45 protein-coding genes (1 of these 45 cut by a window edge) are annotated in these 56,856 nt (G+C 67.3%); 28 read left to right on the top strand and 17 right to left on the bottom strand.

The annotated features are described in order from the left end of the window. Positions 1–485: the 5' portion of a ferritin-like domain-containing protein gene (locus CDN99_RS07935; protein WP_088384305.1), read on the bottom strand. The gene continues 52 nt to the left of window position 1, outside the view; the window shows 485 of its 537 coding nt (coding positions 1–485); its start codon is at positions 483–485; the stop codon falls past the left edge of the window. Positions 486–534: 49 nt separating this feature from the next. After that, positions 535–711 carry a DUF1328 family protein gene (locus tag CDN99_RS07940; RefSeq protein ID WP_088384307.1) on the bottom strand — a complete coding sequence of 59 codons (177 nt, stop codon included), beginning with the start codon at positions 709–711 and terminating at the stop codon, positions 535–537. Between the two features lie 295 nt (positions 712–1,006). Here CDN99_RS07940 and CDN99_RS07945 point away from each other — a divergent pair, with 295 nt between their 5' ends. Together CDN99_RS07945 and CDN99_RS07950 are read left to right on the top strand one after the other, a co-directional pair. Continuing rightward, complete coding sequence (locus CDN99_RS07945; protein ID WP_088384309.1) at positions 1,007–1,513, top strand: hypothetical protein; 507 nt, start codon at positions 1,007–1,009, stop codon at positions 1,511–1,513. A gap of 62 nt (positions 1,514–1,575) precedes the next feature. Then, positions 1,576–1,779, top strand: a complete 204-nt coding sequence (locus CDN99_RS07950; protein ID WP_088384311.1) for a hypothetical protein — start codon at positions 1,576–1,578, stop codon at positions 1,777–1,779. A 145-nt stretch (positions 1,780–1,924) separates the two neighbouring features. Here CDN99_RS07950 and CDN99_RS07955 read toward each other — a convergent pair whose 3' ends face one another. Further along, complete coding sequence (locus CDN99_RS07955; RefSeq protein ID WP_088384453.1) at positions 1,925–2,584, bottom strand: YiaD family glycine zipper/OmpA-like lipoprotein; 660 nt, start codon at positions 2,582–2,584, stop codon at positions 1,925–1,927. A gap of 374 nt (positions 2,585–2,958) precedes the next feature. Here CDN99_RS07955 and CDN99_RS07960 point away from each other — a divergent pair, with 374 nt between their 5' ends. Next, positions 2,959–4,266 carry an EAL and HDOD domain-containing protein gene (locus CDN99_RS07960; protein WP_088384313.1) on the top strand — a complete coding sequence of 436 codons (1,308 nt, stop codon included), beginning with the start codon at positions 2,959–2,961 and terminating at the stop codon, positions 4,264–4,266. Between the two features lie 178 nt (positions 4,267–4,444). Here the strand turns inward: CDN99_RS07960 and CDN99_RS07965 are convergent, their stop codons facing one another. The 4 genes from CDN99_RS07965 to CDN99_RS07980 form a co-directional block, all read right to left on the bottom strand. Continuing rightward, positions 4,445–5,110 (bottom strand): response regulator, encoded by a 666-nt coding sequence (locus tag CDN99_RS07965; RefSeq protein ID WP_088384315.1) that lies wholly within the window; start codon positions 5,108–5,110, stop codon positions 4,445–4,447. 198 nt (positions 5,111–5,308) lie between these two features. Continuing rightward, complete coding sequence (locus CDN99_RS07970; RefSeq protein WP_088384317.1) at positions 5,309–6,463, bottom strand: HlyD family type I secretion periplasmic adaptor subunit; 1,155 nt, start codon at positions 6,461–6,463, stop codon at positions 5,309–5,311. A gap of 42 nt (positions 6,464–6,505) precedes the next feature. Next, positions 6,506–8,686 (bottom strand): ATP-binding cassette domain-containing protein, encoded by a 2,181-nt coding sequence (locus tag CDN99_RS07975; RefSeq protein WP_088384319.1) that lies wholly within the window; start codon positions 8,684–8,686, stop codon positions 6,506–6,508. After that, positions 8,683–9,885 (bottom strand): TolC family protein, encoded by a 1,203-nt coding sequence (locus CDN99_RS07980; protein WP_158218783.1) that lies wholly within the window; start codon positions 9,883–9,885, stop codon positions 8,683–8,685. The genes CDN99_RS07975 and CDN99_RS07980 overlap by 4 nt, the downstream gene beginning before the upstream one ends. Before the next feature lie 500 nt (positions 9,886–10,385). Here CDN99_RS07980 and CDN99_RS07985 point away from each other — a divergent pair, with 500 nt between their 5' ends. The 3 genes from CDN99_RS07985 (at position 10,386) to CDN99_RS07995 (ending at position 15,443) form a co-directional block, all read left to right on the top strand. Continuing rightward, on the top strand, positions 10,386–10,745 hold the full coding sequence (locus tag CDN99_RS07985) for a four-helix bundle copper-binding protein (protein WP_238139413.1): 360 nt from the start codon (positions 10,386–10,388) through the stop codon (positions 10,743–10,745). 767 nt (positions 10,746–11,512) lie between these two features. Further along, on the top strand, positions 11,513–14,260 hold the full coding sequence (locus tag CDN99_RS07990) for an Ig-like domain-containing protein (protein ID WP_158218784.1): 2,748 nt from the start codon (positions 11,513–11,515) through the stop codon (positions 14,258–14,260). A 31-nt stretch (positions 14,261–14,291) separates the two neighbouring features. Further along, positions 14,292–15,443, top strand: a complete 1,152-nt coding sequence (locus tag CDN99_RS07995; protein WP_088384325.1) for a YuxH family protein — start codon at positions 14,292–14,294, stop codon at positions 15,441–15,443. On the opposite strand, the gene CDN99_RS08000 is transcribed toward CDN99_RS07995, so the two are convergent. Both CDN99_RS08000 and CDN99_RS08005 read right to left on the bottom strand, forming a co-directional pair. Continuing rightward, positions 15,418–17,550, bottom strand: coding sequence for a sensor histidine kinase (locus tag CDN99_RS08000; RefSeq protein ID WP_158218785.1), 2,133 nt, complete (start codon positions 17,548–17,550; stop codon positions 15,418–15,420). The genes CDN99_RS07995 and CDN99_RS08000 overlap by 26 nt on opposite strands. Before the next feature lie 75 nt (positions 17,551–17,625). Beyond that, positions 17,626–17,856 carry a DUF2789 domain-containing protein gene (locus tag CDN99_RS08005; RefSeq protein ID WP_088384329.1) on the bottom strand — a complete coding sequence of 77 codons (231 nt, stop codon included), beginning with the start codon at positions 17,854–17,856 and terminating at the stop codon, positions 17,626–17,628. A 292-nt stretch (positions 17,857–18,148) separates the two neighbouring features. Here CDN99_RS08005 and CDN99_RS08010 point away from each other — a divergent pair, with 292 nt between their 5' ends. From CDN99_RS08010 to CDN99_RS08025, 4 genes are all read left to right on the top strand, one after another. Further along, a complete protein-coding gene (locus tag CDN99_RS08010) occupies positions 18,149–18,892 on the top strand; it encodes an MEDS domain-containing protein (RefSeq protein WP_202820239.1) in 744 nt (247 codons plus the stop codon). Between the two features lie 21 nt (positions 18,893–18,913). Then, positions 18,914–20,521 (top strand): hybrid sensor histidine kinase/response regulator, encoded by a 1,608-nt coding sequence (locus CDN99_RS08015; protein ID WP_158218786.1) that lies wholly within the window; start codon positions 18,914–18,916, stop codon positions 20,519–20,521. Positions 20,522–20,615: 94 nt separating this feature from the next. Next, the gene (locus CDN99_RS08020) at positions 20,616–21,404 is read left to right on the top strand and encodes a response regulator (protein ID WP_238139414.1); all 789 of its coding nucleotides are present in this window, start codon (positions 20,616–20,618) and stop codon (positions 21,402–21,404) included. A gap of 10 nt (positions 21,405–21,414) precedes the next feature. Continuing rightward, complete coding sequence (locus CDN99_RS08025) at positions 21,415–23,562, top strand: PAS domain S-box protein (RefSeq protein WP_088384335.1); 2,148 nt, start codon at positions 21,415–21,417, stop codon at positions 23,560–23,562. Positions 23,563–23,602: 40 nt separating this feature from the next. On the opposite strand, the gene CDN99_RS08030 is transcribed toward CDN99_RS08025, so the two are convergent. Next, positions 23,603–24,523, bottom strand: a complete 921-nt coding sequence (locus CDN99_RS08030) for a Crp/Fnr family transcriptional regulator (protein ID WP_238139415.1) — start codon at positions 24,521–24,523, stop codon at positions 23,603–23,605. A gap of 502 nt (positions 24,524–25,025) precedes the next feature. Between CDN99_RS08030 and CDN99_RS28620 the strand changes: the two genes are divergently transcribed. Next, on the top strand, positions 25,026–25,376 hold the full coding sequence (locus tag CDN99_RS28620; protein WP_158218787.1) for a Rossmann-fold NAD(P)-binding domain-containing protein: 351 nt from the start codon (positions 25,026–25,028) through the stop codon (positions 25,374–25,376). Between the two features lie 79 nt (positions 25,377–25,455). Here CDN99_RS28620 and CDN99_RS08040 read toward each other — a convergent pair whose 3' ends face one another. From CDN99_RS08040 to CDN99_RS08050, 3 genes are all read right to left on the bottom strand, one after another. Further along, on the bottom strand, positions 25,456–26,046 hold the full coding sequence (locus CDN99_RS08040; protein WP_088384339.1) for a DUF4142 domain-containing protein: 591 nt from the start codon (positions 26,044–26,046) through the stop codon (positions 25,456–25,458). 146 nt (positions 26,047–26,192) lie between these two features. Next, positions 26,193–27,176 (bottom strand): glycosyl hydrolase, encoded by a 984-nt coding sequence (locus tag CDN99_RS08045; RefSeq protein WP_088384341.1) that lies wholly within the window; start codon positions 27,174–27,176, stop codon positions 26,193–26,195. Between the two features lie 11 nt (positions 27,177–27,187). Next, the gene (locus CDN99_RS08050; protein WP_088384343.1) at positions 27,188–29,539 is read right to left on the bottom strand and encodes a di-heme oxidoreductase family protein; all 2,352 of its coding nucleotides are present in this window, start codon (positions 29,537–29,539) and stop codon (positions 27,188–27,190) included. Between the two features lie 445 nt (positions 29,540–29,984). On the opposite strand from CDN99_RS08050, the gene CDN99_RS08055 reads away from it, so the two are divergent. The 6 genes from CDN99_RS08055 (at position 29,985) to CDN99_RS08080 (ending at position 36,003) form a co-directional block, all read left to right on the top strand. Further along, the gene (locus CDN99_RS08055; RefSeq protein ID WP_088384345.1) at positions 29,985–31,187 is read left to right on the top strand and encodes an MFS transporter; all 1,203 of its coding nucleotides are present in this window, start codon (positions 29,985–29,987) and stop codon (positions 31,185–31,187) included. A 355-nt stretch (positions 31,188–31,542) separates the two neighbouring features. Continuing rightward, positions 31,543–32,349 carry an alpha/beta fold hydrolase gene (locus CDN99_RS08060; protein WP_088384457.1) on the top strand — a complete coding sequence of 269 codons (807 nt, stop codon included), beginning with the start codon at positions 31,543–31,545 and terminating at the stop codon, positions 32,347–32,349. A gap of 464 nt (positions 32,350–32,813) precedes the next feature. Next, the gene (locus tag CDN99_RS08065) at positions 32,814–33,446 is read left to right on the top strand and encodes a choice-of-anchor J family PEP-CTERM protein (RefSeq protein WP_158218788.1); all 633 of its coding nucleotides are present in this window, start codon (positions 32,814–32,816) and stop codon (positions 33,444–33,446) included. A 101-nt stretch (positions 33,447–33,547) separates the two neighbouring features. Beyond that, positions 33,548–34,000 (top strand): post-PEP-CTERM-1 domain-containing protein, encoded by a 453-nt coding sequence (locus CDN99_RS08070; RefSeq protein ID WP_088384349.1) that lies wholly within the window; start codon positions 33,548–33,550, stop codon positions 33,998–34,000. A 3-nt stretch (positions 34,001–34,003) separates the two neighbouring features. Then, positions 34,004–35,488 carry a PA domain-containing protein gene (locus CDN99_RS08075; RefSeq protein WP_088384350.1) on the top strand — a complete coding sequence of 495 codons (1,485 nt, stop codon included), beginning with the start codon at positions 34,004–34,006 and terminating at the stop codon, positions 35,486–35,488. A gap of 239 nt (positions 35,489–35,727) precedes the next feature. After that, positions 35,728–36,003 (top strand): HU family DNA-binding protein, encoded by a 276-nt coding sequence (locus CDN99_RS08080; protein WP_088384352.1) that lies wholly within the window; start codon positions 35,728–35,730, stop codon positions 36,001–36,003. Between the two features lie 136 nt (positions 36,004–36,139). On the opposite strand, the gene CDN99_RS08085 is transcribed toward CDN99_RS08080, so the two are convergent. Further along, complete coding sequence (locus tag CDN99_RS08085) at positions 36,140–36,973, bottom strand: enoyl-CoA hydratase-related protein (protein ID WP_088384354.1); 834 nt, start codon at positions 36,971–36,973, stop codon at positions 36,140–36,142. A gap of 319 nt (positions 36,974–37,292) precedes the next feature. Here CDN99_RS08085 and CDN99_RS08095 point away from each other — a divergent pair, with 319 nt between their 5' ends. From CDN99_RS08095 to CDN99_RS08115, 5 genes are all read left to right on the top strand, one after another. Further along, positions 37,293–37,796 carry a sigma-70 family RNA polymerase sigma factor gene (locus CDN99_RS08095; protein WP_088384357.1) on the top strand — a complete coding sequence of 168 codons (504 nt, stop codon included), beginning with the start codon at positions 37,293–37,295 and terminating at the stop codon, positions 37,794–37,796. Beyond that, positions 37,793–38,779, top strand: a complete 987-nt coding sequence (locus tag CDN99_RS08100) for a FecR domain-containing protein (RefSeq protein ID WP_158218789.1) — start codon at positions 37,793–37,795, stop codon at positions 38,777–38,779. Before CDN99_RS08095 ends, CDN99_RS08100 begins: the two co-directional genes overlap by 4 nt. 104 nt (positions 38,780–38,883) lie before the next feature. Next, positions 38,884–41,484: a TonB-dependent siderophore receptor gene (locus CDN99_RS08105; RefSeq protein ID WP_088384359.1), complete on the top strand. Its 2,601-nt coding sequence runs from the start codon at positions 38,884–38,886 to the stop codon at positions 41,482–41,484. A 1-nt stretch (position 41,485) separates the two neighbouring features. Then, positions 41,486–42,211: a hypothetical protein gene (locus CDN99_RS08110; RefSeq protein WP_238139416.1), complete on the top strand. Its 726-nt coding sequence runs from the start codon at positions 41,486–41,488 to the stop codon at positions 42,209–42,211. Between the two features lie 118 nt (positions 42,212–42,329). Beyond that, a complete protein-coding gene (locus CDN99_RS08115; RefSeq protein ID WP_088384360.1) occupies positions 42,330–43,505 on the top strand; it encodes a PepSY-associated TM helix domain-containing protein in 1,176 nt (391 codons plus the stop codon). Here CDN99_RS08115 and CDN99_RS08120 read toward each other — a convergent pair. After that, positions 43,426–44,436, bottom strand: coding sequence for a LysR family transcriptional regulator (locus CDN99_RS08120; protein WP_088384362.1), 1,011 nt, complete (start codon positions 44,434–44,436; stop codon positions 43,426–43,428). The genes CDN99_RS08115 and CDN99_RS08120 overlap by 80 nt on opposite strands. Positions 44,437–44,604: 168 nt before the next feature. Between CDN99_RS08120 and CDN99_RS08125 the strand changes: the two genes are divergently transcribed. Next, complete coding sequence (locus CDN99_RS08125) at positions 44,605–45,693, top strand: tartrate dehydrogenase (RefSeq protein WP_088384364.1); 1,089 nt, start codon at positions 44,605–44,607, stop codon at positions 45,691–45,693. Positions 45,694–45,838: 145 nt separating this feature from the next. Then, entirely contained in the window at positions 45,839–46,831 is a 993-nt protein-coding gene (locus CDN99_RS08130; protein WP_088384366.1) for a Bug family tripartite tricarboxylate transporter substrate binding protein, read from the top strand. 68 nt (positions 46,832–46,899) lie between these two features. Here CDN99_RS08130 and CDN99_RS08135 read toward each other — a convergent pair whose 3' ends face one another. After that, entirely contained in the window at positions 46,900–48,351 is a 1,452-nt protein-coding gene (locus tag CDN99_RS08135) for a sensor histidine kinase (protein WP_088384368.1), read from the bottom strand. After that, the gene (locus CDN99_RS08140; protein WP_088384370.1) at positions 48,348–49,034 is read right to left on the bottom strand and encodes a response regulator transcription factor; all 687 of its coding nucleotides are present in this window, start codon (positions 49,032–49,034) and stop codon (positions 48,348–48,350) included. The genes CDN99_RS08135 and CDN99_RS08140 overlap by 4 nt, the downstream gene beginning before the upstream one ends. Positions 49,035–49,268: 234 nt before the next feature. Here CDN99_RS08140 and CDN99_RS08145 point away from each other — a divergent pair, with 234 nt between their 5' ends. The 4 genes from CDN99_RS08145 to CDN99_RS08160 all read left to right on the top strand — a co-directional run bounded on the left by CDN99_RS08145 (position 49,269) and on the right by CDN99_RS08160 (position 56,561). Next, on the top strand, positions 49,269–50,255 hold the full coding sequence (locus tag CDN99_RS08145; RefSeq protein WP_088384372.1) for an extracellular solute-binding protein: 987 nt from the start codon (positions 49,269–49,271) through the stop codon (positions 50,253–50,255). A gap of 236 nt (positions 50,256–50,491) precedes the next feature. After that, positions 50,492–53,206 carry a TonB-dependent receptor gene (locus CDN99_RS08150; RefSeq protein ID WP_088384374.1) on the top strand — a complete coding sequence of 905 codons (2,715 nt, stop codon included), beginning with the start codon at positions 50,492–50,494 and terminating at the stop codon, positions 53,204–53,206. Positions 53,207–53,271: 65 nt separating this feature from the next. After that, positions 53,272–54,849: a phosphodiester glycosidase family protein gene (locus tag CDN99_RS08155; protein ID WP_088384376.1), complete on the top strand. Its 1,578-nt coding sequence runs from the start codon at positions 53,272–53,274 to the stop codon at positions 54,847–54,849. Continuing rightward, complete coding sequence (locus CDN99_RS08160; protein ID WP_088384458.1) at positions 54,846–56,561, top strand: MFS transporter; 1,716 nt, start codon at positions 54,846–54,848, stop codon at positions 56,559–56,561. Before CDN99_RS08155 ends, CDN99_RS08160 begins: the two co-directional genes overlap by 4 nt. Positions 56,562–56,856: the final 295 nt, after the last annotated feature.

Genomic DNA, 56,856 nt, shown 5'->3' on the forward strand with positions numbered 1-56,856 from the left:
AGCACCTCTTCGAGGATGCGTCGCGTGGTCGGATCCTTGTCGCCGATCAGGTTGATCATCTGGCGATAGGACTCCACCGCGACGCGTTCGGCCACGAGGTTGGAGCGCACCATCGCCTTGATGTTGTCCGATTCGTCGTAACCCGCGTGGCTGCGCTGGGTCAGCGAGTCGGGATTGAAGTCCGGCGATCCGCCCAACTGGACGATGCGCTCGGCCAGGCGGTCGGCATGGCCGCTCTCCGCGTTGGCGTGCTCGAGGAACTCCTCGGCAATGCGCGGCGCCGACAGGCCGTGCGCGGTGAAGTAATGGCGCTTGTAGCGCAGCACGCAGACGAGCTCCGTGGCGAGCGCGCCGTTGAGCAGCTTGACGATCTCGTCGCGCCACGGCCCGTAGCTGGGCGTGACGGCGCCGTCGTCCAGATGCTGGCGGGCGCGGTCCAGGGCCTTCTCGTCAAGTTGCAGATGGCGTTTGTCTGGTGCGTTCATGGCTGGCTCCTCTTGAGGACTGGGACGGGGGATGCGCGCTGGCGCCGGATCATTTGCGGAGCGCGTTCACGCCCGTGATACCGAGCACCAGCAGCACCAGGAAGATGACGAGGAAGATCCCGAACAGGATCTTGGCGATACCGGCCGCGCCGGCGGCGATGCCCGTGAAACCGAGCAGACCCGCCACCAAGGAGACGACGGCGAATACGAGAGCCCACTTCAACATGACGGTTCCTTTCCTGCTGTTGGCCGCGACCGCGGCGCTTGTTGCCACTGTAGAAGCGCCCCCTGGCCGCAGGGATCAGCAAGACCCACGTCCGGGTGTAGGACGGGACGCCGCTGGGAGAGACGCATGGGTGGCCGGCACGACGGCGCGGGGGGCGGCCGACGCGGTTGACGGACTGGTCCTACACGCGGCGACGGCGCGGTACGACAGACTTCGGACTGCCGCGCGCCTACGCTTGGGTCATCCGCCATCCCCCGTCTTTCTGCGGCGCTTCACGCGCCGGAAAGGAATCGAGATGATCAAGCTCAACCAGACCCTCACGAGTCCCTCCACCGCAGCGCTGGTGACCGCCGGCGCGGTGCTGTCCGCCGTGATGATGATTGCCGCGCCGGCCTTCGCGGCGAACTCGGCGTCCACCTCCGACGCGCAGGCCGCCTATGACAAGGAGCGTGCCGACTGCATGGCGGGACGCACCGGCCAGGCCCGTCAAACCTGCCTGAAGGAAGCCGCGGCGGCCCGCGAGGAAGCCCGCCGGGGTCGTCTGCAGACCGCCAGCGCGCAGGAACTGGCCAACAACGCGATGCTGCGCTGCCAGCGGGTGCGTGAAGAAGATCGCGAGGACTGCCGCATGATGGTCATGGGCCAAGGCACCCGCGACGGCAGCGTGCAGAGCGGCGGCATCCTGACCCGGATCGATCGGATGGTCGAGGAGAACCCCACCGCCGCGGGCGCGCCGGCCAGCGCTCCGCCGCGTCCCGACGTCCCGCCGCCGCGCCAGCCCAAGACGAACACGTCGCGCTGAACGCGCGGCCGAGCACCGGTCCCCGTTCAACGTCCCGCATCGCGAATGCCGAGGAGCCCGTCATGTTGATGAAACGAATCCTTCCGCTGGCCCTGTCCAGCCTCGCGGGCTACGCCCTGTGGCAATGGCAGGCGCGCCGCACCGAACACCGCCTCAAGTCCGTCCACGCCAATCCCGAAGAGGTCACCACCTGGGAGGGCGAGGGTGGGGCGCTGCATCGGACCGGACCGCACATGGGTCCGGAGCCGGCCAAGCCGGCCGCTTGATTCCCCTCAAGCCGCCCACCATCAAGGACCAACGGCCTGCCGCCCGGTATCGGGTCGGCAGGCCGTCGTTCGTTCGTCTGCTTGTCTGGACGCGTGGCGCCGAGTCGCGCGTGGCCCGCCGCTTGGCGGGCAGTCGGTGGGCGCGTCAGCCGCCGGAGCCTTGCTGGGGCTCGCGCAGGAAGATCTCGACGCGGCGATTCTTGGAGCGGTTCTCCGCGGTGTCGTTGGACACCAGCGGCTCGCGCGAGCCGCGACCACCGACCTCGACACGATCGGCGCGGACACCGCGATCGGCCAGGTAGTTGCGCACACTCTCCGCGCGGCGCAGCGACAAGGGATCGTTGATGGCGTCGGTGCCGGTGTTGTCCGTGTGGCCGATCACGCGGACCACGGTCGGCGACGGGTTGCTGTTCAGTCCGTTCGCGAAGGCGTCGAGGACCGGCCGCAAGCGCGGTTCGAGAGTCGCGCTGTTGGTGGCGAAGGAAATGTCGCTCGGCACGTCCAGCTTGAGCTGGTTGTCGGCGGTCCGGGTCACTTCGACGCCGGTGCCTTGGGTGGCTTGCTCCATTGCCTGGCGCTTCTCCTCCATGTGGCGCGACCAGACATTGCCGGCCACCGCGCCGACGGCACCGCCGATCAGCGCGCCGGTGCCGGCTCGACCGCCCGTGGCGGAGCTGATCACCGCGCCGGTGACGGCGCCGATGGCCGCGCCGCCCGCGGTGCCGCGCTGACGATCGTCCATGTTGGCGCAGCCCGCGAGCGCGGCGATCGCGAGAGTGGCCAGGGCCAGACGGGTGTGACGCATGTGCATGTTGCTTCTCCTTGTGATCCTGATGAGACAGCCCAACGACGCGAGCGACTGTGCCGCCGCCTGTTGAGCCGGAGTATCTCCCCGCGACGGGGTTTCGCGCGGAAACGGTCGGTGCGTCGCGCGTGCGTCGCACCGACGTCGCGGAGGTGATCGCCCGGGCCGTTGGTCCTGGCCATGGATGGCAAGTCCCGCGCCCGACGCGGCCCATTGGCATCGATCAAGAAGGACCACGAAAGCGGCGGCTGAGTCAGTCTCGTCAATCATTCTTTGCTAGCGAAGTTGTGGTGATGACAAGAACTTGTTATTCGGTACGAAGGGCTTGATTCATAGCATGGGTCCATTCATTCACCCTCATTCGCGGAGCTCCCATGAGCCGCCCCTCGGACCCCGATCACCCCGCTCTCAGCGGCGTCAAGTTCCCCACATGCCCCCATGACGAGCCGCCCGGTTTCGAACGGCGGCCCGGCACCTTCTCTCCGCCGATGTCGGTGGAACATCTCACCCCCCACGTCCGATATGCCAGCCAGCCGATCATCGATCGGACGGGGCGTGTCGTCGCGACCGAGTTGCTGTTCCGCTGGAACAGCCAGGACGGGGGCATCGGCCCGGAACTGGGGTCGTACGCGACGGCGATGGTGCTCGCCAACGCGCTGCTGGACGGCGAACTGCTGACAGCCGCGATCCCGGCGGAGCATCCTGTGGGCGACCTGCTCGTCAACATGGACAGCCGTTGTCTGATGAGTCCGATCGCCGAGGCGCTGACGCCCGATGTCGGTGTCATTGAACTGTTGGAGACCATCGCGGTCGACGCGGCGCTCGAGCGCCGCGTCCGGGACCTGCATGCGCGCGGCTACCGATTCGCGCTGGACGACCTGGTCTGCCTGGAGGACCCCCGGTGGTCGTTGGCGCCGTGGGTGCAGTTTGCGAAGATCGACGTGCTCGGTCTCGGTGCCGAGATGATCCAAGCGCTGATCGACAAGGCGCATCGACTGGGCCTGGCGGTCATCGCCGAGAAGATCGATGACGCCGCGATGCATCAGACGATCAAGCAGATGGGCGCCGACTACTTCCAGGGCTACGGCATTGCGCGTCCGGTGACGCTCGCGGTGCCGGCCTTGCCGGGTTGCGACAGTCGCGCGGTGGGACAGCTCTACTTGCTGGCGCGCGCCGGAGTCGCCTCTGATTCCCTGGCGCTGCTGGCGGGACGCCACCCCGCGCTGGTGGCTCGCCTGCTTCGCCTGCAGGCGATCCATGCGCCGCAATGCGCGGCGACGACAGAGTCACTGGCCGACGTGCTGACCTCGCTGCCGCGTGCGGTGATGGTGGCCTGGCTGGCAATTCTGAACATCGCCGCGGTGCATGGCCGCGACCGGGCATTGGCGATGCTGTTGCGCGGCGAACTGGCAGACAGCCGCCTGCGTTTGCGCCGGGAAGGGGTGGTGCGCAATGCCCTCGACCTGGAGAAGGCGTCCTTTGTGATCTGCAAACATCTGCTGCGGATGCGACTCCAGCCTCGCCCCGAGAGCCCCTTCAAGTCCTTGCACAGCGCGCCGGAGCGCAGGGGAGGAAATCCCGACACGGAAAAGGAAGCGCCTGATTCAACCGGCCACCGGCGCGTCGCGCGACGTCTGGCCCCCGACTCCGAAGCCGCCGCGAGGCGGCTTTTCTCATGGTGATCCGGCGCCAGCGCAGATCCGATGCATGCAGGCTCGCCGAATCGCCCAGTGAATGCACTGGCCAAGTGCTATCCACGCCCGCATCCGTGGCAGGCGCGGACGAAAAACGCCGTGACGACCCTTACGGCCGTCACGGCGTTGGCTCCGGCGTCGATAGCGACGCCACGCGAGGATCAGGCTACTCGTCGATCAAGCCATGCATGCGCGCCACGCTGGTGGCCATCGCGCGCGAATTGACATTCAGCTTGCGATAGATCGACCGCAGGTGCTGATTGACGGTGAAGCGCGAGATCGAGAGACGGTTGCCGATATCGACGATGGGCAGGCCCTCGATCAACAGATTCAGCACGCTCCATTCGCGCTGGCCGAGACCCAGCTCCTTGAGTTTCTGGCCCTTGTCGACCTTGGGCTTGACACCCGTTTCCAGGCTGTCGAGCTTGTCCAGCACCAGTCGAGAAACAGCCGGGCTCAGCGGCGCGTGGCCATTGTGCGTGGCGATGATCTTGTCGATCAGGCTGGGTTGGATCTCTTCCTTCAGCAGGTAGCCGGAGGCGCCGGAACGCAGGCTGCGCATCACGTGCTTGGCGTCGCCGAAGGTGCTGATCACGATGCTGTGCGCGTCGGGGCACTTTTCGCTGATCAGCTTGAGCAGGTCGATACCGTCCACGTCGGGCAGACCCAGGTCGACCAGGTAGATGTCCGCGCGATTGGCCAGGATGGCCGAGACGGACTCTCCCCGGTTGCGGCCGATGCCGACGATCTGACAAGCGCTGCTGGCCGACACGACGTCAATCAAGCGTTGCAGCACGGTCGCGTCGTCTTCGATGATGGTGACAGTGATCATGGGTTCCCCTGGTTGTGCAAGTTGTTGTCGTTGAAGAGCAGAGAAGGCAAGTGATGAGCGGTAACTGGCATCGGCGGGTGTCGATGGATCGGTTCGATGGCGTGAAGCGGAGAAGTCATCGCCAAGAGGTGATTTGATGGATCGTGGATAACGTGAAGTGAGTGGGGATCGCGCAAGGAGCGTGCGGCCGGGGCGGGCCTACCGCTCGCCGAGCGATTCGGACATCGTTTTTCTGACCGGCTTGAGCAGGTAGTCCAGCACGGTGTGGCGGCCCGTGATGATCTCGGCGGTGGCGGTCATGCCGGGCTGGATCACGATGCGGTCGGCCTTCTCGCCCTTGAATCGCTTGCCGTCGATGCGGATGTGGGTGCGGTAGTACGGCTGCTCCGCACCTTGCGGCGTGCGCTCCGTCAACGCGTCCGGGCTCACGTACAGGACGGAACCGTCGAGCGCGCCGTAGATGCTGTAGTCGAATGCATCCAGCTTGACCATCGCCGGCATGCCCGGACGCACGAAGCCGATGTCAGCGGCGCGCAGGCGCGCCTCGATGATCAGGTCCTCGCCGGTGGGGAGCAACTGCATGATCTCGTCGCCAGGCCGCAGCACCGCGCCGATCGTCGTCAGCGTGATCAGGTTGACGACACCGTCCACCGGCGCCCGCAGCTGCGTGTGTTCGAGATTGCCGCGACGGTCGTTCAGCATCTGGTGGATGCTGGCCAGGTCCTCTTCGGTCTTGGCCAGTTCGGCCTGCGAGTCCTGGAGGAACTTGTTGCGTCGCGTGGTGACCTGGCCCGCCGCCTCGTTGGCGGCGCGCTGCAGGCGCAGGAACTCCGCGGCGCTGATGTCGCCGGCCTTCTGGAGCGGCTCGTTGAGTTCGACCTCGCGCCGCGCCAGCTCGGCGGACTTGGCCAGCACGGCCAGGTCTTCCTGGAGCGCCGTCTGTCGACGCTCGTAGAGCTTGTGCTGGATCGTGTCGAAGGGGCCCGAGCCTGGGCGGTAGGGCGTGCCCAGCGTCTCGGCCCGCAACCGGGCCAGCGATGCATTCAGCGCCGCCGATTTCTCGGATGAATCAGCCAGTGCCGAACGGGCCTTCGTGTCGTCCAGTTGGACCAGCAGGTCCCCTTTTCGAACGGCTTCTCCTTCGTGCACGAAGATTTTTTCCACCACACCTCCATCGGGCGCCTGGATCACTTGCGTGCGTGAGGATGCCATGACCTTGCCGCTGGCGCGAGTGACCTGTTCGATTTCGGCCTCGGACGCCCACAGCAGGCCGGCGCCGAGCGCCGCGACCATGGCGATGACGGTCCAGCGGACGCGCCGTTGGCTCTCGTGCGGAGTGTGTGTCGTTTTCATGTGATTCACCTGATGTCGAAAGTCATTGCGACCGCGCCTGCCCTATGCCGCGTTGACCGATGAAGGTGACGGCGGGGTCACCGGCGTCATGTGGCTGACCGCGGGCGGGTGGGCGGCGGGTCTTTGCTGCAGCCGGGCGAGAACTTCGTCGCGCGGACCGTCGGCGAGAACGCCCTGCGGCGACAGAACGATCACTCGTTCCACGAGCGCCAGCAGCGACAGGCGATGCGTGACCAGCAGCAGGGAGGCCTCCGGCTTGAGCAGGTGCTTCATCAGCCGGACCGTGGCCTGCTCAAGACCATCGTCCATACCGGACGTCGGCTCGTCGAGCAGCCAGACGGGCCGATCGGCCAACACCAGCCGCGTCAGGGCGACCAGTTGCCGCTGCCCGCCGGAGAGGCCGCGGCCGCCCTCGGACAGCTTGCGATCGAGACCCAGCGGGTGCTGGCTGACCATGTGCCACAGGCCCGTCTTCTGGCAGGCCGCGACGAGTTGCTCGTCGCTGAGGTCCGGCAGTCCGAAGAGCAGGTTCTCGCGCAGCGTGCCGGAGAAGAGCCACGGATGCTGTGGGCAGTACGCCATCTGCATCGCCCGCCAACCGGCATGAATCTGCTGCTGGTCGACGTTGTCCAGGAACACCGTGCCCCGCGTTGGCTTGGCCAGACCACAGGCGAGCGACAGCAGCGTGGTCTTGCCCGCGCCGATGGTGCCGAGGATCGCCACCTTCTCACCCGCTCGGAAATGCAGGCGGCCGATGCGCAGGGGCTCCTTTTGGCCGGGATAGGCGAACTCGACATCCTCGAAGCGGATGTCGCCACGGATGGCCTCGGGCACGACGGGGCGGGTGATGGCCTCGTTGTCGACCTCCAGCTTGAAGATCGCGTCCAGCGCTTTCATGGACGCCCGGGCGCTCCCCAGTTGCACCAGCAGCGACGGGATCGAGGCCAGCGGCGACAGGACGCGGCCGGAGAGGATCGAGCAGGCCACGATGGCGCCCTGGGTCAGCTGGCCCTGGATCGCCAGTGCCGCGCCGACGCAGATCAGCGAGATGTAGCTGGCCTGCTGGAGGGCCGCGGCCAGGTAGGCGGTGGTGTCGGTCTCGTGCTTCAGGGCCAGGCTCTGGGTCGCGTTGACCTCGGACAGCGAGGCCCAGCGCGCCTGGAAGCGCCAGCCGGCCCCCATGCCCTTGATGGCTTCGGTCCCTTCGATGCTCTCGACCAGCAGCCCCGTCTTGGCGTTCGCGCCGGACTGATTGCTGGCGGTGAGACGCGCAATGCGCCGAGCGCGCAGCAAGCCGGTCAGCAGCGTGACGCCGAACAGGATCAGCGCCGGGAGCGCCATCCAGAAGCCGCCCACCATCCCGATCACCAGCGCGAAGATGAGCGCCATCGGCATGTCGAACAGCAGGAACAGCGTGCTGGCGGACAGGATGCCGCGAATCGATTCGAAGCTTTGCACTTGCGATGCCAAGGTGCCCACCGAGCCTGGACGCTGATCCAGCCGCACGGCGTTCAGCCGCGCCATGAGCGCCTTGGAGATGTTGGTGTCGAGCAGCTTGAGGCGAGGCTCCAGCAACGACGCCCGAGCCAGCTTCAGCATGAACTCGACCAGTACCGCGATCGCGACGCCGATCGTGAGGACCCACAGCGTCTGGTAGCCCTGGCTTGGAATGACACGGTCGTAGACCTGCATCGAGAAGAACGAGATCGCGATGCCGACACAGGACAACACCAGCGACAGGCCGGCAGCCTCGATGAAGATGGGCCATTGGCGGCGGATCTGGCCGAGCATCATGCCGTGCGCGCTGCGGACCGCTGCCCGGTCGGACTCGCTGTTCGCGATGGCGTGCAGGCAAGGCACGTTGTCGAGGACCAGATCGCGGCGGACCAGATCAGGCCCGGTGCATGACCACAGGCCTTGCGCGGTCAGCGCGGTGACCACCTGCCAACCATGCTCGGGGTGACGGCAGAGCAGCGGCAATGCGGCGACCTGAGGACCGTCGAGTGGCGCGAATCGCGTGTGTTCGTCGACGGCGTGAGCCAGTCGGCGGGCGTCGGCCAGCTCGTCGCCACCAGGCGGTTGGGCGGCGAGGCGTTGACGGATCAGTTCGATCGGCACGGGATGGCCCTTCAGGCGCATCCAATGGGTCATGGCGACGGCCAACGCGTCGGAGCTCGCGGGCTTGACGTCCGAGGAACGTCGCTGGAAGGGGTGCCATTTCATGGGGTGTTCCTCGAGTCGAGAGGCTGGGAGTCGGTGGTCGGGGCCGTTGAAACGTCGGGGCGGGGCTGCTGCTCGGCGGTGTCGCCGAGCAGCAGATTCACGCGGTACAGGCCCGCCCGCTCGTCGATGGCGGCGTCGCTCAGGGCCTGGCGCGTGGCATGGGTTTCACGGACCATGTTCAGCAGGTCCAGCCACGCGCGTTTGCCGGCGTCGAACTGGCGCCGATACGAAGCCAGTACCTCGTCGCTGGTCATGGCGGTCACTTCGGCGTTACGCAGCGCAGACACCGCGGCGGCATAGCGCGTGTACTCGAGCTGGTAGTTGGTGAGCAGATCCTGTTCGGTGGCGGCGACGGCCGCCTCGGCGGCCACGATGCGTGATCGCGCCGCGTTCACGCCAGCGAGCGCGCCCAGGCCGCCGTTCAGACCGGCCTGGATCACCAAGCCGATGCGCTGGTCGCTGTAGGCGCCGCTCTGGTGGTCCAGCCGCAGGCTGACCGTGGGCAGAAGCGAAGCCTTGGCCCTGGCGAGCTCCTCCCGGGCCAGGTCGATGTTGGCGCGAGCCATGGTCATCTCCGGCGAGGTCTGAATGCGGTCCAGCACCTGATTCAGCGCTGGTGGCGGCGGCAGGGCACCATCGAGCGCGGCGCGCAGCGTCTCGTCGACAGGACGGCGAGCGAGCCGTTGAAGTTGATCACGATGGAGCATCTCCTCGAGTCGCGCCTGTGCCAGTTCGGCCTGTACCGCGCTCAGGCGCGAGGCAGCGAGCGCGGCATCCGCGTTGGTCGCGACACCCGCCTGATTGCGACGGCGGATCATTTCCAGGAGCTGCTGATGGCCGTCGCGCAGTTCCTCGAGGCGACCGATGCGACCGCGAGCCTTGGTCCAGTCGGCCCAGGTCGACACGACCTTGAGCTTGAACTGCAGTTGCGCGGACAGCAGATCCTGCTGGCTGCTCCTCAACGACGTGCGAGCCGAGCGCAGATTCGCGGTCAACATGCCGCCGGTGAACAGTGGCTGCTGGATGCGGAGGACATTGACGTAGCGGCTGGTGCCGGCGGCCAGCTCGCGCGAGAAGCTCGGGGTGGGGCCGAATTGCCATTTCGCGGCGGTAACACCGCTCTCGGCCGCGGCGATCGCGGCGCGGGCGCGCTCGATGGATGGATCCTCGGCCAATGCCGTGGACAGGAACTCGTCCATCGCGGCGCCCCAGGCCCTCGCCACTTCATGTTCGGTTGGTGCGCCGAGTGCTGGAGCGGGCTGGGGCGGCGCGACCGGCGTGGCCGGGGCGGAAGCCACGGCAGGATCGGTTTCAGTTCCCCCGCCGACCTGCGCCCATATGGGCAGACAAACCAACATCAGCGCAGCCGCCGGAAATCGACATATTGCTGCCACGCCGATATCCCGGCGGGCATGCGAATTGAGTACTTGGGAGTGAGACACGAGAAACTCGCTTCGGTTGTTGCACCTTGGCGCTCAGTTTCGTTTCCCGGGTCATTGGCTCACAATGACATGTTCTTGCTAGTTATTCAACGTCGGTTAAATCTAATGACTGACTTGTGTCATTCGACTAGCAAATTATTGCTAACACTTGCTTTCCGAAAGGGGGGTGGCAAGGGCAGGCGCTGGCGAGCGGACCCTGCGCGGCATGGCAGTTGCCGAACAAGGAGTCCCAACCCGAACCCCTGTCAGGAGACGCCATGACGACCCCTTCCGAAGACCTCGAACCTTGCATGAAGGCTTGTGCTGAAGCGATGCTGGCGGCTCGCCAATGCGCCAACGCCTGCATCCGCTCCGGTGACCGTAGCCTGGAAGCGTGCGCGCTGATCGACCTGGACTGCGTCGCCATCTGTGAGGCGACGATCAGCGCGCTCTCTCGAGAGTCATCTCACCACGGCGATTTCTGCGCCCTGTGCGCCCATGTGTGCCGCGCCTGCGCTCAGGAGTGCGGCCAGCATCAGCACGCGCATTGCAAGCGTTGCGCCGAAGCGTGTAAGGCTTGCGCGGCGGCCTGCGATGTCCATGCCGGCGAACGGCACGCGCTCGACACGCACGCCTGATCGCGCGTTGTTTGATCGTCGGGGCGGGCCGGGAGGCTCGCTCCCACCAGGCCCCCGGGCGTCCCGGATGGACCCGCGTCGATGGGCCCCGCTCACCTGCGATAGATGGCTCAAATCAACTATCCGCTAATCAACTATTGCTATTTCAAGTTGGTGTGAGGCTAATCATTGCCGGTTCTCGGCAATATTTCCATTCCTAGAATCTGACGTAGTGCTTCATTAATGAAGTGAAGTATCGACGATTGCCTTGCCAATATCGTCGCTCGAGCCGCGTCGGAGCTTGAATCTACAATGGATCACGGAAAGTTCACCCTCGTCATGTCACGAGGAGCGCGGCGGCGAAATGGTGAGGCCCATGTATCCCGCGAACGGACCGGCTTGACGCTCGGCCGGCCCGGTCGCGCCGACCAGCGAGAGGACGCCCAGTGAGAGAGTTTTCGGAAACAGCCGCAGCCCAGTCGATGGCACGGACGCTCAACATCGCCAACATTCCCTGGACTGCCGCGCACGGCGCGTTCAGTGCCGCCACGCCGCGGGCGCCGGACCGCCTGGACGGTGTCCGGCGCGCGCGGCGCGCCGAGTCAGGCGACGACGCCATCGGCCCGGAGGTCGTCGCCTCGCCCGATGCCGTCTCCCCCGACGCCGAGTCCGGGGACGATGGCACCGAGTCGTTGGCGGTTGTCGGCGGCACGGCCTCCGACAGCGCTGATCAGGACCCGGACCACCATCGTGCCGCCGTCGCCTGGTGGTCCGCCGAAGGGGCCGCGTTGGCGCTGCTGTCGACAGGAGGCGCGATCGCCGCGCTGACCGTCCCGGACCGCGCCTCCAGCCCCAACGCCGGAACGGCCAAGCCGCCGCAGTCGCTTTCACCCCAGCCGATCCTGCCCCCCTCGGACATCGTGGTGCACGATCCGCGGCGCGACGATCACCCGCGCGCGATGGGCCTGGCGCTTGCCGGTGCCGAAGTCCGCGTGACCTGGCCCGATGGCACCCAGAGCGTCGCGATCGCCGACGCGGACGGCCACTGGTCGAGCGATGCCGCCGGTCCGCAGAAGAGCGGCGTCGTCATCGCGGTGGCTCATCGTGACGGGCTGACGAGCGCGGCGGCGCACTGTCGCTACGACGACGTCACGCCACCTCGGCCAGGCACGCTCCGCCTTGACGGGTATGAGGACACGGGTGCCAGCGCGATCGACCGGCTCGGCAACGCGCGCGACTTCAACCTGGTGATCGATGGCCATGACACGAGCGCGGCCGTCGTCTACCAGTTGTCCGCCGATGGTGGCGTGACCTGGACCGATACGCCCGCCGCGCCGGTCGGGCTGCCTGACGGACGCTATCGCTTCCGCGCCGCGGTCACCGACGCGGCGGGGAACGTCGCCACGACCGACGAAGTCGGGCTCGTGCTCGACACGCAAGGTCCCGAGCCCGGTGTGTTGCACGCCGATCGCGGCGCGGATCCGTCGACCGGACAGCAGCGGGTGACGCTGGCCGTGTCCGGCCAGGAGGCGGGCGCATCGATCCGGTTCGAGGTCTCGCGCGACGACGGCATGACGTGGCTCCCCACCGGCGCGGACCTGCCGTCGTTGCAGGACGGCGACTATCGCTTTCGCGCCGTGGTGACGGACGCCGCCGGCAACGTGAGCCGCACGTCCTCCAAGTCCGTCCTGGTCGATACCGTGCGTCCGGTGGCCGGCACGCTGCGCCTGGACGGTTTCGACGATACCGGCGATAGCGCGCTGGACTTCCTCAGTCGCGACGATCATTTCGAGCTGCGCGTCGATGTCGAGCCCGGCGCGCGGGTCGTCTACGAGCATTCGGTCGACGGCGGCGCGACCTGGGCGGTCGTGGATCCCGCGGTACGCGGACTGCCGGAGCTGATGCACCATTTCCGCGCAGTTGTCACCGACGGCGCCGGGAACGTCAGCGTCACGCCGACGGTTCTCGTGACCATCGATGCGACCGCGCCGGAGATCGGCCACCTGGACCTGGGGCAGTACACCGGTCAGGGGAACGCTCAGGTCGGCTACCGGGGCGCCGATCACACCTTCACGCTCGGCGTGGATCGCCACGCCGGGGGCGCCTTGTCCTATCAAGTGTCGACCGACGGCGGTGCGCACTGGGCGCCATGCGGCACGGTGATGGATGGCCTGATGGATGGCGACTACCAGTTCCGGGCACGGGTCGTCGATCCCGCTGGCAACGGCGCGATCAGCAATGTCGTGACGGTCGGCGTTGACACACGCGAGCCGATCGCCGGCAGCCTGATCCTGACCGGTCTGGACGACACCGGCGACGATGCCGTCGATCGCATCAGCCCCGACGAGCTGTTCCAGCTGACCCTGGTCGGCTCCTCCGCGGCGGCGCTTTCGACGACGTTCCAGGTCTCCCGGAACGGCGGGAGAACCTGGAAGGACACCGTCGCCGACCAGGATCTGCGCAGCGACGGGACACGACTGTTCCGCGCGCAGGTGATCGATGCGGATGGCGGCATCCATTACACCCGGGCGATCGCATTGACGACGGACTCCGACCCACCGGTCGCCGGTCAGTTGACCCTCCAGGGATTCGAGGACACCGGTATCAGCGCTGCCGATGGCATCACCCGCGATGGCGACTTCCAGTTGCTCTACAGCGGCGGCAGCGGCCATAGCCGCTTCGACTTCGAGTTCTCCGTCAACGAAGGATGGAGCTGGCGTCCGTGCGGCGATCACCTCAGCGGTCTGCCGGATGGCAACTACCTGTTTCGCGTGACCGCCTACGACACGACCGGCAACGGCGGCCGCTCCAATTGGGTGAAGGTCGTCGTCGACACGCAGGCGCCGTCGGCTGGCCGCTTGGTGCTGTCAGAGTTCGACGACACCGGCGCCGCGGCCGATCTGGTCAGCCAGGACAACAGCTTCATGTTGACGGTGGCGGACCAGGAGGCCAGTGCGGCCTTGCGCTTCGAGCGCTCGGTCGACGGCGGCGTGACCTGGCAGGTCACCGAGGCGGCGCAGTCCGGTCTGGCCGACGGCGGCTATCTCTATCGGGCCGTCGCCCTGGACACCGCGGGGAATGAGGCGACGACCGGCACATTGGCGGTGCGCGTCGACACCGCGCCGCCCGCGGCGGGAGCGCTCCGGGCCGAGGAAACGACCACACAGGACGGTCATCGCACCATTGAACTGCTGCTCCAGGGCGCCGAAGTCGGAGCCTCGGTGCACCACGAAGTTTCGGTCGACGGCGGCCAGCATTGGCAAGCGTCGACCGCCCGCACCACCGACGTGCCGCCTGGGGACTACCTCTTTCGTGCGGTCGTCGTCGACCAGGCCGGCAACGCGGCGATGACCGCGGCGCTGCCCGTGACGGTGGCGGCGCTTGGCCTCGCCGCAGCGCCCAGGGATGCCTGGATTCCCCGCGTTCCCGCCGACGGCTCGGACAGCACCCTGGCCGCGTGGCTGCGCAGTCCCGACCCCGCCCTGACCGAGGGAACGTTCTGGATGCCGCCGTCCAGCCCGTTCGGCATGGGCTGAGCTCCGCCCCATTTCGAATCGAGAACCTCCCATGACCCATGTCGACACGATTCCACTGGCGCCGTTGACGGTGCCGACGAAGACGGGGAGCCGATCGGCTTCCCGGTCGCGGTTCACCCCCTTGCGCGCCGTTCCCGGTCTACCGCCGGTGCGGCCCGGCGATGCCGGTGCCGTCCGATTCGGCAGCCAGGACATCACCGATGCGGAGGGCAGGGTCGTTGCACACGACTTGCTGTTCCGCTGGAACACGGCCACCCAACCCGATTCGCTGGCGCCGGGCGAGTTCCTGGCCAGCGCGATGCTGTGCAACGGGCTGCTGGACGCCGCCGTCGCCGGGCGAACGCCCGAGGGGCTCCTGTTCATCGCCCTGGACGAGCCGACGTTGATGAGCCCGTTGGCTGAGCTGGTGGCCGAACAATTCGGCGTCGTCGACCTGACCGACGCGGTGGCGATCGACACACCGGTGCTGATGCGCGTCGCCCAGCTCCGCGCGAGCGGGCGTCGTTTCTGCATCGACGGCGTGCGTGATGTCGCCGATCCGCGCTGGCTGCTGGCGCCCTATGCGGACTACCTCAAGCTGGATCTCGTCATGGCGCGGCCCGAGCATTGGGCGCCGTTGGTCAATCAAGCCATGCGCTGTGGATTGGAAGTGATCGGCAAGCGCGTCGAGTCCGTGTCCAGTCATCAACGTCTGAGCGAGCTGGGCGTGACGCGGTTTCAGGGGCATTTCATCGCGCCGCCGATCGATGTGTCCGTGCCGGCGCTGCCCGGTTGCGACAGCGCCGTCGTCCTCAAGGCTCAGCGGCTGCTGGCCGACCGGGCCTCGGTGAACGCGGTGGCGATCGCCGTGTCGGCCGACCCGGCGCTGGTGATGCGGCTGCTGGTCCTGCACCGGCTTTACGCGGCGCCCACGAGCCAGGAGCCGGCAAGCCTTGCCGCGCTGCTTGCTGCGTTGCCGGTCTCGCTGCTGTCGGGCTGGGTGCGCGCGCTACTGCAGGCGGCCTGTCACGACCAGGGCGCGGCGTGGGTGCGCTCGGTGCGGGCGCAACTGGCGCGTTATCGCCAGAGCCTTGGCCGAGGCACCGCGTCGCCCGGCGAGGAGCTCGAGAGCGCGGCCTGGCAGTTCCAGCGGCGTCTTTGCAGTCCGCGGCACTACGTCAAGACCTTGCGCCATTCGAGTTGACACCGCTGGGGCGCCGGGCCAGCGGCAAGGTCAGGGTCGTCGTGGCGCCACGGGCCCCGCGCTCGAAGTGGTACGTGCCGCCCATTCGAAGGGTGCGTTGCCGCATGTTCGCCAAGCCGTGGCCCGTCGAAGCGCCGAAGAAGGGTCGCACGGCCGAGGTCGCGTTGGCGATCGAGTCGCCGTTGTCCTTGACGATCAGCACCAGCTCGGTGTCGGACTGGTGCAACGTGATCCGCACCTGCGATGCCCGTGCGTACTTGAGCGTGTTGGCGACGCTCTCCTCGACGATGCGCAGCACCTCCTTGGACAGCTCCCCCAGCAACACGCATTCGCGACCGTCCTCGATGTCGTACTCGACTTGAAAGTCGGGCGCGCTCAGCAGCGAATCGAGGTTGAGACAGTAGTCGAAGAGGATGCTCTGGATCTCCCGATGCTCGGTGGAGTCGGTCTCGTTGATGACGTTGCGGACCCCTTGCAGCACGTCGAGCAGGTTGCGCTCCAATTGCTGGCGCTCGGTGACTCCCTCGCGCACGCTGAAGATCGTCGCGACCAACCTCGATCCGATACCGTCATGCAGCTCGGTGTAAATTCGCTCGCGCTCCTCTTGGGCCGCCTCGCGGCGTTCCAGGTCGCGTTGCCGGTCGTAGCTGACCGCGAGCTCCATCTCCCGACGACGCAATGACTCGGCCAGGATGATGTTGGCCTGACGCACGTGCTCGACGCTGACGCGGTACTTCGAGAGGTGCACCCGCGCCATCACGATGAGCAGCGGCGGCAGGGCCAAGTGGGTCAGGTAGACGGGGGCCGTGAACAGCTGGAGCAGGCTCCAGCTTCCCGTGTGCACCGGCCATTCCACGATCCGCATGAGCACGTTGTAGTCATGCAGGATCAACAGGCCGGCCGCCAGCACGGCTATCAGCAGAAGCAACCCGGCGGCGTCGCGGGTCCGCTTGACATGCAAGGCCAGCCCGATCACCGCCCAGGCCTGGAATGGCACCAGCACCCAGATCCACAGCATGTCCAGGTTCCATTCCACCAGCTTGCCGGCGAACGGCCAGATCATTGCGGCCCCGGCCGATACGCCCACCAGCGCGATCGTGGCGCGTCGGCTCGGCGGGCGGTCGACATAGCGCAGGATGAACTGGACCAGCATCACGTTCAGTGCTCCCGCGCAGAGGTAGAAACTCCAGAGCCAGAACGTTCGCCAACTCGCTGGCATGTAGACCCACAGTGACAGCGTATAGACCATTGCCCAGGTCAACGAGGCCATGCCGATCAGGCCGAACGCCGGGTCGGCGCGGTTGGCGAGCCAGACGCCCACCATGAACAGCCCGGCCAGCAGGCAGAAGGCCTTCGAGGCGTCTGTCAGCGAACCGCCGATGAAATCGATGGTTTCGGCGATGTAGGCGATCTGGGCAGCCTGACCGATGTAGATCGGGGCGAGCGTGAAGAAGGGCTCCCAACTCGTCATCTCGACGGTCACGATGTTCCGTCGGTCACGGCGCAATAGCTTGCGTGGAAGCGCCGCGACGAGGGGACGAAACCACATGAAGCGTGCCGACGTCGTCGAGCGTGCATACCCGTCCAGCCAGACGCCGTTCAGGTAAAGGTCGGCCCCGTTGATGGCCTGGGTAATCAGCAGGCTCTTGGCCGGGCGACTGCTCGGCAGCAACGGATCGCCTTCGCGCGCGGGGTCGAAGATGTCCGCAGGCTCAAGATAGGGGTCGATGTCGATCTCGAAGTGCACATTGTGCAGCGCCTCGTGATGATCGGCGCGGACGAGGGTCGGCAGCGGCAACCGCTCATGAGCGTCGATCAACACGCCGCTCATCCGGCGCGCCTCGACGTCGTCGGGTGCCACCTCGCGCATCTGATAGTTGCGGACCTCCGGGATCGATGTCGCCAGGCCGGCGTGACCCGCCGCCGCCCACAATACGGACAGCAGCATGAGGGTGACGAGCAGTGCGAGCAGGGCGGAGTGGCTGAGCGGCCGGGCATGCCGTCGAGGGTGCGTGATGACGGCGCTCGCGACCCTCGCTTGTGCGGGTGTTTCTGACGTACCGCCTTCACCGGCGATGTCGGTATCGGTGTCGAAGTTCTGCTTCATGGTCCTCCCAGAGGCGTGCCTCCGTCGTCGTTGCGCGGGCACCTCTGCGGGTCCTCCGCGCATCGCGGCCTTCGGTCAATGCAAGGCGAGGTTGAGCTGGTCCACGACCTGCGCCCAGTCCGCATCCTGCCGCAGCATGTCGTGCAGCGCGCGCGACTGGGCTTCGGTCCAGAACGGCGCTTCGGCCACGGACACCTCGCCGGGGAGTGGGCGGTGCCGCTGAATGAAGGCGCGAATTTCGGCCTCTTCGGACGGTAGGCCGAGCTGGTCGAAAAGCTCGGCGAAAGGATGAACAGTGTTCTCCATGGTGTCGCTCCTGTGCGGCAATCTCGAACGGTCAAAAAGTCCGGGACCGACGGGACGGCTCGGCCCCTCTGCGGACAAGGCTAACATCAACAAGTCATACAAATGGAATCGGATCGTCACCGGTCCCCTCGTTGCCGTTGTCCGGGCGTTCCGGTTGGGCAAGATCGGGGCCAGGGCAGAGCCGGTCGCTTGTCATCGGGTCGAATCATCGACAGATTGAAGCAGTGGGGTCGCGATGGAGGACGCGTTGGGCAGCGGAGCGCCAGGGGCGCTCATGACGCAGGCGTTGGAAATGATGGGCGATGCCGGATCCGGTCGGCCGTCGACGGGGCCGCGGCTGGAGGCCGCCGGCACCAGGCTGCGGCATTTCCACGTCTGCGCCTTCTTCAACACGCGGGAGGAGGAGTACCAGGTGCTCGGCCCGTTCTACCGCGACGCGCTGAGGCGGGGTGGGCCTCATCTGCATTTCCTCGAGCCGGGCGATATCGCCTCCGGGGCCGCGGACGAGCACCGCGACCTCCTGCGCGCCATCGGCATCGACGGCGCGGCCTGCGAGCATTGCGGGCAGTTGTCGTTGCAAGCGTGGCCCGCGCCCGTCGAGGCGTCGGCGGGTGGGCGCCGACGGCTCGACGTGGATGCGTTGCTGCAAGTCCTCGAGAGCGCCACGGCGGCGGGCGTCGATGAAGCCGTCGAGGCGTCGGGCGACGGTGGCCTGCGCGTCATGGGCCGGATGGGCTGGGCGATCCGTGGCGACCTGGACCGCCTCGATCTGCTCGAATACGAGGCGCGCGCCAACGAGGTGCTGGACCGCAACCGGCAGGCCGCCATCTGCGTCTACGACCTGGCCAGCCTCGATGGCGCGACGATGATGGATTTGCTGCGCACCCATCCGCTGACGCTGATCGGCGGAGTGCTGCGCGAGAATCCGTTTTTCACGCCGCCGGCCGAGATGCTGCGCGAGCTGTCCGCGCGCCGTGTCAGTGGCCGTCGGCGCGGCCCGCCGGCGCTGGCGATGCTCTCCCGCGCCGGATCCTGACCCGCCTGCCGAATGCCGACGATGTACCGAGAACGAGATCCGTCCGCCGCCGACCAGGCGCTGCGCGACCTGATGGGCTTGCTGGCGCTGCCCGCGTTGTGGGTGGGACGGGATGCCGCGACCGTCCTGCAGCTGACGACCGAGGCGGTCAACCGGATCGTCGGCACCGCCGTGTGCCTGGTGCATGCGCCGCTGGTGCCGGACGCGATCCCGACCACCATGCTCCAGCTGGGCGGCGAACGCATTGCACACGAGCCCGCCTGGACCGACTTCATCGACGGCTGCCGCCGCATGCCGGATACCGCCGAGGACGCGACGCCGCTCGAATCGCCGCTGGGCACGCTGCGCGTCGTGCGCTTGTTCCTGGGACCGGCGGGGCGTGCGGGCAGCCTGTGGTTCGGCTCGTCGCGGCCGGACTTCCCCTCCATCCACCAAGGCGCCTTCATGCGCGCCGCGGCGACGCTGGCCTCCACCGGCCTGCACGCGGCGCGGCTGGACCAGGAGCGCGAACGCGCCGCCAGCGCGAAGGACGAGTTCCTCGCGATGCTCGGCCATGAGCTGCGCAATCCGCTGGCGCCGATCTCCACCGCGTTGCACCTGATCCGGCTGCAGACCGGATCGCTGTCGCGCGAGCACGAGATCATCGAGCGCCAGGTCGGCCATCTCTCCAAGCTGGTCGACGACCTGCTGGACATCACCCGCATCACCCGCGGCAAGATCGAGCTGTCGCGCGAGCCGCTGGACGTGGCCTTCCTGCTCACCGACGCGATCGAGGGCGTGAGCCCGCTGCTGGAGGAACGCAATCACCTGCTGCGCGTGTCCTGCGAGGTCGGCCCGGAACTGCGCGTCGTCGGCGACCGCGCGCGGCTGCGCCAGGTGGTGGTGAACCTGCTCAGCAACGCCGCCAAGTACACGCCGATGAACGGCGAGATTCGCGTCGCCGCGCGGGCCGAAGGCGACGCGCTGGTCATCGAGGTCGAGGACAACGGCGCCGGCATCGACGTGGCCATGCTGCCGCGTGTGTTCGAGCTCTTCGAGCAGGGCTCGACCACGCTGGACCGCGCCAAGGGCGGCCTGGGCATCGGCCTGGCCATCGTCAAGCAACTGGTCGAGATGCATCACGGCCAGGTGGCGGTGGAAAGCGCCGGACCGGGGCAGGGCGCGCTGTTCCGCGTCACGCTGCCGGCCGAACGCCAGGCCGCCGCTCCCGTGCCCGATCCCGCCGCGCAGACCCTGGACACGCTGCCGCCGGTGCAGGGCCGGGTGCTGGTCGTCGACGACAACCGCGACGCGGCCGAGACGCTGGGCATGGCGCTGCGCTATTCCGGCTACGACGTCGTCACGACCACGCTTCCGCAGGAAGCGCTGGACCGCGTCCGCGCGACGCGCTTCGACGCGGCGGTGCTGGACATCGGCATGCCGGTCATCGACGGCTATGAGCTCGCGGCGCTGATCCGCCGCGAGTTGGGCGGCGCCGCCCCGCGACTGGTCGCGCTGACCGGCTACGGGCAGTCGTCCGATCGGGACAAGGCGCTGGCCTGCGGCTTCGACGAACACATGGTCAAGCCCATCGACCTGGACCGCCTGACGCGGACGCTGGAGCGCCTGATCCGCGCCGACCTGCCCTGACGCCGGCTCCTAGAATGCCGCCCCAATGACCTTGCCTGGATCCCTCCCGCCGGCCGCCCCCGTCGCGGCGTTGCCTTCGCCGGTGCCTTCGCACGTGGCCATCCTCGACGACGAACCGGACATCACCCAGTTGCTCGCCGGGTACCTCGCCTCGCACGGCTTCCGCACCACGCAGCTGCATCACGGCCGCGCGCTGATGGAGCTGATGGCGGCGGACACGCCCGATCTGGTGCTGCTCGACCTGGGTCTGCCCGGCGAGGACGGCTTCGTCATCGCGCGCCAGTTGCGCGAGCACTGGCGCTGCGGCCTGGTGATCGTGACCGGCCGCGGCGATGCGGTGGACAAGATCGTCGGCCTGGAGGTCGGCGCCGACGACTACGTGACCAAACCCTTCGACCTGCGCGAGCTGGTCGCTCGCGTCAAGGCGGTGCTGCGACGCATGGCGCCCGAGCCGGGCGCCGCGATCGGTGCATCGCCCACCGGCGCCGCGTCGATGTCGACGGCGACGTCCTCGGAGTCGCCCGGAGGCATCGTCCAGGACCTCGCCGCCGGGCGCGAGCGCCTGCATTTCGAGGGCTGGACCGTCGACGTGGCGGCTCGCCGCGTCACCGGGCCCGACGGCGCGGAGGTCCTCCTGACCACTGGCGAATTCGAGCTGCTCCACGTCTTCCTGCTGCACCCCGGTCGGGTGCTGTCGCGGGACTTTCTGCTGGAGCACACGCGGGGCCGCGAGTCGGGCCCCTTCGACCGCACGATCGACGTGCAGGTCGGCCGCTTGCGCCGCAAGCTCGGCGCGGAGTCGGGCGAGGGCCAATGGATCAAATCCGTGCGCGGCGCCGGCTACCTGTTCGCGCCGAGGGTAACCTCGACGCTCTCCGCCTGAGGCGCGCGCGATGAGCGGCCCGGCTTCCTCCGCGCCGTCCGTCGGCGGAGCCTCCGACCGGCCGGTCGACCTGGACGAGCAGGCGATCTTCCGTACCCTGTTCGCCGCCTCGCCCGACGGCCTGCTGCTGGTGGACGATCGCGGACGCATCCTGCTGGCCAATCCCACCGCCGGGCAGTTGCTGGGTTATGCGGTGGAGGAGCTGGTCGGGGCCCCGGTCGAGATGCTGGTGCCCGACGGCATCCGTCCCCGCCACGCCGAGTACCGCGAGTCCTACCGACGGGCGCCCCGCGCGCGGCCGATGGGCGGCACGCAGATGGACCTGGTGGCGCGGCGGCGTGACGGGTCGGAGGTGAAGGTCGAGATCGCGCTGAGCCCCTTGCAGCCGTTCGGCCTGCCCTACGTGATGGCCTCCATCCGTGGCGTGGCCGACTATCCGCGGGTCCGGCAGGCGCTGCAGCGGGCGCGATACAGCGAGCACCTCGCGCAGTTGGGGCGGATCGCCGTCGATTCGCTCGATCCACAGGAAGTGCTGCGGCAGGTGCCGTCGATCGCGGCGCGCGCGTTGGAGGCCGATCTGGCCGTGGTGTTCCTGCTCGATCCGGGCAAGGCGATGCTGCGCGTGGCCGGCGGCGTCGGCCTGCTGGAGGAAGAGCCGGTCGGCGCGACGGTGCCCAACCGTCCCGACACGCCCCAAGGCCATGTGCTGGCGCAGGGCGTGCCGGTCGTCGTCGAGGACTACGCCATCGAGACCCGCTTCACCGTGCCCGCCGCCTATCGGCGCGCGGGCCTGGTGTCGGCGCTGGTGGTGCCGCTGTCGGACCGCGGCAGTCCGGTGGGGACGCTGGCGGTGCGCTCGCGCCAGGCGCGACGATTCGGCGAGGCCGAGGTGCGATTCCTGGAATCGGTGGCCAACCTGCTCGGCACCTGCCTGCAGCGGGCTCAGACCGAGGAGGCGCTGCACCACTCGCAGCGGCTGGAGACGGTGGGGCAACTGACCGGCGGCATCGCGCACGATTTCAACAACCTGCTGACCGTCATCCAGGGCAACCTGCAGGTGCTCGCCGATCTGCCGGCGGTGGCGGAGGACGGCTTCGCGCCGCAGATGGTGGCGGCGGCCACGCGCGCGTCGCGTCGCGGGGCAGAGCTGACGGGCAAGCTGCTAGCGTTCTCCCGCCGGCAGATGCTGCAGCCGGCCAGCGTGGACATCGCCGCCATGATCCGCTCGCTGGCCGACATGTTGAGGCGCACGCTGGACCAGCGCATCCGGATCCGCATCGACGTCGCGCCGGACTGTCCGGACGTGATGGCGGATCCCGCGCAGCTGGAATCGGCGCTGCTCAACATCGCCATCAACGCGCGCGACGCGATGCCCGATGGCGGCGAGTTGACCTTCGAGGCGACCCCGCTCGCGGCGATCCCCGCCGAGCTACGTCGGGAGCTGGAAGAAGAGGACACGTCGGCGGCCGGCGCGACGCGGTATGTCCGCGTCGCCATCAGCGACACCGGCGGCGGCATGCCCGATGGCGTGAAGGAAAGGGCCTTCGAGCCGTTCTTCACGACCAAGCAGGCCGGTCGAGGCACCGGGCTCGGACTGAGCACGGTCTATGGCTTCGCGCGCCAATCGCGCGGCGCCGTCGGCATCGACAGCCTCGTGGGGCTGGGAACGACGCTGACCTTGATCCTGCCGCAGACACCGTTGACCCCGGTCGACGCGACGACCGTGGAGACGGAGCCGCATGCCGTGCCGGAGGGGCTGCGGGTGCTGCTGGTCGAGGACGACACCGAGGTGCGGGCCGTCGTGCGGCGCTTCCTGACCGATCTGCGCTGTCGTGTCGTGGCCTGCGCCAGCGGCGAGGAAGCGCTGCGGCATCTGGAGGAGATCACCGCGAACCCGGGGCCGGCCGTATCCGAGGCGGGCGGCGCGATGCCGCAACTGCTGCTCACCGATATCGCGCTCGGCGCCGGGATGCGGGGAACGGAACTCGCGACGCGCGTCCAGCAGCGGTGGCCGGCGGTGGCGGTGCTGCTGATGTCGGGCTTTTCGGCGGAACTGCTGGCCTCCGGACCGGAGGCCGCGCTGGGCTGGGAGCTGCTGCCCAAGCCCTATGCCCGGGCCGATCTGGCGCGGGCGATCTCGAAGGTGCTGGCCCGCTGACGCGAGCCCGGGGAGGGCGGCGCTTCGTGGTCCGGGCGGGTCATTGCACGGCGGCCTGGCCGTGCATCATCGATCCGCCGATCACGAACTGCTCCAGGCGGGACAGGTCGGGGATGGAGATCTGGCGGCGACCGCGCTCGCCGAAGCGGATGAGGCCCTCGCGATTGAGCTTGGACAGGCAGCGGCTGACGGTTTCCAGCGTCATGCCCAGGTAGTTGCCCAGGTCGGCACGGGTCATGCGCAGCGTCAGCTCGTCGGCGCGCAGGCCGCGCTGGTTCATGCTGCGGGCCCAGGAGCAGAGGAACTCCGCCACCCGCGCCAGCGACGCCAGCGTGCAGACCGACATCAGCGACTGGCGCTCATGGGTGATCTCGGCGCTCATCGCCTCGTGGATCACGGCCATCATCTCGGGATGGCGGGCGCAGGCCTCGGTGAGCTTGTCGTAGGGAATGATCGAGATGTTGCCGGTGTCCATCGCGATGGCGTCGCACGGATGGCGACCGCTCGCGATGCCGCTGAAGCCGAGCCAGTCGCCGCGGAACTTCAGGCTGACGATCTGCTCGCGGCCGTCGAGGCTGCGGCTGACCAGCTTGAATGCGCCGGCGTTGATCAGGTACACCGTGGTGAACGGCGCGGCGGCGCGGAAGATCACGTCACCGGCGCGCACCACCTTGGCGGCGGGCTGGACGACCTCGCGGATCACACGCATCACTTCCAGCATGCGCTGTTGCGGGTCGCGCGTGGTGATGCGGCGGACGACGCCCGGCTCGTGGGTTTCGGGGATCGGGAGGCGGGTGAGGGGACGCAGGTCCGGGGCGATCAGGCCGGGCACGTCCTCGGGGGTCTGGATGGAACGACCGGGCTGGGCGGGCGTCTTGAAGCGGGGCTTGGCGGTCACCGGCGCGAGGCTCCGACGATCGCGGGAGATGTCATTCGGGGCGGAGACGGTGGCGCTTTGCATGATGGATCTCGTCGTTGAAGGGATGTCAGTGATGCTAGGAAATGCCCGCAACAGCGAAGCCAATCCTTGACATCGATCGGCAACAGTCGGTGAACCCTCGGTGACGGTTCGGTAACAGCGTGGTGTGGTCGAGCAAACGCGTCGCACGGGCGTGCGCCTCCCGGCGACGGCGTTGACATGCATCAACGCTGGTCCTCGCAAGCCTGACTACGCTGCGGCCCTCCATCCCTTTTGATCTGCTGCCCGCAGGCATCGCCCGCCGCTCCTGCCGGGTGCGCGCCAGATCTTTCGCGTCATGCATTTCTCCGGACACCTGCCCGCCGAATCCCACTCCGCGCCCCCGTCCTGGATCGCCAACGATTCGGGTGGGTCGACGGCGCTCTCGATCGGAGCGAGCGCCCGACGCAGGGCCGCGTCGTCGGTGCCGAGCTCGACGACGGCGAACGCGGCGAAGCGGCGCGCCGGCGAGGGCGATCCGCCAGCGCCGTTTCGAGGCATGTCGATGGGATTGGTCTGCGCCGACCCCGACGCCGAGGCGGCCATGTTGTTCCGCGAGGCCGCGCACGGGCTGGGCGCCCAGGTGACGGTGCTGGATCCGGCGAAGGTCGCCGACGACGCGGCGTCGCTCCAGGACGTCGCGCGCCTATTGGGGCGTCTGTACGGCGCGATCGAGTGCCAGGGCTTGCCCGCCTGCTGGGTGCGGCGCCTGGCGCAGGCGACGGCCGTGCCGGTCTTCGACGGGTTGGCCGAAGCCTCGCCCGCCCCAGGCCCGCGAGCGGACGCCGCCGGCGGCACCGAACATGACCGGCGCGTCCGGGCGGTCCAGGCGGCCCTGCTGGCCGCCTTGCGATGAACACTGCCGAACGGCGCTGAACGCGGCGTCGCGAGGCCGGATGCACCGGCCCCACGACGCTGTCGACATCAGCGATGCATCACTTCTTCTTGTCGGCCGCCTTGGTCGAGACCTCGAGCGCCTGGGCCTCCTGCAAATGCTGCTGCAAGGTCGGCAGCGTCTTCGCGGCCCAGGCCTTCACATCGGCGTCCTTGGCATTCTTGGACGCCTTCTCGAACAGCTTGACTGCATCCTTGTGGGCGCTGACCTGGTTCTCGGCATAAGCGTGATCGAAGCCGGTCCCGTCGCGCTGCTCCAGGATCTTGGCCTTGCCCTTGGCGACCATGGTCGCGTCGGCCGGCAGCTTGACGTCCTTGGACGCGGCCAGCGTCTGCAGGTCCGCGTCGGCCTTGCCGTGCTCGTCGACCATCTTCTGCGCGAAGGCCTTCACATCGGCGTTGGACGACTTCTGCAGCGCCAGCTTGCTGGCGTTGATCTCGGCGTGGCCCCCCTCGGCGGCGTTCTTCAGGAAGCTGCTGTCGGCATGGGTGGTCTTGGCGCTGGAGGCCGACGCGGCGGGCATGGTGGTCTGGGCGGACGCGGCGCCGGCCGCCAGGCAGCCGCCGACGGCCAGGGTGATCGCCGCGAAGGCGGGCAGGCGCTTGGCGCGCAGGGTATGGATGAAGTTCATGGGGGCACTCCAGGAGTGGTGGTGACCCTGCGTTACAGCAATCGAGGTTCCCGATGCGACCAAATGCCTTCGCCAGGGCCGATGGTCCCCGACAAACCTGCGCGTCTCACGCGACGTTCACGACGCCCTCATGGGGGATCGGGCGTTCATGACGCCACGGGCAGCGCCCGGTACTGCTGGCCGAGCTCGGTGAGCGCTCCCGGGCTCGCGAGCAGACTGGTGAAGTGCGGATCCGGCGACCAGCGACCGGTGAACCACGCATAGCGGACCACGTCCGCGCGCGACTCGCAAAGCTTCACCATGTCGGCCATCTGCGCCTTCTGCTTCGCGGCGGAGTCGATCTGCGCGCCGTCGTTCTGCGAGTGCCAGTTCGCCATCTCCGTGACCCAGAACGGCTTGCCATACTTGGCGAGTCGGTCGAGTTGGCCGCCGAGGCCATAGTCGTACCAGTGGAAGGCGAGGGCGTCGATCCGCGGGTCGCGCCCGCCGTTGGCGGCGCGGTAGGCGGCGATGAAGGCATCCATCCAGACAACCGGATCGGCGAAACCCGCCATCGTTCCCCAGGTGATCGCCGGGCCGACCAACTGCACGCCGGTTTGCCGCGCGACGTCTTCATAACGCGGCCACTGGGCCGCGGCCGCGGTCGGGGCCACGTTGGCCTGATCGGTGAGATTGGGCTCGTTGAGCACCAGCAGGTGCTTCACCGCGGGACGCGCCTTCAAGGCCGCGACGACCTGCGCGGTATCGAAGTCGAAATTCCACAGCATCGGCACGTGCGTCATCGTGGCGGTGATGGAGGCATCGGCGAGCACCGCCGCATTGGGCTGCAGCGCCCAGTTGCACCACCAGCCGACCGGGCCGGCGAGCGCGCCGAAGTCGCGTCCGTCCTTCAGGTCGTAGGCAACGCCGCGCTTGACCGTCGCAGACGGCGGAGAGGGAGCCGGTCCCGGACCGGGTGCCGGCGCGGCGGGCACCGCCGGGGCCTCGCTGCCGCCACCGCCACCGCCGCAGGCGGACAAGGTCGCGGCCAGCGCACCCGCGCCGGCGATCGTCAGCAAGCGACGACGCGCCGCGTCCGGCGGCGGCGGGGCGATCAGGGCGTGCTCGGGCGCGTCATGGTCACGGGTCATGTCGGCGGTCCTCACAGCGATTGCAGGAAGGTGACGATCGCCTCGCGGTCGTCCTTGGCCAGGGCTTCGAACAGGGAGCGGCTGCGGGTCGCTTCGCCACCGTGCCACAGGATGGCCTCGATCAGCGTGCGGGCCCGGCCGTCGTGCAGATAGCGCGTCTTGTCGGCGCCGTCCTGCACCCATCGCAGCGAGCCGATGCCCCACAGCGGCTGCGTGCGCCACAACGCGCCGGTGGCCTTGCCCTCGGTCAGGTTGTCGGCGAGCTCCGGGCCCATGTCATGCAGCAGCAGGTCGGAGTAGGGCTTGATCGTCTGACCGCGCAGTTCTGCGAACGGGTGCGTGTTGCCGGTCTTCATCGACGGCGTGTGGCACACCGCGCACTTGACCTGCGCGAACAGCGCGCTGCCCTTGGCGATGCGGGCCGGGTCGACGTCGTGTTCCGGGGAGACGCGGATACCGGCCGGGTAGCCGCTGCGCAGGCTGCGCTGCGCCGGCACGCCGATCAGCGACAGGTAATGCGTGACGCTCTGCAGCTCCGATTCGGTCAGGTCGGTCGTGCCGGTGCTCTTGCGGCAATCGGCGCCGCCGGCCTGGCAGGCACGGTTCGGATAGACCGGCGATGTGACGCTCAGGTCGTTCACCAGCGCCTCGCCGGACTGATGGCGCAAGCTGGCCTTGGCCGCCTTCCAGCCGAAGCGGCCGACGCGCAGCACACCGCTCTCTGGATCCCGCACGTAGTTGACGATGCCGCGGATGCCGTCGCCGTCGCGGTCGTCCGGATCGGCGGACGCGACGATGCTGGCCTCGGGCACGGCCTCCAGCAGCCCCATGCCGATGATCTGCGGCGCCTGGCGCAGCGAGACCGTGGCCGGCGTGGGGCCCTTGAACGCGAGCACCGGCTTGACCAGCTCGACCTTCGTGCCGTCGGGCAGGGTGCGGGTCTGGGTCTCGTACTTCTGGATGGACACGCTGTAGTCCGGCGCCCCCGCGGCCTTGGCGCGCTGCTGCACGTTGAGGCCGTAGGTCGGATCGGCGGCGCGGCGGCCGTCGGTCACCGTGGTGCCGCCGACGAGCACGCTCATCGCGTCCAGCCGCGCGCCCAGCGCCGGCACCGGGCTGCGGCCGTTGGCGATGTGGCACTCGATGCAGCGCTCCTGCTGGAAGCGCGGCCCGATCTGGTTGGCGTGGGCGGTGAAGACCGGGTTGTCCTTGTCGTGCTCCGAGTGCGTGCCGTCGGCGAAGGACGTGTGGAACAGACGTCGCCCGGTGACGAAGCGCTTGGTGTTGACGATGCCGATGTTGTTGACCATCTGCTGGAACACCCGCATCGGCTCCTCGGAGTAGTTGTAGGAGACGCTGGCCTGGCCGCCCAGCAGCGTGTCGTCGGGCAGCGGCTCGGAGTCCAGGTTGGGCGCGATGCCGTACCACGGACGCATGCCGACGCCGACGACGTACAGTTGCTCGAACGAGTAATACCGACTGCCGCCGTTGTCGATCAGCGCCTTGCCGGTGGTCTCGTCGCGCGTCAGGCGCGGGGCGGGCGCGAGCTCGATCTTGTCGCCGATCTTGAGCTTGCTGTGCGGGTCGGTGCGCCAGTTGGAGTCGAAGTCCATCTTGCAGGTCCGCTTGCCGGCGATGCAGATGGGTTTGTTGTTGTAGTCCGGGTTGTTGAAGCCGTAGTTGAGCGACCAGCCGTAGTCCTTGACCTCCGGGTTCTGGATGTTGCGGAACAGGCTGAAGGTGGTGCCGTCGAAGACGCCGTCGTTGACGTGCAGGTAGACGGTGATCTTCTGGCGGCCGGCCGGGACCTCGTCGCGGATCTCCAGACCGAAGGTGCGGTTCTGGAAGTAGAACCTCGGGAAGGTGAAGTAGCGGCCGGGGCCGACATCCGGCGCGTCCCAGGGCTCGCCGCGCTCGCGGGCGTGGCGCTCGGTGGTGCGGGAGCCCATGATCGTCACCAGCGTGCCGTCGGCCTCGGTCCACTGGATCTGCTCGTTCATCGGCGTGCCGGCGGCGAAGAGCGGCACGTAGCCTTCGGCGGTCGGTGCCGTGTTGCCGGGCTGCGTGGTGTCGGGCGCGGGAATGGGCGGGATCGTCTTGGGCGGATCGTTGGGATCGATGCCCACGGGCGGTGTGGTTCCCACCGGCGTGGACGCGGCCGGCGGCGGCGTCTGCGGGGCGGAGTCCTGCGGCGCGCCGCCCCCACCGCCACCGCCGCAGGCGACCAGGCCGGCAATGGTGGTGGCTAGCGCGATCGCGAGCGCCACGCGCGGCGTGCGTGGCGGCGCCGGATGGCAGAGAACGGCCACGCGGGCGGCGTCGACGGTGGCGCGTACGTCGCGCGCCGGAGCGGTTGGCTTCATGGTGCTGGCCTTGTCGGTATGTCGCCTGGCGCCGCCCCACCTCCCTGTCGTGGGGCCGTCCATCGGGCCTGGTGGCGCCCACGGACCGGCGTGTCGGCGGTCAATCGGGTGATCTCGCAAGCCGCCTGTCCCCGGAACAGGGGTCAGGTCTTGCGGACGCGAAGTATGTATGTCGAACATGCCGCCTGTCCCGTGCCGAAACATGTTGTTAATGTTTCTGACATTCGCGTTCAAGGATGGCGGGCCGGGTAGCGGGAACTACGCAAGACGGCGAGCGGGCGGGGCGCTAGGACAGCATGGGGCGTCACGTGCGCGGTGGCGGTCGACCGAGCGGGCGGTGTCGACAGGGTGGCTATGCGCCCGGGGATGCGCGCCGGCCGCGCCCGCGCGAGGGGCGCCTCGTACAGTCACGGCTTCCTCACGCCGCCCGACCGATGTCCGCCTGATGTCTGCTTCTTCCCCCTCCACGCAGTCGCCGTCCCGCCTGTCGGTGTCGCTCCCCGACGAAGCCCGGCTGCGTGCCGCGGCCTGGGCCTTGCGGATCCAGTTCTTCGTCTCGGGGGCGCTGTTCGCGACCTGGGGCGTGCACGTGCCGACGGTCAAGGCGCATTACGGCCTGGGCGAGCAGGCGCTGGCCATCGCGATGCTGGCCTCCGGCGTCGGCGCGTTGCTGGCGCTGACGCAGGCCGGGCGCGTGGTGGGGCGCTTCGGTCCGCGCGGCGTGGCGGGCCTCACCGGCGTGCTGTGCGCCGCGGGCGTCTCGCTGCTGATCGTGCCGGACGCCTACATCGGGCTGGTGCTGATTCTGATGCTCTTCGGCGCAACGGCCAGCCTCTTCGACGTCGCCATCAACGCGGAGGCGACGGAGATCGAGCACCTCGCCGACCGGCCGCTGATGAGCGGCTTCCATGCGATGTTCAGCCTCGGCGGCATGGTCGGCGCGGGCGTGGGCAGCCTGCTGCCGCTGCTGGGCTGGTCGACGCAGACCCACCTGCTGGCCGCCTGCGGCACGGGCATGGCGCTGATCCTCCTGGCCTGCCCGGCGATGCTGAAGATGACCGCCGCGCCCGGCGACAAGCAGCCGTTGAGCCTGCCGCGCGGCGTGCTGGCGCTGATCGGCACGCTGGCGGCGCTGGGCCTGATCGCCGAGGGCGCGATGTACGACTGGAGCGTGCTGTTCTTGAAGCAGGAGCGCGACAGCTCCGCCAGCGTGGCCGCGCTCGGCTATGCGAGTTTCAGCCTGGCGATGGCGCTGGGCCGCTTCGCCGGCGACTGGGTGCGGGCGCGCGTCGCGCCGGTCCCGCTGATGGCGGCGAGCGGCGCGCTGGCCGCCACCGGCATGGCGCTGGCGCTGGTGGTGCCGGTCGAGGGCGCGGGGCTGCTCGGCTTCGCGCTGGTGGGGTTGGGCTTGTCCAACGTCGTGCCGGTGCTGTTCAGCGCGGCGTCCAAGGTGCCCGGCGTGAGCGCCGCGCACGGCATCGCGGCGGTGTCGTCGCTGGGTTACCTCGGGATGATGTCGGGACCGCCGCTGATCGGCATGGTGGCGGAGCACGCGTCGCTGACGGTCGGCCTGGCCTGCGTGGTGGTGTTCGCTTTGATCATGGCCTTCAGCGCGCGGCGGGCGCTGGGCGGTACCGGGGCGCCGTGACGCAGCGCCCTCCGACGCCTCGATGCCTTCTCGCGCTGGCACATTGGCACGGAGGCGCGTAGGTCATCGCCCGACACGCGGATCGGGCGAAGGCCTCGGCGCCGATCCGGCATCGCCGTCGTGCCCGGTCGCGCGACCTTGCCTACAGTAGATCCTGACAGCGGAATTCGAGCTCCGCTGTTCATGCTTCTCTCTCTCGCATGGTCCGCCTATCCCCTCTGCGGGCGGACGAACTTTGGGCCCTGGTCGTGAGACCAGGGCCTTTTCTTTCGATGGCCCGGCTGGCGCGGGGCCGGGCGCGAGGGATCGAGACAGGCCGAGGCGGCGACTCCGCCACCTCCCTATGATTCCCGCCATGCACAGCACGACTCCAACGAATCGACAGCGCATCGACTGGCGCGGTCGCCCGGTCGACATCGAGTACCTCTGGCTCAACGAGACCGCTTCCGGCCCGGTGCTGGTCTTCCTGCACGAGGGGCTCGGCTCGATCGCGATGTGGCGCGACTTTCCGGCGCGACTGTGCGCCGCGACGGGCCTGCGGGGTCTGGTGTTTTCTCGGCCCGGCTATGGCCGGTCGACCCAGCGCGCGCCCGGCGAATCGTGGGCGCCGGACTACCTGCACCGCCAGGCGCGCGAGGTCCTGCCGGCCCTGCTGGCGGCGCTCGGCGTCGATGCCCGGGCGCGGCCGCCATGGCTCTTCGGACACAGCGACGGCGGCTCCATCGCGTTGCTGTACGCGTCGATGTTCCCGACCGCGGGCGCGATCGTCGCGGCGCCGCACATCGTCGTCGAGGACATTTCCGTCGACGGCATCAGGAAGACGGTCCAGGCCTACCGCGACGGCGGTCTGCGCGATCGCCTCGCGCGCTTCCACGACGACCCCGACTCGCCGTTCCTCGGCTGGAGCGACGCGTGGCTCGATCCCGCCTTCCGCCGATGGCGCATCGTCGACGACATCGCGGCCATCGACTGCCCGGTGCTGGCGATGCAGGGCGTCGACGACGAGTACGGCACGCTCGACCAGATCCGGGGCATCGCGCGCGTCGTGCCGCACGCGCAGGTCCTGGAGATCGAGGCCTGCGGGCACTCGCCGCACAAGGACCAGCCGGACATCGTCATCGACGCCAGCCGCCGCCTGGTCGAAGCCAGTCGATCCAATTGATCCGCTGATCCGCTCGGCGCATCCGGGCCGCGCGCGCATATCCGCCGGGCCGCGTCGCTCGCCCATCGGTGCTTTCCCGTGTCCCGCAACAGGGGACGGAGCGTCCCACCGAAAGGGGTCGCGTGAAGACTCCGTGAAGCCGGCCGCGGCGCAAAAAGCCGTGTCTTCCGGCATCCCCTCTGACGAGCCGTTTGCGCGCGATTTGCGCCCCCGTCGCGCGAGCAGCGTCACGCGATAGCTCCACCGGCCCATAGGGAAACAACCCCCCCTCCACACAGGGGGAAATGCTCCGGAACGCTCTGTGAACACGTGTGAACTCGGTCACAGAATCGTCACGTCCGATGGCCGGCGTCCCCCCGCTGGTCGAAGGAACGCAGTCGCGGCCCGCCTGGCAATCCGCCACCCGGGGCAGCTGTTCTAGGTCCGGTGGTCATCCCACCTCTCTATCGAAGAAGGACGTTGCAATGTTCAAGAAAGCTTACGTGGCACTGGCGCTGATCGGCGCTGTCGCCTCGGCCCATGCGGGCCCGACGCTCATCAACGAGGGCTTCGACAACGTGTCGACGCTGTCCGGCTGGCTCCGCACCAACAACAGCACCCCGGGCGGCACCGCGACCCCGTGGTTCCAGGGCGACCAGACGATCTTCCAGGCGCTGTCCGGCGCGGCCAACTCCTACATCGCCTCCAACTACAACAACGCGCCCGCCGGCGGCACGCTGGCGAGCTGGCTGATCAGCCCGGTGTTCTCCACCGCGCAGAACCTGGAGGTGTCGTTCTGGGCCCGCGGCGACATCGCCGACGGTTTCCTGGACAAGCTCACCTACGGCATGGTCGACGCCACCGGCAACCTGACCAGCTTCGTGCCGCAGGCCACCGTGGTCGCCGTCGGCGCGTGGACACAGTACACCTTCCTGCTGTCGGGACAGGCCGGCACCAACGGCCGCTTCGCGATCGGCTACGTGGGCAGCGCGGACCAGGCCAACTACGTCGGCCTGGACAGCGTGACCGTCACCGTGCCGGAGCCGTCGAGCTGGGCGCTGGCCGGCGTCAGCCTGCTGGGCCTGCTGGCCGCCCGTCGCCGCCGCGCGCAGCGCTGAACCGGGCCGGATCGGCGCGGACCGCGGCCTCCTTTCGGCCCGTCCCGCCGCCACTCGCATCCTCGAATCATCCGAGTCATTCCCTTCCAAGGACAACGACCATGATCACCCGCATCTCCCTGGGCCTGGCGATCGCCGCGGCCCTGCCGCTGGCGGCGCAGGCTCACGAAGCCGCCGCGCCGGCGACGACGCCGGCCGCCTCGCTGGCCCCCACTTCCGACGCCCTCGTCATCGTGCGCGACGCCGAGACCGGCAAGCTGCGCCCCGCCAGCGCCGAAGAGCATGAGGCGCTGAAGGCGCTGAGCCCGAACGTCCGCTCCCGCGTCGCCCTGCGCGCCATGGCCCTGACGCCGCAGATGAAGGTCCATGCCAGCGGCGCCATCGGCGTGCGCATGACCGAGGACATGATGAGCCAGTCCGTGGTCGTGCGCCGCGCCGACGGCACGCTCGACGAGGCCTGCCTCACCAACAAGGAAGAGGCGGAAGCCTTCCTCAAGAGCGCCGGCAAGTCCGCTGGCAAGCCCGTCGCCAAGTCCGCCCTGCCCACGGAGTAAGCCATGCAGAAGACCTTCAAGAAGACCGTGCTCCGCGGCGCCCTCTTGGCCGCCCTGTGCGGCGTCGGCGTCGCGCAGGCCGCGACCATCGTGATCCAGAGCCGCGATCCGGCCGGCGTCGGCTTCAACGACCCGACGCCCGTCGCGCCGGTCGGCGGCAACCCGGGCACCACGCTCGGCGAGCAGCGCATGTACGTCTACCGCTACGTCGCCGACGTGTGGGAAAAGGCCCTGGACAGCAACGTCACGATCACCGTGAACGCCGGCTGGGAAGCGCTGACCTGCACCGCCACCTCGGCCACGCTGGGCAGCGCCAGCGCCTGGAACCTGTGGCACGACTTCCCCGGCAGCCAGCCCGGCACCTGGTATCCGCAGGCCCTGGCCAACAAGCTGGCCGGCACCAACCTCAGCGCCGGTCAACCGGATGACGGCACCGGCTACGGCAACGTCGATATCCGCACGCAGTTCAACGTCAACCTGGGCAACAGCGGCTGCCTGACCGGCTCGCCGTTCTACCTGGGCACCGACGGCAACTTCGGCAACGGCGTCAACTTCGTCGAGACCCTGCTGCATGAACTGGGCCACGGCCTGGGCTTCAGCGTGCTGTCGGTGCAGACGTCGAGCGGCTTCCGCATCAACGCCGCGGGCACCGCCTACGTGTCCAATGGCGGGCTGCCCAGCATCTGGGAGCAGTTCATGTTCGACAACACGGCCGGCAAGACCTGGCTGAACATGACCAGCGCCGAGCGCAAGGCTTCCGCCATCAACCCGCTGGGCCTGGCCTGGATCGGACCCAACGTGGTCGCCGGCGCCGGCATGCTGGCCGCCACGCCCATCCTGTCGATCGCCTCGCCGGCGCCGGGCCAGTCGGGCTCGTATGCCTACGGCACCGCGTCGTTCGGCCCGGCCGTTACCAGCGGCTCGTCGCTGGGCGCGTTGGCGACGATCAAGGCCGACACCGTCAACGGCCAGGGTTGCGTGGCGTTCGACGCGGCGGACACCGCGGCCGTGACCGGCAAGGTGGCGGTCATCGATCGCGGCACCTGCGGCTTCGCCGTCAAGGCGAAGAACGCGCAGAACGCAGGCGCGGTCGGCGTGATCATCGCCAACAACGCAGCCGGCGCGGCCCCGGGCCTGGGCGGCACGGACGCCAGCGTGGTGATCCCGACGATCAGCGTGTCGCAGGCGGACGGCGTCAAGCTGCGCTCGGCGATCACCGCGTCGACGGCCTACGGCGCCCGCGGCCGGCCCGGCCTGGCCAGCGCCGCGCTGTCGACCGACCCGAGCCGCCGCGCCGGCGCGGACGCCCTCGGCCGCCCGCTGCTGTACACGCCGAACCCGCTGGTGTCGGGCTCGTCCGTGTCGCACTGGGATGTGTCGGCCACCCCCAACCTGCTGATGGAACCGAACATCAGCCCGGATCTGGGCCTGGTGCTGGTGCCGCCGAAGGACCTGACGAAGCCGCTGCTGAAGGACCTGGGCTGGTAATCGCCTCGACCTCGCGATCGGCCCGCTGAGGGCCGATCCAGGGGACCTCCCGAGAGCCCGGTGCGCGAGCATCGGGCTCTTGTCATTTCCGTCGCCGATGCTTGGACGGGGCCAGCCGCTGGCGTCCGCCATTCGGACGGACGTGAAGTCGGTTGCGTCTTCAAACAGGAGAGGGGCTCGGAGTGGCTGATAATCGCGGCCCCCGGTTACCCGGATCGTGGTTTTTTACTGGAAGACTGATGAACAAGAGTGAACTGATCGAAGGCATCGCCACCAAAAGCGGCACGACCCGTGCCGTGGCAGCAGCCGCCCTGGACGCCACCCTGGAGACCATCACCGAGGCGCTGGCCTCTGGCGACCAGATCGCGCTGGTCGGTTTCGGCACCTTCAAGGTGAGCGAGCGCGCCGCCCGCACCGGCAAGAACCCCGCCACCGGCGAAGCGCTGGACATCCCGGCTTCCAAGGTCGCGAAGTTCACGGCCGGCAAGGCCCTGAAGGATGCGGTGAACAAGTAAGCCGCTCGCGGTTTGCCAACGGCAGGTCTGCGGACCTTGCCCAGCCAACGCCCGCTTCGCGCGGGCGTTGTCGTTTCCGGCATCAGATCCGCGGGGTCGGGACTTGCGGGCCGGGCGGTGCGCCGGCCCGCGCGGCTCAGCCCTCGCGGAAGAACTTCAGCGCCGCCAGGTCGGGGAAGGCCGTAGGCCGCTTGGCCTGCGCGGCCGCGAAGGCTTCCATCAAGTTCCCGTTCTGCCAGATCGCCGCCTGCAGCCACCCCATCTGCTGCAGGCTGTCCTTGACGCCGTGGTCGCGCGCGTAGTGGATCGCCTGCTTGCTGCCCCAGACGGCGACGGGCGGCTTCTGCGCGATCTCGCGCGCGCACTGCAGCGCGGCCTCGACGCAGGCGGCCTGCGTGTCGAAGACCTCGTTGACCAGGCCGACCGCCTGCGCGCGCGACGCGCCCAGGCGCCGGCCGGTATAGGCCAGTTCCTTGACCAGCCCCAGCGGCATCAGCTTGGGCAACCGCTGCAGCGTGCCCAGGTCGGCCGCCATGCCGATGTTGATCTCCTGGATGCAGAAAAACGCGTCGGCGGTGGCATGGCGGATGTCGCAGGCGGCCACCAGATCGACGGCACCGCCGATGCAGCCGCCGTGGATCGCGGCGATCGTCGGCACGCGCAGGTCGTCGAGCCGGTTGAAGGCCTGCTGCATGTCCGCCAGCAGATCGACGATGGCGGCACGGCCTTCCGCGCTGCGGTCGTCGAGCTGGATCGCGCCGCTCTTGAAGACCTCCAGCGACATGCCCGCGCTGAAGTGCCTGCCGGTCGACGAGATCACCAGCGCCCGCAGCGTCGGGCTGCGGTGGAGCGCGTCCAGCACGGTCTCCAGCTCGCGCCACAGCTGCGGAGACATCGTGTTCATCTCCTCCGGGCGGTTCAGCACCAGGTGCGCGACGCCGGCGTCTTCGGCCAGGGTGAAGCAATCCATGCGGGTCTCCGTGATCGTGTCGGTGATGGGCGGGGATGCTAGCGGGAAGCCTCCGGACGTCAGTCATGCAGGCGTCACCCGCCGGCGGGCAGGGCAGGGGCAGGGCGGGCAGGGGCAGGGCGGGCAGGGGCAGGGGCAGGGGCAGGGCGGTGGCGCCCGCGCGTGGTGTGCGAATCGCGCGCAGTCCGCCGGGACGGAGGGAGGTTATTCGTTCAGTTGATAATAGTTCGCATTACCATGCGAACCGTTCGCGCCCCGGCGTCCCAGCGATGCCGGCCGCGACGGCAGCCCCAATCTCCCCAGACTACCGCTCCGGTCCATGTCCGCCCAACCCATGACGCATCAGCTGGTGGGCTCGCTTTATGTCGAGCATCACGGCTGGCTCCAGTCCTTGCTGCGCAGGCAGCTCGGCTGCGCCGTCGATGCGGCGGACCTGGCGCAGGACACCTTCGAGCGATTGCTGAATCGCCGCGAGCAGGTCTCGTGGCGCGAGCCGCGGGCCTACCTGACGACGATCGCGCGCGGGCTGGTGATCGACCTCTACCGGCGTCGCGACCTGGAGCGCGCCTTCCACGATGCGCTGCTGGCCAGCCCCGAGCCGCTGGCGCTCAGCGCCGAGGATCGCGCCATCCTGCTGGAGACGCTGCAGGCGGTGGACCAGATGCTGGACGGCTTGCCGCGCGCCGCGCGCGACGCGTTCCTGATGTCGCAACTGGACGGCCTCACCTATCGCGAGATCGCCGGCGCGTTGCAGGTCACCGAGCGCACCGTCGCCAGCTACATGGCCAAGGCCATGACGCGTTGCCTGGCCCTGGCGGCGTGAACGAGGCGGGTGACGCCGCCGGCCTGGACGCCCGCGCGCGGGCCGTCGAGTGGTTCGTGCTGCTGGCCTCGGGCAACGCCACGGTCGACGACCAGCGCGCCTGGGTGGCCTGGCGCGAGGCGGACCCCGCGCACGAGGCCGAGTGGGCCCGCGTCGATCGTGTCCAGCAAATGATGGCCGGTGTGCCGGCCGAGCTGGCCTCGCCGGCCTTGCGGCGATCCGGCTCGACACGGCGCCGACAGGTGCTGCGGTCGCTGGGCATCGGCGCGATCGCCGGCGCGCTGGGTTACGGCGGCTGGCGCGGCGTCCGGGAGCTCGGCGGCGCGGCCTGGCTGGCCGATGAACGCACCGCGCCCGGCGAGCAGCGCCAGGTGGCGCTCGAGGACGGCAGCGTGATGACGCTGAACACGGCCACCGCCGTGGATGTCCGATTCGATGCGGCCTGGCGGGCGCTGCGGCTCCACGAGGGCGAGGTGCTGGTCGAGACCGCGGCCGCGCGCGGCGCGCCGGGCGCGGTCGATGCACGGCCGTTGATCGTCGACACGCGCCTGGGCCGCGTCAGGGCGCTGGGCACGCGATTCATCCTGCGCCTGGACGAGCACCGGCTCACCGTGGCCGTGCTGCAAAGCGCCGTCGAGACCCGCGACCCGTCCGGCCGGACGCTGCGCGTCGAAGCCGGGCAGCAACTCGTCGTCGGTGCCCAGGGGGCCGGTCGCGTCGAGGCGCTGGCCTCCGAGGTCGACGCCTGGACCTACGGCAGCCTCGTCGTGGACAACGCGCGGCTCATCGATGTGGTCGCCGAGCTGTCGCGGTATCGGCGCGGCCACCTGGGCTGCGATCCGCGGGTGTCCGAGTTGCGCGTGTCCGGCGCCTTCCCGGTGACCGACGTGGACCGGGCGCTATCGGCGCTGGTCGCCGCGTTGCCCGTGCAGATCGACAGGGTCAACCGCTTCTGGACCACGGTGCGGCCGCGCGGGGCATAGGTCCGGACATCGCCGCGAAAAAAGTTTCGCAGCCGCCTTCATGTTTTGGCGCGTCGTCCGGCAGACAGGAAGAGAACGTCGAAACACCCTGAAGGATTCCTCCGATGACGCCGCGTCCGTCGCACCCGCTTCCCTGGTCGCCCTTGTCGATCCCGTCGACCTCGCCTGCCGGGATCGCCCGCCGCTCGCCCGTCGGGCTGGCGGTGACCCTGCTGCTGTGCGCCGGCGCCGCGTGGCCGCTGGGCGCCTCTGCCGCGACCGCCGTGCCGACGAGCCCCGCGGACAGTGCCGGCCTCTCGTCCGCCGCCGAGCGCGAGTACCGCATCGAGCCCGGCCCGCTGTCCGCGGTGCTGGCGCGTTTCGCCGCCGCCTCCGGCGTGGCGCTGTCCTTCGATCCCGCGTTGACGCGGGAGCTGCGCTCGAGCGGGCTTCAGGGGCGATACACCGTGTCGGGCGGCTTCTCGACCTTGTTGGCGGGCACCGGCCTGAGCGCGACCGGGAATGCGCAAGGCGTGGTCACGCTGCGGCGCGACGCCGCGGGCACCGCGGCCCCGGCGGTGGACGCATCGGCCACCGGGACCGCGCGCCGGGAGGTCGACATCACCTTGCCGCAGGTGCGCGTCGTGGCCCGCGCCGCGCCGGCGCCGGAGGAGGCCGATGGGCGCTACCAACCCACGCCGGACGCCTCCACGCTGCGCACCACCGACTCGATGCTGGACATCCCGCAAGTGGTGAACGTCGTGTCGGCGCAGGTGATCCGTGACCAGCGCCCGCGGTATCTGGACGACGCGCTCTACAACGTCAGCGGCATCACGCAGGGCAACACGCTCGCGGGCACGCAGGACACGATCATGAAGCGCGGCTTCGGCGGCAATCGCGATGGCTCGGTGATGCACAACGGCATGCCGCTGGTGCAGGGCCGGGGCATGAACGCGGCGGCCGAAAGCGTCGAGGTGCTCAAGGGCCCGTCGTCGATGCTCTACGGCATCATGGATCCGGGCGGCGTGATCAACGTCGTCAGCAAGAAGCCGCGGCTGAAGCAGCACACCAGCGTGTCGGTGATCGGCTCCGCCTATGCCGGCGGCCGGACCGGCATCGGCGAGACACTGGACACCACCGGCCCGGTCCCGGGCGTGGCGGGCGACCAGGACGGGCAGGGCGGCGAGACAGGCCTGGCCTACCGCCTCATCGTGGACCAGATCAACGAGGACTACTGGCGCAACTTCGGCACGCACCGCGAGACGCTGATCGCGCCGTCCATCGCCTGGTACGGCCGCGACACGCAGGCGGTGCTCTGGTACGAGTACCGCAACTACCTCACGCCTTTTGACCGCGGCACGGCGCTGGACCCGGCCACCAAGCAGCCGCTGGCCATCCCCAAGACCCGCCGCCTGGACGAGCCCTTCAACCAGATGAAGGGCCAGACGCACCTGGGCCAGTTCTCGGTCGACCACAAGCTGGGCGACGGCTGGGCCGCGCACGTCAACCTCAGCTACAACCGCGAGACCTACGACGCGAATCAGTTGCGCGTGAACGGCGTCAACACGAAGACCGGCACGCTGACGCGCAACAACGATGCGACCTGGGGCGCGCTGAGCACCGACAGCTACGGCACCGCCTACGTCGACGGCAAGTTCACCACCGCCGGCCTGACCCACGACGTGCAGGCCGGCGTGGACAGCGAGTACCGCCTGATCTATCGCCGCGACCTGCTGCGCCAGGCCACGACGACGACCTTCAGCTACCTGAACCCGGTCTACGGCACCGAGCAGCCGTCCAGGACCATCTCCGCCAGCGACAGCGATCAGACCGACAAGCTGCACAACCAGTCCGTCTTCCTGCAGGACGCGCTGCGCCTGAACGAGCGCTGGACGCTGGTCGGCGGGCTGCGGTACCAGCACTGGTCGCAGAACGCGGGGCGCGGCCGGCCCTTCAAGGCCAACACCGACACCACCGGCGACAAGTGGCTGCCGCGCCTGGGCGTGGTCTACAACGTCACCGATGCGGTGTCGCTGTACGGGAGCTACTCGCAGTCGCTCAAACCGCAGTCGACGATCGCGCCGCTGTCGTCGGGCACGGTGATCGACTCGGCGGTGGCGCCGGAGCAGGGCAAGTCGTGGGAGGTCGGCGCGAAGCTGGACCTGCCGGGCCGCGTCACCGGCACGCTCGCGTTCTTCGACATCAAGAAGCGCAACGTGCTGGTCTCGCAATTCAACGACGCGACCAAACTGACGGACTGGCGCACCGCGGGCGCGGCGCGCTCGCGCGGCGTGGAGCTGGACGTGGCGGGCCGATTCGCCAAGGACTGGGACGGCATCGCCAGCGTCGCCTACGTCGACGGCAAGACGACCGAGGACCCGCTCTACGCCGGCCTGCGGCTGTGGAACGTGGCGCGCCAGACGGCGTCGATGTCCGTCGTGCACGACTTCGGGCAGACCGGTCCGGGCCGCCTGCGGCTGGGCGGCGGCGCGCGCTACATCGGCAAGCGCCCCGGCGATTCGGCCAACAGCTTCGAGCTGCCGGCCTACACCGTCGCCGACGCGTTCGCGACCTACGAGACGAAGGCCGCGGGACGCCCGCTCAAGCTGCAGCTCAACGTCAAGAACCTCTTCGACAAGACCTACTACACCTCCAGCGTCAACATGTACTTCGTCTCGATGGGCGATGCCCGCCAGGTGTCGCTGATGGCGACGATGGAGTTCTGACATGCACGGCACCTGGCAACGAATGGGCACCGCGTGGCGGGCGCTGCTGGCCGCGTCGTGGCTGGGCCTCGGCCTCGCGGCGTCCGTGAGCGCGGCGCCGCCGGCGGGCGGCGAGCGCGTGATCCTCGTGATCCAGAAGGCCGGTCCCCACCGTGCGGTCGACGACGCCGTGGCTCGTCACCTGAGCGAGCGCGGCTACGCGGTGCAGGTCGAGGACCAGCAGGCGACGCCGGACGTGGCCGCGGGCGCGGCGCTGGTGGTGATCTCGTCGACGGTCTCCGGCAAGGATGTCGATCCCGGATGGCGCCACGTCGCCGTGCCCCTGCTGACCTGGGAGAACGACATCCTGGACGACCTGGCCATGACCGGCAAGCGCCACGACGTCGACTTCGGCGCGCAGGTCAAGGAGCGCTTCCTGTGGATCGTCAACGCGCCGCATCCGATGGCGGGCGGTCTCGCGGCCGGCGTGGCCAACGTGTATGTGAAGCAGGCCGGCATGGGCTGGGGCAAGCCCGGGCTGGGCGCGACGACGATCGCGACGATCTACGGCGAGCCCGGTAAGGCGGCGATCTTTGGTTATGAGAAGGGAGCGACGATGGACTACGAGTCCCTCGCGCCGGCGCGCCGCGTGATGGTGTTCCTGGACAACGACACCTTCGTCAACCTGTCCGACAGCGGTCGGACGCTCTTCGACGCGGCAGTCGACTGGGCCTCCGGCCGGCGGTGACGGCCGGCAGGAGGACGGTGCCGATGGCACAGGTGGTGGAGAGGGCGACGAGGGCGACCATGACGGCAGCGACGAGGACGATGGCAATAGCGACGAGCGTGGCGACGAGGGCGGGGCGATGACCGCGCGCAAGTTCTGGACGCAGTGCCACTGGCTGCTGGGCATCACGGCAGGCTCGTTGCTGCTGCTGATCGGCCTGAGCGGCGCGGTGCTGGCCTTCCGGGAGGAAGTGCTGGACCTGCTCAACCCCGGCGGCCGCCACGTGGCCGCGCGCGCGGCGCCGACGGCAACGCCGGACGCGTTCTTGCGGGCGCTGTCGGTGCAACTGCCCCACGAGCGCGTGGGCACGCTCGCGCTGTACGCCGAGCCCGGCCGCGCGGCGCGGGCCATCCTCGAACCCCGTCGGGGCGAGCGGCGCGGTGACACCGTTTACCTGAACCCCTATGACGGCGAGCTGCTGCCGGCGCTCCAGGGCGCGGCGTTCTTCGAGTTCGCCGAGTCGTTGCACCGCTGGCTGCTGCTGCCGCGCGAGCCGGGCCGCATCGCCGCCGGCGTGCTGGCCATCGGCTTGCTGCTGCTGTCGCTCTCCGGGCTGTACCTGCGTTGGCCGCGCGACTGGAGGCAGGTGGCGGCATGGTGGCATGTCGATCGCCGGCTCGACGGGCGGGCGCTGTGGCGTCGCCTCCATCTGGTGGCCGGCACGGCCTGCCTGGTGATGTACGTGGCGCTCACGGCCACGGGCCTCTTCTGGTCCTTCGATGCCGTCCGGGATCCGGTGAGCGCGTGGCTCGGCGAGCCTCGCACGCCGCGCGCGACGGCGCCGAGGCCGACGGCGGTGACGTCTTCCGACACGTCGGACACCTCCACCCCGAAGCGCGCGCCGGCCCTCGCGAGCGTCGATGTCGCGTGGCGCGCCTTCGAGCGCGCGGCGCAGCCCGGCGGCTGGAGCGAGGCCATCGTGCGCGTGCCCACGAGCGCCAAGGCATCGATCCTGTTCACGTGGATGGACACGGCACCGGCGCATGAGCGCGCGCGCAATCGCATGACGGTGAGGGCCGAGACCGGCGAGATCGCGAAGGATGAGCGCCATGCCGCCAAGCCGCTGGGGGCGCGGGCCCTCGCCGCGGTCTACCCGCTGCACATGGGCAGCCTGTTCGGCCTGCCCGGACGGATCGTGATGTTCCTCGCGGCGCTGATGCTGCCGGCGTTCACGGTCACCGGCTGGTGGCTTTACCTCGGCCGGCGGAAGCTGGCCCGGCAGGCCGCCGCGAAGCGCCTGGCCCGGGCGGCTTGACGGCCGGCGCGGACGCGCGCCTCTCGAAATCCCTGGCCAGGAAGTCCACGAAGGCCCGCACCCGGGCCGTGCCCTGGTACCGCTGCGGGTAGACCGCGTAGATGTCGGCGTCGGGCGTGTCGTACTCGGGCAGCACCTGCACCAGCCGACCGCTGGCCAAGTAGCGCGCGATATCCCATTCGGCGCGCATCAGGATGCCGTGGCCGTCGAGTGCCCAGTTCACCGCGATCTCGCCATCGTTGGTGGTGAGCTTGCCGCGCGTCTTGACCGCGACCTCCTGCGTCTTTCTGCCGCGCCTCGACGACAGGCGCCACAACCCGTAGGCCTCCTCGCCCTGGCGGATGCCGATGCAGGCGTGACGGGTCAGGTCCGCGGGGGTCTTGGGCGTGCCGTGTGCCGCCAGGTAGGCCGGCGAGGCGCACAACACGCGACGGTTGGCCGCGATGCGCCGGGCGATGACACGCGCGTCGGGCGGCGGACCGAAACGGATGCAGACGTCGAAGGCATCGTCGGTCAGCGGCGGCGGGTTGACCGACAGCTGCAACTGCACCGCCACCTTCGGATGCTCGCGCACGAAGGTCGAGATCAACGGCGCGACGTGGGTCCGGCCGAAGCCCAGCGTCGCGTTGACGCGCAGCAGACCCCCGGCCGTGACGCGGCTGGCGCCCAGCAGTTCCTGCAGGTCGTCGATGGCGCCGAGGATGCGCCGCGCGTGCTCCAGATAGAGCTCGCCCTCGTGCGTCAGGCTCATGCGCCGCGTGGTGCGGGCGAGCAGGGCGGTGCCCAGCCGCGCCTCCATCTGCGACAGATGCTTGCTCACCGCGGCGGTGGTGACGCCCAACTCGCGCGCCGCGGCACTGAGGCTGCCGGCGCTGCACAGCGTCGAGAAGAAGCCGAGGTCGGCGGGCGAGATCACGGGGGCCGAGGTCATGCGGGTCCTGTCGATTGTTGAATTCAGGTTAAGGACGCCTTGACTTTAACGGCGGCCGTCCGCTCCGGGCCTGCCTACATTGGACCGATCGGCCCATCGTCCGCGACGTTCGCGTCGCAGCCTCCCTCGTTCCCCGCTGGGCCCTCGCATCTGATTCAGGAGATCCCCATGAAGACGTACCGCATCGCCGCCATCCCGGGCGACGGCATCGGCAAGGAAGTCATCCCGGCCGGACAGGAAGTGCTGGAGGTGCTGGCCTCGACGACGGACCGGTTCCGCTTCGAGTTCGAGACCTTCGGCTGGGGCGGCGACTGGTACCGCGAGCACGGCGAGATGATGCCGGCCGACGGGCTGGACGCGCTGCGCGGCAAGGACGCGATCCTGTTCGGCTCGGCCGGCGATCCGCACATCCCCGACCACATCACGCTCTGGGGCCTGCGCCTGAAGATCTGCCAAGGCTTCGACCAGTACGCCAACGTGCGTCCGACGCGCGTGCTGCCCGGCATCGACGCGCCGCTCAAGCGCTGCGGTCCCGGCGATCTGGACTGGGTGATCGTGCGCGAGAACTCCGAGGGCGAGTACGCCGGTGTCGGCGGCCGCGTGCATCAGGGCCATCCGATCGAGGCCGCCACCGACGTGTCGCTGATGACCCGCGTCGGCGTGGAGCGGATCATGCGTTTCGCGTTCAAGCTGGCGCAGTCCCGGCCGCGCAAGCTGCTGACGGTGGTCACCAAGAGCAACGCGCAGCGGCATGCGATGGTGATGTGGGACGAGGTGGCGCTGCAGGTGTCCAAGGACTTCCCGGACGTCACCTGGGGCAAGGAACTGGTCGACGCGGCCACCGCGCGCATGGTCAACCGGCCGGCGTCGCTGGACACGATCGTCGCGACCAACCTGCACGCGGACATCCTCAGCGACCTGGCCGCGGCGCTCGCGGGCAGCCTGGGCATCGCGCCCACCGGCAACATCGATCCGGAGCGCCGCTATCCCTCGATGTTCGAGCCCATCCACGGCTCGGCCTTCGACATCATGGGCCAGGGCCTGGCCAACCCGGTCGGCACCTTCTGGTCGGCGGTGATGCTGCTGGAACACCTCGGCGAGGCCGAGGCCGCCCGGCGTCTGATGGCCGCCGTCGAGGCGGTCACCGCCAACCCCGCGCTGCACACCGGCGACCTCGGCGGCCAGGCGCGCACGGTCGACGTGACCGCGGCGGTCTGCGCGCAACTGCGACAGCACGGCGATCGCCGCGCCGCATGACCCGGCGATGAGCGCGCGGCCGACGCGCGTTCACCGCGCCACAGCGGCGACCCCGAGGCCGCCGCCCGCCTGCCCCGCACCCGCCGATAGAGCAGGGCGGGGCGGGACGACGAGACACCGAGAACAACCACATCCGGAGACAACGATGACCGCAGCCCTCCCCACCTTCCCGCGTCGCGCCCTGCTGGCGCTCTGTGCCGCCGCCGCGGCGACGGGCGTCCTGCCCGCGTTCGCTCAATCGTGGCCGTCCAAGCCGGTGACGCTGGTGGTGCCGTTCCCCGCCGGCGGCACGACGGATGTGCTGGCGCGCGCGTTGGCGGAGCGCCTCACGCAGAGCCTGGGGCAGCCGGTGATCGTCGAGAGCAAGCCCGGCGCCGGCTCCACGCTGGGCGCGGACTACGTCGCGAAGTCCAAGCCGGACGGCCATACGCTGCTGATCGGCGCGGTGCATCACACGATCGCGAGCAGCGTCTACAAGAAGCTGCCGTACGACTTCCAGAAGGACTTCGTGCCCATCACCGGCATCGCGCTGGTGCCCAACGTGCTGGTGGTCAATGCCGCCTCGACGCCCGCCAAATCCGTTGCCGAACTGGTGGCGGCGATCAAGGCGCAGCCCGGCAAGATGACCTACGGCTCCAACGGCAACGGCACGGCGCAGCACCTGATCGGCACGCAGTTCCAGAACCTCACCGGCACGGAGCTGCTGCACGTCCCGTACAAGGGCAGCGGGCCGATGGCGACGGATCTGCTGGGCGGGCAGATCCAGATGTCCTTCGATACCGTCACGCCGGTGCTGCAGCACATCCGCGCCGGCAAGCTGCGCGCGCTGGCGGTGACGACGGCCAGGCGCTCGTCGGTGCTGCCGGACGTGCCGACGCTGGAGGAATCGGGTCTCAAGGGCTTCGACATCGGCACCTGGTTCGGCGTGCTGGCGCCGGCGGGCACGCCGAAGGACATCGTCGCGAAGCTGGGCGTGGAGATGCGCAAGGTGATCGAGTCACCCGACTTCCGCAAGCGGATGGAGGACATCGGCGCGGAGCCGACTGGGGGATCGAGCGAGCAACTGGCGCGGCAGATCCGCGACGAGACAGTCAAGTTCGGGAAGCTGGTGAAGGCGGCGAATGTGGTGATCGAGTAGGACGCGGCGCTCCGCGCAGCGATGCGCCCGGGCCGGACGGCTTGGCGGCCAGCGCGGACGCCGAGCCATCAGCCATGTGGCGTACTCGCTTTCTTCAGCGGTGTGGCCGCCCCGGTTCGGTCGGCCGCTTCGATTGGAAGCAGAACACTCGCGTCCAGGCCTGTGGTCACACGACCATTGACTCGATTGGTCAGCCTGATTTCTCCTCCCAAGCACTTCGCGATCTCCGCGCAGATGGCGAGGCCCAGGCCGCACCCTTTTGATTCATGCGTCGCAGAAAAGGGTTCGAACAAGTGCTCGCGGACTTCCTCCGAGATTCCGATGCCGGTGTCCCAGACCGTCATGGCGATGAAATTCGAGGTCTGGGAGATGCGAATGCCCATCTGTCCGTCCTGCGGCGTGTGGCGAATCGCGTTATGCATGAGATTCGAAAGTAGTTCGGCAATCATCCACGGATGGCCGAGCACCTCGATATCTTCAGCATCCATTGAGAATTCGATGTTTTTCTCGGATATCAATGGCGACAGCTCGATCGCCACATCCTGCGCGATCGATGCCACGTTGCACGGTTCGGATGCCCCGCGCCCCCGGATCTGCTCGACCTTTGCCAACGAGAGCATCTTGTCAGCCAGATTGACTGCCCGATCGACGGTGTGGGATATCTCCTGCAGAACCGTGATCGCCGGCGCGTCCCTGCGAAGGCCTGACTGCACCTGAGCCTTCAAGACGGCAAGCGGTGTGCGAAGTTGATGGGAAGCGTCGGAGACGAACCTCTGTTGGAGACTGAGCAGCTTGCCGACCCGAGACATGAGCGAGTTCAGCGACGCCACGACCTGGCTGAGTTCAAGTGCTCTCGACTGGTCCGTGACGGGGGAGAGATCGGTGTCGTGACGATCGTCAAGCTGTGACTTCAGCTCTCGCAGCGGCTTCAGGGCGCCATTGACCGCGAAAAGCGCGGTGAGTGCGACAGCCAGGAACAAGAGAAACTGCCGAAGGAGCGTGCCTCGCAACAGGCCCAGGGCCACTTCCCTACGACCCTCGATCGGTTCGGCAATCTGAATGATGACGCCGGGATAGCTGGGGTTCGGCGCAAGCGGCTGGTAGACCGCGGCCACGCGCACTCGGCTCCGGCCATAGTCGGCCTCGTAGATGCGAAGCAGGGAGGGCACGATGTCCACGTTCACCTTGGACGGAAGGCGGTAAGCCTGAAGATCGAAATCGCCCGCAAGTGGTTTCCCGTCGACCGTGCGGATGGCATAGATCAACCGAGACGAATATCCAGCCTCATGGACCTCGACGGACGCGTAGGGCACCGGCTGCGCAAGTTCACCCTGTTCAATCCGCACGCCGTCGCCGACGGAGTACGCGGTGGTGACAAGCATTCGGTCGTAGGCGGCGTTTGCTGCTTCCAGGGCGCCGGTATATAGCGCGATCGTGTCTATGACCAGGTAGAGCGCCAGTGGTCCGATGATCCAGGCAAGCAGGCGACCTTTGAACGATCGCGGCTGCGTGTTTCTCATGGCGGGGCCGGGCCACGAACCGCCCTGAGCATGTAGCCCAATCCGCGCAGCGTGATGATTTCCGCGCCGGTGGCCACGAGGCGCTTGCGCAGTCGATAGACGAGGACTTCAACTGCTTCCTTGTGAACATCATCGTCATTCGGAAAAACAGCTTTCAGGATCTTCTCCTTCTTCACTGCTTGTCCAGGCTTGACGGCAAGGACTCGCAGCAGAGCGTGCTCGCGTGGAGACAGCTCAAGGTGATCCTGCCCATGCAGAAAAGCATCTGAATCGCGGTGATACCGAAGCTGCCCGCAGGTGGGGTCGACCGATATGCCGCCTTTGCCATGTCGACGCAGCAAGGCGCGAATTCTGGCATCGAGTTCTTCCAGGTCGAACGGCTTGGCCAAATAGTCATCCGCTCCGGAGTTCAAGCCAGCAATCTTGTCTCCGACCGCGCCACGGGCGGTCAGGATAATGACCGGGGTTGTTATTCCGCGCATGCGCATGCGTTGGAGAATGTGCAACCCGTCCAGTTGCGGCAGATTCAGGTCGAGCAAGACGATGTCGTTGGCCTCATCTCCGATGTGGCGGAGCGCGGAAACGCCATCCAGGCAGGCCGTGACTGAATAGCCCTGCTTCTCCAGCGTCCGGGCGAGCACCCTGGACATTTCCGCATCGTCTTCGATCAGTAGGATTTGCATCTTCGTTCCAGCGTCGGAGCCGCACGCTCAATCTACCTGCAGCGACCCACGCCAGCAAGGGTAAATGCTAGTTTGAAAGCACTTTGACAGGCAATTGATAGCAGCACTCCAGATAAGCGTTGTTTCGGCTCGGAACCCGCTTTGTGGAACGGTCGCGCGTCGCTAGAGTCAGCGCACCTTCAGCACATCCCAAGGACTGTCGTGCGGCACTCTAGATCATTCAGACGCGTTGCGGTGGCGGCGACGCTGGCGATGTGCCTGGTCGCCCCCCTGAGCGCTGAAACGATCAAGCTGGTGTGCTCGTCGCGGGAGTGGTGCGGGCTGTTGCGTAGCAAACTGGCCGGCTCGAAGAATCTGCCCGTCGAGATCACGGAGCTCGGAACGACCGAGGCCTTTGAACTGATCGTGGCGGAGAAGAATCGGCCCAGGCACGACGTGTGGTTTGGTGGAACCGGTGACTACCATTTTGAAGCAGCCAAACGCCGGCTGACCCTGGCCTATCGCTCTCCCAATATCAGCCTTCTGGACCCTTGGGGTGAGCATTTCGCTGAGCAGTCAGGGTATCGATCCAATGGTCTTCATTCAGGCGCGCTCAGCTTCATCGTCAACACCGAAGTATTGGCAGGGCACAGATTGCCCGAGCCTCGTTGCTGGTCGGATCTGGCGCGGCCGGAGTATCGCGCGCTGATACAACTGGGAAAGCCTGGCGGACTTTATTCCGTGATTACGACTGTCGTTCAGTTGATGGGGGAGGAAGAGGGCTTTCGCTATCTCCGAGCACTTGATCCCAATATCAACTATGTGGACAACGGGCAGATCGCCCTGGCCAACGTCGATCGAGGAAATGCGGCAATCGCGATCGCGTTTGCATACGGTTTGAACGCGGCCGTGCTCGATGGCCGTCGTGTGAAGGCGGTCATCCCTTGCGAAGGCACGGGCTACGAGATCGTTGGCCTGTCGATCATCAAAGGCGGCCCAAACCCGAATGGCGCGAAGCGCTTCTTTGACTGGGCCTTGACGGCTGAGGCGCAGAAACTGATGGGGCAGTCCCAGCCATTGAGTTTTCATTCGGGTATCACGGGTCGCACGGATGGACGAATCGTTGATCCGCCGCCGACGCGCCTCATCAACTACGACTTCTTCAAGTACGGCAGTCTGGAGGAGCGCGACCGACTGCTGCACAAGTGGGCGCAAGTCGTCGAGGCAGGGCGCCGACGATGACGCCGGCGTCCTGAAGCAGGCCGTGGCGACCAGACCGCGTCCAGCGCGGATGGACATGTAGCCAGCAGCCTGGATTCCCAATCCATTGATTTGATACGGAGCCCGTAATAGCGGCTCGGGGTAAGTCTTGCCCAAAATTATCAATCTCGAATAGTGCCGATTTCTCGGGAGAAATGATTAAAAGCAGAACTCAGGAACTCATGTGAAAGCCTTGAAGCAATTAAGGAGCAACGGAAATGCAGGAAAGATGGAAACTCTCTCTTATTTCTCTCGCCGTGGCGTCTGCCGCCAACGCGATGGCGCAGGAACAATCGGTGGCCGCCGCTCCCGCGGTGGCAAAGGCGCCAGAGAAGGGGACGGCTCTTGAGCAGGTGGTGATCACCGGTATCGCCGGCAGCATTGAATCGTCTCTGAACCAGAAGCGGCGCGCCTCCAATCTGGTGGAGGTCATCACGGCGGAAGACATGGGCAAGTTCCCCGACCTGAACTTGTCCGAGTCTCTCCAGCGCGTTCCAGGGATCACACTGGAACGCAACAACGTGGGCGATGGGTCCGCGATCAACCTTCGCGGGCTGGGGCCGCAGTTCACCGTGGTGACGGTGAATGGCATGGAAGGGGTCTCGGCAGGCACCGACAACAACTTCGGCCTTTCCAACGGCAGCCGGGGTTTCAACTTCGAGATCCTGCCCTCGGAGCTATTCACGAATGCCACAGTCAACAAGTCCTCAAGAGCGGAATTGGTCGAGGGCGGCATGGCTGGCGTGGTCGAACTTGAGACTGCGCGCCCGCTGCAACAGAAAGGCACCCGCCTGATTGCCAGCGTGAAGGGGAATCGGAGCGACAAGGCCGGCAACTGGGATCCTCGTGCAACGGTGGCGTTCAGCAATAACTGGGATCGCGTGTTCGGCATCTCCGCGGCCATCACGGCGGCGGACACGGGCTATCGCATGGACACCGCGCAGGGCGGGAGTTATCGGAACTTTGGCGCCGTGAATACAGGCACGCGAGCCAGCGATGACGTGCGCAGCTATATCGTGGCGAACGGTCCGCGTTACATCGCCTACGACGACAAGCGCAAGACAGTTGGCGCGACGACGACCGCACAGTGGCAACCGACACAAGGGCTGACATTCACCGCCGACGTGCTTTACGGGAAGCTCTCGAGCAAGCGCAATATCACCCGGGATGACGCGGCCACGGAGAGTGGCGTGAATATCCCTCTCAGCACGACGGTCGAAAATGGATTAATCACTGCTGGCCAGTTCACTGGAGTGCAGCAACGGGTGGGCACGAACTACCTGACGACTGAAGAGCAGATGGCCCAGGTCTCCTTGCAGGCCGATTGGCATCCCACTTCCGCATGGACCATTCGCCCCTTCATCGGAAAGGCAAGGCGGGAAGCCGATCGGACGTGGGATCTCTATTCATTCCGGTTGGCCAAGAACGGTGCCTTTGATCCCGGCGTGGTCTCCTATCAAATCCGGGGCGATCACCTTGACTTCAAGACGACTGACACCGATTTCTCGTCCAACCCGAACGACTTCCTCTTTAATGTCTTTGTGTCGCGTCCTTCGACCGACACTGACAAGGTGCGCACCGCCAAGCTCGACTTCGAACGTGAGTTCGACGACTCCGTGCTGACGTCTGTCAAATTCGGCCTGCGCCAGAGCAGCCGGGACAAGGATACCGTGCAGTCGCAATGGCGATTGAACCGTGCGGCCGGCGTGGGCATCGGCGTGCCACCGACGCTTGGTGCCGTGTATGGTCACGCCGACTTCAATGTGGCCGGCGGCAGTGGGATTCCTTCCAACCTGTTGATCGTCGATCCCTCGAGGATCAATGGCGTCTTCTTCCCTAACGGCAGTCCCGTTTCCGGCACCGCCAGAGCCGATCTCACCGCCTATGGCGCGCAGGCCAGCTACTCGGTCGGCGAAGACGTCAGCAACGCATATGTTTCCGGCACGTTCGAACTCCAAGGCGTAGTTGTCGACGCGGGTCTGCGCTATGTGAAGACACGTCAAAAATCGAGCGGCTTCACCGTCGAGAACGCCAACCTGCCGACGCAACGAATCACTCCCTTGACCGTCGAAAGCAATTACGACATGGTGTTGCCTAGCGCGAATATGCGCTATGAACTCGCTCCCGGCGCAGTTATTCGCGCCGCCTACAGCCACACCCTGACGCGGCCCGACCTTTCTCAGGTTGCTCCTTCCGAGTCCGTTGCGGGCATCGATCAATCGGGCGGTCGCGGGACGCGAGGCAATCCATTGCTCAAGCCGTACAAATCGAAAAACATTGATCTGGGGGCGGAGTGGTATATCAACAAGGCCGCGCTACTCGGTGTGACGGTATTCCATAAAGCCATCAACGGTTACATCGATACAGGCACCTTCACGGAGAACCGAAGTTTTCCTCGTCAGGCCGATGGCGTGATCGTCACGGGGCCCATCACTTTCACCTACCCCACAAACGGCGCGTCGGCGAGCATCAGGGGGGCAGAGCTTGCAATCCAGTCCCGCTTCACGTTTCTTCCAAAAGGCTGGATGCAAAACCTGGGGGGTAGCTTCAATTATTCGTACACCAAGAGTTCGGCGGACTTCGCTCAACAAGGAGATATTCGCAGCGCAGGTCTGCCAGGGCTCTCAAAGAATAGCTACAACGCGACAGTCTACTTTGATGACGCCAACTTCGAGGCCCGCGCGTCATACGCTTGGAGAAGCAGATATCTCGCGCAGTTCAGTGACGACTTCGGAGTCCCGCGCTTCCGGAATGCTTATGGGCAACTGGATCTGTCCGCGAATTTCAAGCTGAACAAACGTTTGAGCTTTCAGTTGGATGTCCTGAACGCAACTCGCTCGCAGTTCGTGGATACGTCGAGCTCATCGCGCTATCCGTACGGCGTGTATGACCTTGACCGCCGCATCATCCTCGGCGCGCGCTACGCGCTCTAAGCAGGGACGTATGTGGGCGGCCATTGGGCTGCCCACATTTCTTGTCATGAAAGAAAACCACTGAGATGCTGAGAATAACTGCTGTAGTTTTACTGGCCTTGACTTTCGGCCCGACATTCGCTGCCGTTCCCGCTCCCCAGTCTGGATCGGCCTATTCCCCGCTTCCGCTGGGCAACACGTCGCTCCCTCAGAAAGTCACCAAGGAAATTCTGGCAAACGGAGTGACTCACTATCGCTTCAAGCGCGGCTCGGCAAGTAGCTCCGGCCATTGGATGCTGATGAGTGAACCTCTTGCCAGCGCTGAAGGCGTGACCGCAGCGCTTGCGTGTTTCCGAGAACTGGGCGTTGCTGATCCAGTCATCGCAGCCCATCGTTTGGGTGTCAGTCAAGATTATCAAGTGGCGAGCGGCGGTCGATTTGAAACGCGGATCAGCGCCCAGCGCGAGGAACTGCGTGCGAAGCGGGCGGGCTGTACCTTGGTCGCCAGGCACACGTCTGAGGATGAGAGCAACGTTTTCGGACCATGGGTGGTCGATGTTGTGGAGATTGCATCTGATGCGCCGGTGGAGCTGAAGGTTGTTGCCGGTCCGCAGGGCTCCAAGATGCGTCAGCGGACAAGTGTCTTGTCCAAGGCTGCAGGTGCGATCGTGGCGGTCAACGCTGGATTCTTTGTAGAGGAGGGCGTTGATGGGTATCCGGGACAGGCTGCTGGCATATCCGTGGTGGACGGGCAACTCGAGAGCGGACCAGTTGCCGCGCGCTCGGCGCTGGTAATTCATGCAGGAAAAGAGCCTGCAGCGAAGTTGGTCAAGGACCTCGCGTTGTCCCTCCAGTTGGTGGGCAGCGACGGCACCCGAATCAAGGTCGACGGAGTCAATCGGAAACCCGGCCTTGCGCGCAACTGCGGCCGGGATGGTAATGATTTCCCTCTTCACGACTACACGTGCAAATACGAAGACGATGCCGTGTACTTTCCGAGGGGGAGCGGATTCATTCCTTTGACGTCAAATCTTGACGGCTCGGCTCGGCGCTTCGCCATTGACCGAGAGGGTGTCCTCAGCAGCCTCAAACCTGGAGATGCCGCCGCTCCCGGCGATGCCATGATGGTGGTGACGCCCGCCAGTGCCCGCCTTCAAGAGATGGAGCGGATGGCATCTGCAGGAACGCAAGTCAGGCTCGTCGCAAAGAGTGCTGAAAAAGACCTCTTCTCCGCCGGCTCGTACGCGGTGAATGGCGGGCCAGTGTTAATCCGCGTCGGTCAGGAGATCCGAGAGGAAGTGGAAGAAGGCTGGTCTATCGGGTTGGTGCGCGACTCGATACATGACTTGCACATGCACGAATGGGTAAATCGCAGAAATCCTCGGACGGCCTTCGGGATCAAGGATGACGGCACGCTGCTGCTGCTCACCGTGGATGGGCATCGGCATGGCACCAGTGTCGGCATGACCATCGAGGAGCTTCGTCAAGTCATGAAATCGCTAGGGGCTCGTGATGCGATAAACCTCGACGGCGGGGGCTCCACCGCCATGGTGTTGTCCGACAAGCTGGTGAATCTACCGAGTGACCTGACCGGAGAGCGTGCCATCGGAGATGCATTGCTCTTCGTGCCACGCAAGAACGTTGGCAAATGGGGCAACCCATGAAACCGCTGTTTAAAGATTCTCGAGCCAGCCTTGTGTTGGCCATCAGCGGCATGGGGGGGCTCCTCTATGGGGTCGACATCGGCGTCATCGACCCCGCGCTGCGATATCTCAATCGATCCATTCAGCTATCCGAGAGTGAACTCTCCGCAATCGTCGCCGCGGTGCTGGCGGGGTCCGTACTCGGATCAATCGTCGCCGGAGTCTTGGCAGACTGGCTCGGACGCAAGCGAATGATGATCGGAAGCGGGCTGATTTTTGTCGCCAGTGTGGGCGTCATCTTTGCTTCCCAGTCATTCGCTTCCCTGATGGTTGGGCGACTCCTCCAGGGTGCCAGCGGCGGTCTGATTGCCGTCGTGGTTCCGCTCTATTTGGCGGAATGCCTTTCCGCCAATGTTCGCGGTCGCGGTGCTGCAATCTTTCAATTCATGCTGACGGTGGGCATCGTCCTCGCGGCTTTCGTCGGCAGCTACTACACGACTGCGGCGGAGAGAGAAATCGCGCTCGCAGCGGGCAACGCGGCCAGGGCCGCCGCTGCGTCCGATGACGCGTGGCGGGGGATGTTCCTGGCCGTGGTCTATCCGGGCATTCTCTTCTTGGTAGGCACATTTCTTCTCCCAGAATCGCCGCGATGGCTGGTCTTGAAAGGAGAGGTGGCTCGTGCCAAAGCCGCTTTGCGCCTGCTGCGATCGGACGAAAGCTTTCTAGTAGAGCTCGACGAAATAAGAAGGTCCATCACTCAGCAGAGTTTGCAGAAAACTTCGGTGATGTCGACTCTCGGCGAGATATTCAGTACCAAGCGATATGTTCTGCCGTTCATTTTGAGTTGCGCAGTCCTTGGATTCTGCCAAGCGACCGGCATCAACTCGATGCTGCAGTACATGACAACGATCCTGCAGAAGGCGGGGCTTGATCCGGTGACGTCATCGCTCTACGGGACTGGCATCAAGGTTTTGAATGCCGTTGTCACCATTGCAGCAATTTATCTGGTAGAGCGGAAAGGGCGGGTATTTCTTCTGTCGATCGGTACAGCGGGAATCGCGATTTCTCTTGCCGTCCTTTCAATAACTTTTCATACGTTTGAGTCACAACGAATCGATATCAAGGCTGAAGTTGCAGCGATGGTCCGAGAGGGCAGCTTGGATCTCAACTTGGAGAACCTCAAGGTTCCCGGCGGCGGACTGAACCTAGCTTCCGGCGTGCAGGTCAGCGTGCTGATCAGGCAGGGGGACAAGCAGATCCTGAAAGAGGCGTTTATGGCCGCCGGCGCAGTGCCGGATGAAACAGCTGCCCGGCATGTTCTTCGAGTTCCAAGACTTGTTGACTCTTCGCAAACGACACCCTACGAACTTGAGATTCTTCGCGCGGAGGTGGGGCCGATCCCAAGCCCGCTTGTTGGTCTGTTGAGCGCGCTTTGCATCGGACTCTTCATTGCATCGTTCTCCATTGGACCGGGTGTGTGTGTCTGGCTGGCGCTTTCGGAGCTGATGCCAAACCGCATCCGGTCCGTCGGGATGGGAATCGCGTTGCTGATCAATCAGGGAATCTCGACTTTGATTGCGCTGACATTTCTGCCTATCGCTGGACAGCACGGTTTCCATGCGATGTTTGCCTTTTGGGCGGTGTGTACGACGATGTTCTTTGTGGTCGTCAGGGCATTTCTCCCTGAGACCCGCGGACGGTCGCTTGAAGAAATCGAGAAGTCATTCTCGTGAGATGCAAGAAGTACGCGCCACGCGTCCAGGTTCTGTGGAGCGAGAGCCGATGAAGTCGCCGCGATGATGCGGCGGCTTCGATCCAGCGAGCATGGCCGGCAGCTCATGGAGGTGGACGGTGTTTTCTATCGGAGTTCTCAAGGTGGGAGGTCCATGGGCGACACTCATGTGAGCACGACAATGTGCAGGGCGGGACCTGTCCTGAATTTTGTGTGCGAGGCATAACATGACCCGACCCCGGAGCATTTATGCCAATCGACAAACCGCTGAGCAAGACCAAGCTGAGGAACGCCGC

Source organism: Roseateles aquatilis (assembly GCF_002205645.1).
In the GTDB taxonomy this organism is placed as follows: Bacteria; Pseudomonadota; Gammaproteobacteria; order Burkholderiales; family Burkholderiaceae_C; genus Roseateles; species Roseateles aquatilis.

Excerpts from the sequence above, each read along its gene's own strand:
- CDN99_RS08055 (WP_088384345.1), top strand. The coding sequence starts at position 29,985 with ATGTCTGCTTCTTCCCCCTCCACGCAGTCGCCGTCCCGCCTGTCGGTG.
- CDN99_RS08080 (WP_088384352.1), top strand. The coding sequence starts at position 35,728 with ATGAACAAGAGTGAACTGATCGAAGGCATCGCCACCAAAAGCGGCACG.
- CDN99_RS08140 (WP_088384370.1), bottom strand. The coding sequence starts at position 49,034 with ATGCAAATCCTACTGATCGAAGACGATGCGGAAATGTCCAGGGTGCTC.
- CDN99_RS08005 (WP_088384329.1), bottom strand. The coding sequence starts at position 17,856 with ATGGAGAACACTGTTCATCCTTTCGCCGAGCTTTTCGACCAGCTCGGC.
- CDN99_RS08155 (WP_088384376.1), top strand. The coding sequence starts at position 53,272 with ATGCTGAGAATAACTGCTGTAGTTTTACTGGCCTTGACTTTCGGCCCG.
- CDN99_RS08030 (WP_238139415.1), bottom strand. The coding sequence starts at position 24,523 with ATGCAAAGCGCCACCGTCTCCGCCCCGAATGACATCTCCCGCGATCGT.
- CDN99_RS08000 (WP_158218785.1), bottom strand. The coding sequence starts at position 17,550 with ATGAAGCAGAACTTCGACACCGATACCGACATCGCCGGTGAAGGCGGT.
- CDN99_RS08160 (WP_088384458.1), top strand. The coding sequence starts at position 54,846 with ATGAAACCGCTGTTTAAAGATTCTCGAGCCAGCCTTGTGTTGGCCATC.
- CDN99_RS08070 (WP_088384349.1), top strand. The coding sequence starts at position 33,548 with ATGATCACCCGCATCTCCCTGGGCCTGGCGATCGCCGCGGCCCTGCCG.
- CDN99_RS07955 (WP_088384453.1), bottom strand. The coding sequence starts at position 2,584 with ATGCGTCACACCCGTCTGGCCCTGGCCACTCTCGCGATCGCCGCGCTC.
- CDN99_RS07960 (WP_088384313.1), top strand. The coding sequence starts at position 2,959 with ATGAGCCGCCCCTCGGACCCCGATCACCCCGCTCTCAGCGGCGTCAAG.
- CDN99_RS08125 (WP_088384364.1), top strand. The coding sequence starts at position 44,605 with ATGAAGACGTACCGCATCGCCGCCATCCCGGGCGACGGCATCGGCAAG.
- CDN99_RS08085 (WP_088384354.1), bottom strand. The coding sequence starts at position 36,973 with ATGGATTGCTTCACCCTGGCCGAAGACGCCGGCGTCGCGCACCTGGTG.
- CDN99_RS08050 (WP_088384343.1), bottom strand. The coding sequence starts at position 29,539 with ATGAAGCCAACCGCTCCGGCGCGCGACGTACGCGCCACCGTCGACGCC.
- CDN99_RS07950 (WP_088384311.1), top strand. The coding sequence starts at position 1,576 with ATGTTGATGAAACGAATCCTTCCGCTGGCCCTGTCCAGCCTCGCGGGC.
- CDN99_RS08010 (WP_202820239.1), top strand. The coding sequence starts at position 18,149 with ATGATGGGCGATGCCGGATCCGGTCGGCCGTCGACGGGGCCGCGGCTG.
- CDN99_RS07980 (WP_158218783.1), bottom strand. The coding sequence starts at position 9,885 with ATGGACGAGTTCCTGTCCACGGCATTGGCCGAGGATCCATCCATCGAG.
- CDN99_RS08075 (WP_088384350.1), top strand. The coding sequence starts at position 34,004 with ATGCAGAAGACCTTCAAGAAGACCGTGCTCCGCGGCGCCCTCTTGGCC.
- CDN99_RS08120 (WP_088384362.1), bottom strand. The coding sequence starts at position 44,436 with ATGACCTCGGCCCCCGTGATCTCGCCCGCCGACCTCGGCTTCTTCTCG.
- CDN99_RS07995 (WP_088384325.1), top strand. The coding sequence starts at position 14,292 with ATGACCCATGTCGACACGATTCCACTGGCGCCGTTGACGGTGCCGACG.
- CDN99_RS08135 (WP_088384368.1), bottom strand. The coding sequence starts at position 48,351 with ATGAGAAACACGCAGCCGCGATCGTTCAAAGGTCGCCTGCTTGCCTGG.
- CDN99_RS07985 (WP_238139413.1), top strand. The coding sequence starts at position 10,386 with ATGACGACCCCTTCCGAAGACCTCGAACCTTGCATGAAGGCTTGTGCT.
- CDN99_RS08150 (WP_088384374.1), top strand. The coding sequence starts at position 50,492 with ATGCAGGAAAGATGGAAACTCTCTCTTATTTCTCTCGCCGTGGCGTCT.
- CDN99_RS08115 (WP_088384360.1), top strand. The coding sequence starts at position 42,330 with ATGACCGCGCGCAAGTTCTGGACGCAGTGCCACTGGCTGCTGGGCATC.
- CDN99_RS08060 (WP_088384457.1), top strand. The coding sequence starts at position 31,543 with ATGCACAGCACGACTCCAACGAATCGACAGCGCATCGACTGGCGCGGT.
- CDN99_RS08105 (WP_088384359.1), top strand. The coding sequence starts at position 38,884 with ATGACGCCGCGTCCGTCGCACCCGCTTCCCTGGTCGCCCTTGTCGATC.
- CDN99_RS08040 (WP_088384339.1), bottom strand. The coding sequence starts at position 26,046 with ATGAACTTCATCCATACCCTGCGCGCCAAGCGCCTGCCCGCCTTCGCG.
- CDN99_RS28620 (WP_158218787.1), top strand. The coding sequence starts at position 25,026 with ATGGGATTGGTCTGCGCCGACCCCGACGCCGAGGCGGCCATGTTGTTC.
- CDN99_RS07970 (WP_088384317.1), bottom strand. The coding sequence starts at position 6,463 with ATGAAAACGACACACACTCCGCACGAGAGCCAACGGCGCGTCCGCTGG.
- CDN99_RS07965 (WP_088384315.1), bottom strand. The coding sequence starts at position 5,110 with ATGATCACTGTCACCATCATCGAAGACGACGCGACCGTGCTGCAACGC.
- CDN99_RS08095 (WP_088384357.1), top strand. The coding sequence starts at position 37,293 with ATGTCCGCCCAACCCATGACGCATCAGCTGGTGGGCTCGCTTTATGTC.
- CDN99_RS08130 (WP_088384366.1), top strand. The coding sequence starts at position 45,839 with ATGACCGCAGCCCTCCCCACCTTCCCGCGTCGCGCCCTGCTGGCGCTC.
- CDN99_RS08025 (WP_088384335.1), top strand. The coding sequence starts at position 21,415 with ATGAGCGGCCCGGCTTCCTCCGCGCCGTCCGTCGGCGGAGCCTCCGAC.
- CDN99_RS08015 (WP_158218786.1), top strand. The coding sequence starts at position 18,914 with ATGTACCGAGAACGAGATCCGTCCGCCGCCGACCAGGCGCTGCGCGAC.
- CDN99_RS08065 (WP_158218788.1), top strand. The coding sequence starts at position 32,814 with ATGTTCAAGAAAGCTTACGTGGCACTGGCGCTGATCGGCGCTGTCGCC.
- CDN99_RS08110 (WP_238139416.1), top strand. The coding sequence starts at position 41,486 with ATGCACGGCACCTGGCAACGAATGGGCACCGCGTGGCGGGCGCTGCTG.
- CDN99_RS07940 (WP_088384307.1), bottom strand. The coding sequence starts at position 711 with ATGTTGAAGTGGGCTCTCGTATTCGCCGTCGTCTCCTTGGTGGCGGGT.
- CDN99_RS07975 (WP_088384319.1), bottom strand. The coding sequence starts at position 8,686 with ATGAAATGGCACCCCTTCCAGCGACGTTCCTCGGACGTCAAGCCCGCG.
- CDN99_RS07945 (WP_088384309.1), top strand. The coding sequence starts at position 1,007 with ATGATCAAGCTCAACCAGACCCTCACGAGTCCCTCCACCGCAGCGCTG.
- CDN99_RS08045 (WP_088384341.1), bottom strand. The coding sequence starts at position 27,176 with ATGACCCGTGACCATGACGCGCCCGAGCACGCCCTGATCGCCCCGCCG.